Raw genomic sequence first — 56841 nt, forward strand, 5'->3', positions numbered from 1 at the left:
CGAAATCAGCGAACATGCCGCCCGCCTGGGTGTTGCCGGCTATGCCAAAGGCAAGCCGCAAAGTGCCAGTGCCGAGTTTGTCTGTAGCGAGGAGGGCGGTGCCGAGCGCTTGATGGGGGAACTGCGCTTCAACCAGCTGATTTTCCCGCGGCAGTGGGCCCGTGGCGGTTATGTCGAACTGCCGGAGAGCGACCGCATCAGTGTGCTGCTGGCGCACCTCGCCGGGCTACCGGTGTTCGGCAGCCTGTGGCTGGAGGTGCTGGACAGCAACGAAGGCAAGGAATTGTCCACCTTCTGCCGCAAGTTCGAGGTGCCACTGCGCAAGGCCCTGGAAAAGGCCGGCCGCCTGGTCGACGACCCCAGCCGCCCGCGCCTGCTGCTCACCTTCATCAGCGGTCGCCGGGTTTTTGCCGGTGTTGCTCCGGCCAACAACAGTGCGCTGTGGCCCATGGGCATCCCGCGCCTGAAATTCCCCCGCGAGGCGCCCAGCCGCTCGACGCTCAAGCTGGAAGAGGCCTGGCACCAGTTCATCCCGCGCGAGCAGTGGGAGCAGCGCCTGGGCGATGACATGACCGGCGTTGACCTGGGGGCCTCGCCGGGTGGCTGGACCTACCAGTTGGTGCGCCGGGGCATGCTGGTGACCGCCATCGACAACGGGCCGATGGCCGAAAGCCTTATGGATACCGGCTTGGTCCAGCACCTGATGGCCGACGGTTTCACCTGGCAACCGAAGCAGCCGGTGGACTGGATGGTGTGCGATATCGTCGAGAAGCCAGCGCGTACCACCTCGCTGATCGAGACCTGGCTGGGCGAGGGGTTGTGCCGTGAAGCTGTGGTCAACCTGAAGCTGCCGATGAAACAGCGCTATGCCGAAGTACGCCGGCTGCTCGACCGCATGGAGGCGACCTTCAAGTCGCGCAAGATCAAGGTGTCGATTGCCTGCAAGCAACTGTATCACGACCGCGAGGAAGTGACCTGCCATCTGCGCCGGATGGACTTGAAACCGCGCTAGTACAGCGAACCGCTTTGTTCTTTTACTTGCTCTCGCTCTTGCTTCGGCTTTTGCTTTTAAGCGCGCGATAGTTCAGGCGCCGCCGATTGCGACTTCAGGAGGCCGAGCGAAGGGACTGCGGAGGGAGGTGACGGGCATGGATGCCCGTCAAGCGCTGAGGCCCCATGGATGGGGCCTGCAGCGCGTACTCCCGGGAGCAGGCCCGTAGCGAGGGGACCCCGGAGCGCAGCGTAGGGGCCGGATGATAGGAGCCAGCGTTTTTTGGTTACTTTTTGTCGCGTTTGACAAAAAGTGACCCGCCGTAAGGGCGGAAAGGTGAATAAGCGCCACCTTCGAAAATGAATGTTGACCTTGTTGTTGATGCCCACTCTTAAGAGCGAAGAGCGAAGAGCGGAAAAGTACTGGTCTTGAGTTCGCACATAGTCCATTTACGATGGCGACGCATACTCACCTTTTCGCCCTTACGGCGAGTCACTTTTTGCCAAACGCGGCAAAAAGTAACCAAAAAACGCTGCGCTCCCATCATCCGGCCCCTACGCTGCGCTCCGGGGTTCCCTCGCGCCGGTCTTGCTCCCGGGAGTACGCGCTGCAGGCCCCATCCATGGGGCCTCAGCGCTTGACGGGCATCCATGCCCGTCACCTCCCTCCGCAAAACCTCTGCTCGGCCTCCTGAAGTCGCGAAGATCAAGATCAAGATCAAGAACAAGAACAAGAGCAAGAGCAAGAGCAAGAGCAAGAGCAAGAGCAGGGCGCGTCTTCACAGGCGGTGCTTGGTCCACGTCGCGCGATGCGCGACAATAGCGATCATTTGCGGAGTCCCCCATGACTGATTTCACCCCCGACGCCATCCTCGACGCCACCGGCCTGAACTGCCCGGAACCGGTGATGATGCTGCACCAGCACGTGCGTAACCTGGCCGCTGGCGGCCTGCTCAAGGTCATCGCCACCGACCCCTCGACCCGCCGCGACATCCCCAAGTTCTGCAACTTCCTCGGCCACGAACTGCTGCAGCAGCAGGAAGACGCCGGTACCTTCCTGTACTGGATCCGCAAGAAAGCCGACTGAGCCGCTCTGGAACACACCCGGCGTTGCGCCTACACTGCGTTCCCCAGACAGGAGAGCGCCATGCTGATAGTTGCCGACGAGAACATCCCGCTGCTCGATGCCTTCTTCCAGGGGTTCGGCGAAATCCGCCGTTACCCCGGCCGAAGCCTCGATGCCGCCAGCGTAAAGGACGCCGACATCCTGCTGGTGCGCTCGGTGACCAAGGTCGACCGCCAGTTGCTCGAAGGCAGCCGCGTGCGCTTTGTCGGTACCTGCACCATCGGCACCGACCACCTCGACCTGAACTACTTTGCCGAGGCTGGCATCCACTGGAGCAGCGCACCTGGCTGCAATGCCCGCGGCGTGGTCGATTACGTGCTGGGCAGCCTGCTGACCCTGGCCGAACTGGATGGCGTGGCACTGCCCGAGCGCGTGTATGGCGTGGTGGGTGCGGGTGAGGTAGGTGGCCGCCTGGTGCGGGTGCTGCACGGCCTGGGCTGGAAGGTACTGGTATGTGACCCGCTGCGCCAGGCCGCCGAGGGCGGTGACTACGTCAGCCTCGAGACCATCCTGCAACAGTGCGATGTGATCAGCCTGCACACCCCCTTGCAGCGTGGCGGCGAGCACCCGACCTGGCACCTGTTGGGCCAGGCGCAGCTGGCGCAGTTGCGCCCCGGTGCCTGGCTGCTCAATGCCAGCCGTGGCCCGGTGGTGGACAACGCCGCCCTGCGCGAACTGCTGCTGGACCGCGAAGACCTGCATGCGGTGCTGGATGTGTGGGAGGGGGAGCCGCAGGTCGACCTGCAACTGGCCGACCTGTGTACGCTGGCTTCGCCGCACATTGCCGGCTACAGCCTCGACGGCCGCCAGCGTGGTACGGCGCAGATCTACCAGGCGCTGTGCCGCTTCCTCGGTGTGGATGAACAAGTGCAACTGGCCGACCTGCTGCCCCGGCCGCCGCTGGCGCAGATCGAGCTGGATGCCAGCACCGACCCGGCCTGGGCCTTGGCCACCTTGTGCCGTGCGGTATACGACCCACGTCGCGACGATGCCGATTTCCGCCGCAGCCTCAGCGACGACCCGCAGCAGCAGCGTGCAGCGTTCGACCAGTTGCGCAAGCAGTACCCGCCACGGCGCGAGATAGAGGGGCTGATGGTGCGCTTGCGCGGGGAGTCGCCGCAGTTGGCGCAGCTGGTCAGTGCCTTGGGTGGGGTGTTGGTCTGACAGCCTTTTGAAAGCTGTACCGGCCTCTTCGCGGGTAAACCCGCTCCCACAGGCAGCCTGCTGACCTCAAGGCTTGTGTTGTCTCTGTGGGAGCGGGTTTACCCGCGAAAGGGCCGGTACAGGATTCAGGCAAATAAAAACCCGGCGCAAGCGCCGGGTTGCAAGAATTCGCCGATCAACCTTTGCGTACGCGCTCGACCCGGCTTTCTTCCAGGGCCTTGCATGCCTGCTGGATCATCTGCTCGGTGATCGGTACTTCGCGCCCCTGGGCATCGATGATCGAACCGCACACCTGCGGCTGAGGGGCATTCCGGGGCTTCTGGTTGTCGCTGCCATGCTGCAAGCTCATGTATTGTCTCCTCATCAGTTTCAAGCGCAGGTTAACCCTGTGCCGTGACTGGCCTGTGACAGTACCCGCAGGGTCACGGCAGGCACAGTCCACCAGAAACGGCAGTAAAGCTCCATAGACTGGTTAGACCGATAGGCTATAGCAACCCTGCAAGGGTTCCACAGGCGTGGATGAGTGGTAGGCTGCGGTTTCCCCGCCAATGTAGTCTGCGCCATGCCCGAATCGGTTTCCCCGCGCCAACGCCGCGCCCTGCGCCTGGGTTGGCAGTTTGTCCGTCCGTACCGTCGCCAGGTGCTGCTGGCCTTGCTGGCCCTGGTAGTCACCGCCGCCATCACCCTGTCCATGGGCCAGGGCATCCGCCTGCTGGTGGACCAGGGCTTCATGACCCGCTCCGCGCATCAGCTCAACCAGACCATTGGCCTGTTCCTGCTGTTGGTGGTGGCCCTGGCAGTGGGTACCTTCAGCCGCTTCTACCTGGTGTCGTGGATCGGCGAGCGCTGCGTGGCCGATATCCGTCGGGCCGTGTTCGACCACCTGATCGGCCTGCATCCCGGGTTTTTCGAAGACAACCGCAGCTCCGAGATCCAGTCGCGGCTGACCGCCGACACCACCTTGCTGCAATCGGTAATCGGCTCTTCGCTGTCGATGTTTCTGCGCAACGCGCTGATGGTCATCGGTGGCGTGGTATTGCTGTTCATCACCAACCCCAAGCTCACCAGCATCGTGGTGGTGGCCCTGCCACTGGTGCTGGCACCGATCCTGCTGTTCGGCCGCCGCGTACGCAGCCTGTCGCGGCAAAGCCAGGACCGGGTGGCGGATGTGGGTAGCTATGTGGCCGAGACCCTCGGACAGATCAAGACCGTGCAGGCCTACAACCACCAGGCGCATGACCGCCAGCTGTTCGCCGGTACGGTCGAAGCGGCGTTTGCCGTGGCCCGGCAGCGGATTGTCCAGCGTGCCTGGCTTATCACCTTGGTGATCGTGCTGGTTCTTGGAGCGGTGGGGGTGATGTTGTGGGTTGGCGGCATGGACGTGATCGCCGGGCGCATTTCTGCGGGCGAACTGGCCGCCTTTGTGTTCTACAGCCTGATCGTCGGCAGTGCGTTCGGCACCCTCAGCGAGGTAATTGGCGAGTTGCAGCGGGCGGCGGGCGCCGCCGAGCGCATTGCCGAACTGTTGGCGGCGCGCAGTGCGATCCTGCCGCCCGCCATGGCGCAGGTGCTGCCGCAGCAGCGGGCCAGTGGGCGTATCGAGCTGCAGCAGTTGGTGTTCGCCTACCCATCACGGCCCTCGGTGGCGGCTGTCGATGGCCTGAGCCTGGCCATCGAGCCGGGGCAGACCGTGGCGCTGGTGGGCCCGTCGGGGGCGGGCAAGTCGACCCTGTTCGATTTGTTGCTGCGCTTCTACGACCCCCAGCAGGGGCGCATCCTGCTTGATGGCCGGGCGATCACCGAGCTCGACCCCGATCACCTGCGCCATCAGTTCGCCCTGGTAGCACAGAACCCTTCGCTGTTTCGCGGCACGGTCGAGGCCAACATCCGCTATGGCCGGCCCGAGGCGACCCTGGCCGAGGTCGAGGCAGCTGCCCGAGGTGCTCATGCCGATGCATTCATCCGGCAATTGCCGCAGGGCTACCAGACACCGCTGGGCGAGGGCGGCATCGGCCTGTCTGGCGGTCAGCGGCAGCGCCTGGCCATTGCCCGTGCGTTGCTGGTCGATGCGCCGATCCTGTTGCTGGACGAAGCCACCAGCGCACTCGACGCGCAAAGCGAACACCTGATCCAGCAGGCGCTGCCCAGCCTGATGGCCGGGCGCACCACCCTGGTGATCGCCCATCGCCTGGCTACGGTCCAGCATGCCGACCGTATCGCGGTCATCGACAAGGGCCGGCTGGTGGCGGTGGGGACGCACCGCCAGTTGATCGAAGAGAGCCCACTGTATGCCCGGCTGGCGGCCCTGCAGTTCACCGCGGGTTAGCTTGTCGTGGCTCTGTAACATTTCTGTAGTAATTGCCTGAGAGTATCTAGCTCAACTGTTGCGTAAGTGCTCGACCTGGCTGCCATTGCTTGATGGCAGCCTTTTTTTGGCCTGCCAGCAACCGGGCTGCGTTGCACCTTGTTGCCAGCTTGCGCGGCCCTACGGTCTTCCTCCTGCTTTCCGAGATCCAAGATGTTGCGTAAATCCCTCAGAGTGCAAATTCTCTCCCTGCTCGGCGGCAGTCTGGTGGCGATGTTGCTGATCGCCCTGGTGTGCTTCCAGTTCCTTTCCTCCAGCGTGCGCGGCTACGCCGAGCTGGTTGACGGGCCGCTGCGGGCCTCGCAACTGATTGACGAAGCCAACCTGCAGTTCAAGATTCAGGTGCAGGAATGGAAGAACGTGCTGCTGCGCGGGCGCCAGCCGGCTGACATGGACAAGTACTGGCAGCAGTTCCAGGCTCGCGAGCAGCAGGTGCAGAAACTGCTCGGACAATTGATCGACAGCAGCGACGCCAGGCTGAAGGCGCCGTTGCAGCAGCTGCGTGACAGCCACCGGCAGCTGGGCCAAGCCTATGCGCAGGGTCGCCAGGCATTCCTGGCGGCGGGCGGCGACCCTGTGGCAGGCGACCAGGCGGTCAAGGGCGTGGACCGCGCCGCCAGCGAGCAGATGAGCGAACTGGTCGAGCAATTGCGTGCCGAGGCCCTTCAGCACGCCGCCAGCCTCAGTGCTGGCGCCGAGCGCACGGTATGGCTGGGCCTGCTGGTGATGCTGGTCTCGGCCGTGCTGGTGGGGCTGCTCAGTCTGTGGTTGGTCAACCGCAGCCTGGTCGAGCCGATCCGCCAGTTGATCGACTATGTCGCGCAGCTTAGCCAGGGCCGCTTTGCCGCCCGGGTAGACAGCCGCCGCGAGGACGAACTGGGCCGCCTGGCGCGGGCCGCCAATACCCTGCGCGACTTCCTTGCCGACACGGTCGGCCGGCTGCAGGACAACGCCCAGGAACTGGAAGGCGCCAGTGGCCAGTTGCGCAGCATCGCCGGCGACATGGCCCGTGGTACCCACGACCAGTTCCAGCGCACCGACCAGGTGGCCACGGCCATGCACGAGATGTCCGCCACCGCCCAGGAAGTCGCCCGCCACGCCGCCGAGGCCGCCCGCGCGGCGGACGATGCCGACCACAGTGCCCAGGCGGGCGAGCAGGTGATGCAGCAGACCATCGACATCATCGGCGCGGTCAACCGCGAAATTGCCGGTACGGCGGCGGTGATACGCGACCTGGAGCATGACAGCACGCGCATTGGCAAAGTCCTCGAGGTGATCCGCGGTATTGCCGAGCAGACCAACCTGCTGGCGCTCAACGCGGCCATCGAAGCGGCCCGTGCCGGCGAGGCCGGGCGAGGTTTTGCGGTAGTCGCCGATGAAGTGCGCAGCCTGGCCCAGCGGACGGCGGCGTCAATCGCCGAGATCCACCAGATCATCGAGGCGGTGCAATCGGGGGCGGTGGAGGCGGTCAAGGCCATCGAAAGCGGCCAGCAGCGCAGCGAGGAGGGTGCCGAGCAGGTGCAGCAAGCCGGGCAGATGCTGCAGCGTATCACCTTGGCAGTGGAAGCGATCCGCGACATGAACCGGCAGATCGCTACCGCGGCCGAAGAGCAGACCAGCGTGGCCGAGGACATCTCCTGCAACCTGATCGAAATCACCTGCATCGCCACGGCTAACCAGCAGGCCGTACAACATACCGAGCAGGCGGGGCAGCGCTTGCATGGGTTGTCCGGGCAACTGGGCGAAGTCACCTCCCGCCTGAGCGCCTGATTTCAAGGGGCCGCTGCGCAGCCCATCGCCGGCAAGCCAGCTCCCACCGTGGCTGTGCAGGCCTGCTCTTTGTGGGAGCTGGCTTGCCGGCGATGGGGCGCGTAGCGGCCGCAGGGGGAAACCCGCCATCTGACAGGGGCAAACTCTTCCCCACTGGCGGATTGTCGCCATGCGACCCGTCGCCCACCCCCTGTATTCACTGCTCCAGACTCAGTTGGCACGTTCCCTGCTCAAGGCGGCGCGCGTGTACACAACAACTGGATAACATCAATGAAGAAATTCCTGCTGACGTTCCTCTGCCTGGGCGTCATCGGCTGCTCCAAACCCGCGGAACCGGAAAAGACCGTCGACGTGCTGCTGATCGGCGGTGGCATCATGAGTGCCAGCCTGGGCACCTACCTCACCGAGCTGGAGCCTTCCTGGAAGGTCGACATCTACGAGCGCCTGGACCAGGTGGCCGAAGAAAGCTCCAACGCCTGGAACAACGCCGGTACCGGTCACTCCGCGTTCTGCGAGCTGAACTACACCAGCGTCGGCAAAGACGGCAGCATCGATATCAGCAAGGCTGTCGGGGTCAACGAGCAGTTCGAGGTGTCCAAGCAATTCTGGGCCTACCAGGTCGAGCAGGGTGTGCTGAGCAACCCGAATTCGTTCATCAACAACGTGCCACACATGAGCTTTGTCTGGGGCGACGACAACGTTGCCTTCCTGCACAAGCGCGTTGACGCCCTGCAGCACAGCTCGCTGTTCCGCGGCATGGAAATCTCCGAAGACCACGAGCAGATCCGCAAGTGGGCACCGCTGGTGATGGAAGGCCGTGACCCGGGGCAGAAGGTCGCCGCCACGCGCATGGCCATTGGCACCGACGTGAACTTTGGCGAAATCACCCGCCAGCTGTTCGCCGCGATGACCCGCAACCCCAATGTGTCGCTGAACCTGCGCCATGAAGTGCGCGACATCGTGCGCAACGACGATGGTACCTGGCATGTGCGGGTGGCCGACCTGGCCAACGGCGGCGAGGAAAAGGCCGTCAACGCCCGTTTCGTGTTCATTGGTGCTGGTGGTGGCGCGCTGAAGCTGCTGCAGAAGTCGGGCATCCCCGAAGCCGAAGGCTATGCCGGCTTCCCGGTCGGCGGCCAGTTCCTGATGACCGACAACCCAGACCTGGTCGCCCGCCACCAGGCCAAGCTGTACGGCAAGGCCTCGGTCGGCGCGCCGCCGATGTCGGTACCGCACCTGGACACGCGGATGATCGATGGCAAGCAGGTGCTGCTGTTCGGTCCGTTCGCCACCTTCTCCACCAAGTACCTCAAGCACGGCTCGCTGCTGGACATGTTCGCCTCGCTGAACAGCCACAACGTACTGCCGATGGTCAATGCCGGTATCGACAACATCGACCTCAGCACTTATCTGATGGGGCAGTTGATGCTCAGTTTCGATGACCGCATGAACGCGCTGCGCGAGTACTTCCCCAACGCCAAGAACGAAGACTGGAAGCTGCTGCAGGCCGGCCAGCGGGTTCAGGTGATCAAGAAGGACCCGGTACTGGGCGGTGTGCTGCAATTCGGTACAGAAGTGGTGGCGGCCCAGGACGGCAGCATCGCTGCGTTGCTGGGGGCATCGCCGGGCGCCTCGACCGCGGCGCCGATCATGCTGACCGTGCTGGAAAAGACCTTCAAGGACCGTATCCAGTCGCCAGCCTGGCAGGCCAGGCTCAAGGAAATCGTGCCGAGCTATGGCCAGAAGCTGAACAACAACCTGGCGCTGACCAACCAGACCCGGGCATGGAGCAGCGAGCGCCTGCAGTTGCTGTATGTGCCGGTGGAGGCCGAGCAAGCGTTATGACCGCTTGATGCAGCCCTTTGTAGGAGCGGCCTTGTGTCGCGAGAGGGCTGCGAAGCAGCCCCGGCGATATGTGCAGCGATGCCGGGATCTGGGGCCGCTTTGCGGCCCATCGCGACACAAGGCCGCTCCTACAGGGACTTTTCGATGCACAACAAAAAGCCCGCACGAGGCGGGCTTTTTGACGAGGATTTGGTCGGAGAGACAGGATTCGAACCTGCGGCCTTCTCGTCCCGAACGAGACGCGCTACCTGGCTGCGCTACACTCCGATGAAGGAAATCCTACTGCATACTTTTTTTGCACGCAAGCCCTTGTTGTTAAAAGGGCCTTTGCAAAAAACAGGCTGCGATCAGAGCTCTTTGACGGTGCGGATCTGGTCCTTGTTCAGGCGCGTGCGCTTGCCGTCCAGCTGCTCGAATTCGTAGAAACCGGAGTCTTCATCGAACTTCGGTGTGTCGGTGGCCTGGATTTCGCGACCGTCGTTCAGGGTAATGACGGTTGGCGATGCGCAGCCAGCGAGGGCGCCCAGGCCCAAGGCGAGCAGAAAGGCGGGTAGGGTCCGTTGAATCATCGTGTTTCTCCAGTGCGATGGTGCTAGATGACATTAAGACGCAGGGCGTCCACGCAAGTTCCGTCTACAGTGCAGCATAGCGGCAAACTTGTGGCATTGATCGAGAGCAAGGGCCACGGGCGTCACGCTGTGATGGGCGCGTGCTGTGTTATAACTGCGGCCATCCCATGTTCTTGTGACGGACCCCCATGAAAGCCAAGGCAGATACCCCATTCGTGCCGCTGAACATCGCCGTGCTCACGGTCAGCGACACCCGCACCTTCGACACCGATACTTCCGGCCAGCTGTTCGTCGACCGGCTGAGCGCGGCCGGTCATCGCCTGGCCGAGCGCGTGCTGCTGAAAGACGACTTGTACAAGATTCGCGCCCAGGTCGCCACCTGGATCGCCGATGACAGCGTGCAGGTGGTGCTGATCACCGGTGGCACCGGCTTTACCGGCCGCGACAGCACCCCCGAGGCCGTGGCCTGCCTGCTGGACAAGCAGGTAGAAGGCTTTGGTGAGCTGTTCCGGCAGATTTCCGTGGCCGACATCGGCACCTCCACGGTGCAGTCGCGGGCCCTGGCCGGGCTGGCCAACGGTACCCTGGTGTGCTGCCTGCCGGGTTCGACCAACGCGGTGCGCACCGGTTGGGACGGCATCCTCGCCGAGCAGCTGGATGCCCGCCATCGCCCGTGCAACTTCGTGCCGCACCTGAAGCAGGCAGCGGCCTGCGACAGCCGTGGTTGAGGTGCCCCAGGCCCGGCCGCTGATGCCGGTGGAACAGGCCCTGGAGCAGCTGCTGGCATTGGCCGAAGCGGCACCGATCCGCGACACCGAGAACCTGCCGCTGGCCGAAGCCGAGGGCCGTGTGCTGGCCACCGACCTGGTGGCCTCGCTCGACCTGCCACCGTGGCCGAACAGCGCCATGGACGGTTATGCCTTGCGTCTGGCCGACTGGCAGGGCAAACCCCTGCCGGTCAGCCAGCGGATTTTCGCCGGCCATGCGCCGCAGCCGCTGCAACCGGGCACCTGTGCGCGTATCTTCACCGGGGCGCCGCTGCCCGAAGGCGCCGACTGCGTCGAGATGCAGGAAAACACCCAAGTGGCGGAGGATGGCCGGGTACGCTTTCTTGAAGCGCTGAAGATCGGGCAGAACATTCGTCCCCAGGGCCAGGAAACCCGCAAGGGCGAACAGGTGATGAGCGCCGGCACCCGGCTTGGGCCGATCGAGCTGGGCCTGGCCGCGACCCTGGGCCACGGCCGGCTGGACGTGGTGTGCAAGATGCGGGTGGCGGTGCTGTCCACCGGTGACGAACTGGTCGAACCCGGCCTGCCGCTGGGGCCGGGGCAGATCTACAACAGTAATCGCCGGCTGCTGGTCAGCTGGTTGCAGCGGCTGGGCTGCGACGTGGTCGATGCGGGCATCCTGCCGGATGACCTGGCACGCACCCGCAGCTGCCTGGCCGAGCTGGGCGATGTCGACCTGATCCTGTCCACCGGCGGTGTCTCGGTGGGGGAGGCCGACTACCTCGGCGCCGCCCTGCGCGAAGCCGGCGAGCTGGCCTTGTGGAAGCTGGCGATCAAGCCAGGCAAGCCGCTGACCTTCGGCCACTTCCAGGGTGTGCCGGTTATCGGGCTGCCGGGTAACCCGGCCTCGACCCTGGTCACCTTCGGCCTGCTGACCCGGCCCTACCTGTTGCGGCGTCAGGGTGTGACCGATGTCACGCCGCTGCGCTTCGACATGCCGGCCGGCTTTGACTGGCCCAAGGCCGGCACGCGCCGCGAATACCTGCGCGCCCGTATCGAACAGGGCCAGGTGCGCATCTACAAGAACCAGAGCTCTGGCGTGCTGCGCAGTGCGGCCTGGGCCGAGGGGTTGGTGGAGGTGCGCGAAGGCAGTACGCCGACGCGGGGGGACAGCGTGCCGTTCATTCCCTTCAGCGAACTACTTGGCTGAGCGGCCCAGCAAGGCACTGCCCAGTGGCGCCGCCTCGACCGGTGCCGCCTGGGCCAGGCGCATGTGCACGTTCTCCAGTTGCTGGGCGGCCACGCTCCAGTCATGTCGCTGGCGGGCGAACTGGCGCCCGGCAGCGCTCAACTGGTTCATGCGCCAAGGCTGGTTGAGCAACTGGGTGATCAGCAGGGCAAGCTGGTCGCCATCCTCACTGCCCAGGTAGTGCTCACCGTTGTTCGCGGTCAGGCCTGAAACGCCTTTGCCGGTGGTGATCACCGGTAAGCCCGCGGCCATCGCTTCGAGGATCTTCACCTTGGAGCCACCGGCATAGCGCAGCGGTGCGAAGAACAGCGCCGAACGCCGCTGCAGCTCACGCAAGTCGGGGCGGTAGCCGAACCATTCGATGCGCGGGTCGTTCCAGTGCAGTTTCCAGCTGGCGGGCATGGCATGCCCGGCAATCGCCAGGCGCACCGCCGGGTTGCTCATCCAGACCTGCGGCATGATGTCTTCCAGCGCCCATTCGATGGCCTCCAGGTTCGCGCCATACTCGAAGTTGCCAACGAACAGCAAGCGCTGGCTGTGCAGCGCAGGTTGCACGTGCTGGTAGAAATCACAATCCACGCCATTGACCACCACGTTCACCGGGCGTCCACTGATCTGCGCGATCAGCTCGGCATCGTGGGTGCTGACAACCACCAGTTCGGTTGGTTGGCGCAATACTCGCTGTTCCCAGCGTCGATAGCGCCAGCGGTCGAAGGCGTTGAGCGGGCGCAGCCATAGCGGCAGGCGATCGTGGCTGGCGCCACCCATAACCGATTCCAGGGTGTGTTCGCTGAGCATGTACGGCAGTCCGCGTGCCTGCAAGGCCTTTTCGAAGGGTTGAAAACTGTAGCTGTGCTCGATCTGGATCACATCCCAGGGTTCGTCAAGCAATTGCTCGAAGCGGTGCCGCAGGCAAGGAGCCAGGCCATTGATGATTGCCCGCATGGGGTAGGCGATGATTGGCGAGGCCAGCAGGTTGAGCGGGCTGTGCAGGGGGCGACGGGGCAGCACGATCAGGCGCTCGAGCAGCGGTTCCAGGGCCTCGCGGGCGGCATCGCCCAGCGGGATCTTCGATTGCACCAGCAGGGTAATCCGGTGACCCCGCTGTGCCAGGGCGCGTATTAGGTGGTATTGCCGTGTCTTGCTGCCGCTGGTGGTCGGCCAGGGTAGGTACGGCAGTGTCCAGAGAATGCGCATGACCCGAAATCCTCGCTAAAGGCTGCGGATAGCAAGACGCGCCCTTGGGCAGCAGTGGTAGAACCACTGCCGGGGGCGCGTCCGTGGCAATAAAGTGTATCTGCTGAGCATAGCCGGGCATTGCCAGGCGTGGGGAAAAGACTGGCCGCTCCCACAAAATCGACCGCGTTGGCCTGCTATTTTTTGGGATGCATGCAACGATCCGCGGTTGCGAAGGGTCGAGATCTGGGTTGATCACTTCACGGAGGCGCACACATGCAAGGGCGCAAGGCAATGCTGATCCTGCATGGCAAGCAGGCCATGAACGAAGACGTGCGCAGCGCCGTGCATGGCTTGCGCGATAGTGGCTGGGTACTGGATGTGCGGGTCACCTGGGAGGCCGGTGACGCCCAGCGCCTGGTCACCGAGGCCCTGGCTGCCGGCTACGGCCATATCGTCGCCGGAGGTGGGGATGGCACGCTGCGTGATGTCGCCGAGGCCATGGGGCTTACAGGTACTCAGGCCAGCCTGGCGTTGTTGCCGCTGGGTACGGCCAACGATTTTGCCAAGGCCGCCGGCATACCCCTGGAGCCTGCCACTGCACTGGCCTTGCTGAACATACCCGCGCGGCCAATAGACCTGGGCCAGGCCGGTGACCAGTTGTTCCTCAACATGGCCACGGGCGGTTTTGGCAGCCAGGTCACGGCCAATACCTCCGAAGACCTGAAGAAAGTGCTGGGTGCTGCCGCCTACCTGTTCACTGGCTTGTCGCGTTTCAGCGAACTGCAGGCAGCCTCGGTCGAGCTGCGAGGGCCGGGTTTCGACTGGCAGGGTGACCTGCTGGCGCTGGGGATCGGCAACGGTCGCCAGGCCGGGGGTGGGCAAGTGCTGTGCCCCGAGGCCCTGGTGGATGATGGCTTGCTCGATATCGCCATCCTGCCGGCACCTCAGGAGATGGTCGGGGCGCTGCGTGAACTGTTGGCTGGCAACGGGTTGTTGGTCAGGGCCAGGTTGCCCTGGGTCGAGATCAAGTGCTCGCAGGGGCTGGACATCAACCTCGATGGCGAGCCGGTGCAGGCCGACAAGTTGCGCTTCAAGGCCAGGCCCGCTGCGCTGCGCCTGCACTTGCCAGAGGGGTCGCCGTTGCTCAGTCGTCCAGGCTGATGATTTTCTCGCGCACGGCGAACAGCACCAGGCCGGCCACATCATGGATCTGCAGGCGTTTCATGATTTGCGAGCGGTGGGTTTCCACGGTCTTGATCGACAGGCCCAGCCCGGTGGCGATTTCTCGCGTGGACTTGCCACGCACGATCAGGCGCAGGATCTCCAGCTGTCGCGCCGTGAGGTTATGCCGCTCGCCTGCGGGTTGCTTGCCCTGCCTGGTGTGCAGAAGCGCCTGGTTGATGACCGTATGGGCGATGGCCGGGCTGAGGTAGCGCTCGCCATTGCGCACCGCGGTAAGGGCCTGTTCCAGTTCGGTGGCGCTGGTGTCCTTGAGCAGGTAGCCGTGTGCGCCGCTTTCCAGGGCCCGCATGATCAGGTCCGGGTCGGTGTGCATCGACAGGATCAGCACCTTGCAGGTGCTGCCGCTGGCGCGCAGTTGGGTGAGGGCGTCCAGCCCGCTGGTGGAGCGCATGGAGATGTCCAGCAGGACAATGTCCGGTGCCAGCGTACGCACCTGTTCGAGCAACTGGCTGCCATCGTCGGCTTCACCGATCACATCATAGCCAGGGATGTCGCAGACCAGTGCGCGCACCCCGGCGCGGATCAGCGAGTGGTCGTCTACCAGCAGCAGCCTACAGGTCATGGGTTGCAGTACTCCTGGCGCGTTCCTGGGTGCGCGGTGGCCATGGGAACATCGCCTCGATGTGCGTGCCCAGGCCAAGCTGGCTGGTGATGTCCAGGCTGCCCTGCAGCGCGGTTACCCGCTCCTGCATGCCGGCCAAGCCCCGCTGGCCTGCTTCGGCCGGTTGCCTGGCTGGCACGAAACCGCGTCCATCGTCGTGGATCGACAACGCCAACCCCTCAGGCGTGCGCTGCAGGCGGACGACCAGGTTGCGAGCCTGGGCGTGGCGCAGCATGTTGGTCACGGCTTCCTGGGTGATGCGGAAAACCGCCATGGCCACGGCCTCGTCGATGCCGCCCAGGCGCTGGTTGCACGCCAGGCTCCAGTGCACGCCGCTGTTGCCCAGGGTGCGCACCAGGTGTGCGCGCAGGCTGGCTTCCAGGCCCAGGCTGGCCAACTGCCGAGGGTTGAGCAGGGCGGAGACATCGCGCACGTTGCCCAGGGTGTCGTCCAGCGTGCTGCGCAGAGCGTCGCAGTGGCCTTGCAGGTCATCGGGCATGCGCTTCTGCAGCCACTGCAGCTGCAGCTTGGCGGCGGTGAGCAACTGGCCGATGTCATCGTGCAATTCCCGGCTCAGGTGCTGGCGCTCGTCTTCCTGGACCTTGAGCATGCGCTCGGCCAACTCCGCCGGGCGCAGGTTGATCGACCTGGCGCCCATGGCCAGGTGCACCGCAGCGCCCAGCGTGGCGGCCAACTGCAGCAGCAGCAGGCTGGTCGGGATCGCCTGGTCGGCCAGGTACAGCGACAGGTTGGCGACCAGCGAGGCCATGCACAGCCCGACCGTCGTCCAGCGCAGCAGGGTTGTGCGGGAACAGCACTGCAAAGAAGTCTTCAAGCGTGGGAACATAGGTAGGGAAGCCACTGAAGTATTGCTGATGGAGGCCTGGCACAATCCATGTCAGAGGCTTTGGAGCAGTACTTTCTATTTTCTTTCGAACACGTGATCCTGCGACCTTGCTGCAGGTTGCAAGCGTTTGTGGGGGCGCATGTTACCACTTCGCAGTGCATTGGTCGCGGTCGGGTAAAGGTATGAAACGCCGGCGGGGCGGGCGCGGGAGAGTAGCAAAGTGCCACTTGGCTTTATTGCGCACCAGGCACTTGCCATGGAACTTGCGCGCTGTTGATTCAACTTGGCCACCGGCAACCTGGAAACTTTCGAGAACTTTCCAAGTTCGACCTGGGTGGGCCTGAATAAACGTGCCCAGCTGCATTTCAAACCAGTTCAATAGGTGGCAGATGAGCGGCCGGAGTGCGTGCTGCCTGCCGTCTCGGTATGCGGGTGAATGCACACGCTGCCTTGCTCGTTACAAGGCGTGCAGGGTTGTGCAAACGGTTGCTGCACGGCTTTGGCCAGTTCACCCAGCAGCACCAGCTGTTCACCGATGTCCAGGTTGAGCCGCCCGGTGCAAGGGTCGACCAGTTCCAGCTGCCAGGCCAGCAGGGTCAGGCAGGCCCCTACTGCGGGCAAAGCTTCGCGCTGCAGGCAACCGCCCTGGCAGGCCGGGGCCAGCAACTGCTGCAGAGCGGTGGTGTAATGGGCGACTTCGCGCAAACCAAGGTGTGCGGCCTGTCGAGCGAGGTTGTCGAGAGCGCTGTCCAGGCAGCGGCAGGCATCCGGGTCGTTGTCGATCAATTCCAGATGCTGCAGGCATTCCTGGGCCTGGGTCAGCAGTACCTGGGCATCCAGCAGGAACCCCTGCAGGGCGTTATCGAACGGCAAGGCGCTGTCCATCATGAAGCCCCCGCGCGTGGGGTAGGCGCAAGGGACGGGCACGCCAATACGATAGCTAGCAAAAGCCTGACTCCATTCATGCAATGAGAATGGCGTCACATTAATGGCTAAAGGATATCGCGAACATCAGGTTGCGCCCGATTGTGGCTAAGGGTTTCCCTGATAAGGGCCTCAGGTGGGGAACTTTTGCCGTCCCGCTGAATCATTCGCGCTTCCCGCAGTAAAACATGATGGTAATGTGATATCAATTGCCTTCACGGCATTTTCCCGCAAGGGTCAAGGTGTGCGTGAAGCCGCCGATACAGGGTGGATGATTTCACTTTTTCCGACTCAAGCCTGGGGGCTTTCCAATGGCTGGCATTCTCGACACGGTAGACCAACGCACGCAACTGGTGGGTGAGAACCGCCTGGAAATCCTGATGTTTCGTCTGGCCGGCCGCCAGCTGTTCGCAATCAACGTGTTCAAGGTGCAGGAAGTGCTGCAACTGCCCAAGCTGACCCTGATGCCCCAGCGCCATGCTTTCGTCTGCGGTGTGGTCAACCTGCGCGGCCAGACCCTGCCGGTGATCGACCTGTCCCAGGCGATCGGCATGCGCCCGCTGCAGCCGGGGCCGGACAGCACCATCATCGTCACCGAATACAACCGCTCGGTGCAGGCCTTCCTGGTGGGCGGTGTCGACCGCATCGTCAACATGAACTGGGAAGCGATCATGCCGCCGCCATCCAGCGCCGGACGCCAGCATTATCTGACCGCCATCACCAAGGTCGATGACAAGCTGGTGGAAGTGATCGACGTGGAGAAGGTGCTGGCTGAGATTGTGCCGTACAACGCCCGGGTTTCCGGCGACAAGCTCGCCGACCCGGTGCTGGCCCGGGCTCGCGGCCGCGAAGTGCTGCTGGTGGACGACTCCAGCGTGGCCCTGGCGCAATTGCGCGACACCCTGTCCCAGTTGGGCGTGAAGTTGCACGTGGCCAGTGATGGCCTGAAGGCGCTGCGCATGCTCAAGGGCTGGGCTGACGCAGGTGAGAACGTGTGCGAGAAGTTGCTGATGGTGTTCACCGACGCCGAGATGCCGGAAATGGACGGCTACCGTTTGACCACCGAGATCCGTGGCGATGCCCGTTTGCGCCAGCTGTACGTGGTGTTGCACACCTCGCTGTCGGGTAGTTTCAACGAGTCCATGGTGAAGAAGGTGGGCTGCGACAACTTCCTGTCCAAGTTCCAGCCCGATCGCCTTGTCGACGTGGTCAAGCAACGTCTGTTGCTGGACGCCGCTACCGCGTGATTCCAGCCCCTGCCGGGTATAAGCTTGGCGTTTTGGCATGACGCGAGGCGGCAGGGATGTTTCTCAGTGAGCTGTATCGGTACCCGGTGAAGTCGGGGCAGGCCCAACGCTTGCAGGCTTCGCCGGTGGGGTTGCTGGGGGTGCACGGCGACCGGCGCTGGATGGTGGTGGAGGAAGAAAACGGACGCTTCCTTACCCAGCGCGCCTGGCCTCAGCTTGGCCGGATCAAGGCAAGCGATGATGACAGTGGCCAGTTGCTGCTCGAAGCACCTGGGCAGGCACCGTTGTGGGTGCCTGTGCCACCTGCCGATGATGCCCTGCGCGGCGTGACCATCTGGCGCGATACCCTGCGTGTGCCGGATGCGGGCGATGCGGCGGCGGCCTGGCTGAGCCAGTTGCTGGGCAAGGCCGTGCGCCTGGTGCATTGCCCGGAGCAGCGCGCGCGTTACCTGCCCAATGGCTACGGCTTCAACAGTGACCGGGCGGCGTTCCCGGACGGTTTCCCGTTGTTGCTGATCGGCCAGGGTTCGCTGGACGAACTCGACCGGCGTATCGGCCGGCCCATGGAGATGCTGCGCTTTCGGCCCAACCTGGTGGTGCAGGGGGCTGAGCCGTTTGCTGAAGATGGCTGGAAGCGGATTCGTATCGGCAGCCTGGAGTTTCGCGTGCTCAAGCCCAGTGTGCGCTGCATCTTTACCACCATCGACCCGGCAACCGGCGAGCGCAGCGAGGACCGCGAGCCGATGGCCACGCTCAGGACCTTCCGCGAGAAAGAAGGGGATGTGCTGTTCGGGCAAAACCTGGCGGTGGATGGCAGCGGGTGGTTGGAGGTAGGGATGCAGGTCGAAATCCTGGAGTAGCTGTGTTGCCTGTGCCGGCCTCTTCGCGGGTATTGCACCGGGTTTGAATGCGGTGCAGTACCTGTGAGAGCGGGTTTACCCGCGAAGGGGTCGGAACAGGCTCACCAGCGATCACATGTCATCGAAATACCGCTCATGCCAATCCACCAGCGGCTGCGGCGAGTTCAGCTTCTGCCCGTAGATCACCGAATACGACAGCACGTTCTGCACATACTGGCGCGTTTCGTCGAACGGGATCGATTCCACCCACACATCGAAGCTCAGGTGCTTGGCGCCTTTGAGCCACTGCCGCACACGCCCGGGGCCGGCGTTGTAGGCTGCCGAAGCGAGCACCCGGTTGCCGTTGAACTGACTGTGTACCTGGCTCAGGTAGGCTGCACCCAGCTGGATGTTCTTGTCCGGGTTGAACACCTGCGCCGGTGATGCCAGCGGGATGCTGAACTTTCGCGCGGTTTCCTTGGCCGTGGCCGGCATCAACTGCATCAGGCCGCTGGCACCCACCGGGGAGCGGGCATCCTCCATGAACGCGCTTTCCTGGCGGGTAATGGCGAATACCCAGCTCGAATGCAGGCCGCGGACCTTGGCCTCGCGCACCAGTGTGTCGCGGTGGGCCATCGGGAAGCGGATGTCCAGGTCGTCCCAGTACTGTGCCTGGCTGATGGTGCGAATGGCCGGGAAGTACCAGCGCAGGTCGTACCCCAGGCGTGCCTGGGCGACCATTTCGTCGCGGCTGAAGTGGCGGCTGACGTGGTACCACTCGCGGCGGCCTTCGACGATCTGGCCGCGAGCGTGGAACTCCAGGGCACGGCGGATGCCCGGGGTATTGCGTACCTTGTTGACCAACTGTGGGCTGAGCACCAGCGGCTTGTTGTTCAGCTGGTAAGGGGTCTGTGCCCGGTCGGCGGCGAGGAAACCGTAGAAGTCACGCTCGCGCGCCACGGTCTTGTACAGCAGCGGGATCTGTGGGTTGTTCGGTTGCGCCAGCTCCAGGCTGCGCGCCTGCCAGTACTTCCAGCGGCTGCTGCTGGCCAGGTCCTGGGGCAGGCGGCGGGTCAGCTCGTAGGCGTCCTCCCAGCGGCCCAGGCGCAGCAGCAGGCGCAGGCGCCATTCGCTGACGGTGTTATCACGCAGTTCGGGGTCGTAGCGGGTCATCAGGTCAAGCGCGCGCGGGTCGTAGCGGCGCGCAAGGGTCAGGCCGATTTCGCGGGCGATGGCCACCTTCTCGTCTCGGGAAAAGTGCATGCGCTGGGCGTAGTCGTCGAGCAGTGCCATGGCCCGCTCCGGGTCCTGTCGGGCCAGGCGGCGCAGGCCGAGGCTGACCACGTCGGACATGGCTTCGTTGACCGGGGTGAAGCGCGACGGCTGGTTGAGCAGCTCGGGTTTTTGCGCCACATCGACCAGCAGGCGCCCCTGTGGGGCGAGAGTGGTCAGGGTCTTGACCAGGTTGTTGGCCAGGCCGTAGTTGCGCGCCTGGGCCGCCAGCTTGGTGCGTTGCCAGCGCTTGGCCTCGGTCAGCTGGCCCTCGGCCGCCCACATGCCGAACAGCGTGTCGCAGGTGGCCGGCTGCGACTTGCCGACGTTCCACAGTTTGTCGGCCGTGGCAAAGCCCTCGGCGCGCAGGCCGTGGCTGAGCTGGTACTGGCCGTTGAGGCAATCCAGTTCGGTGAAATTGAGCTTGGGGTCGTAGTACTTGACGAAGGTGTTCCATTCGCCGCGTTCGGCCAGCCAGCGCAACCAGCGCAGTTTCATCCAGTTGGCCTGGGGCAGGTCGCCATGCTTGGCGAGGAAGCCTTCGATTTCCTGATTGCTGGCGGTTTTCAGGCGGGCGGTGAGTTCGTCGTAGGCCAGGTAGGGCGTCAGCGGGTAGTCGCTGAGGGCTTGGGCATAGCGCAGGTACGGGCCTTTGTCGCCTTTGGCCAGCGCGCGCTTGGCCTCGTCATAGTACTGGCGTTGCAGGGTAAGGTCGGCGGCCTGCGCCGCGCAGGTGGCGGCGGTGAGCAGCAGGCAGGATGCAATATGTAACAGGCGGCTGCGCATGATACGTCCGGGCAGTTGAACCATGGGGAAGTGACGGCGGAGCCAGCACTGTTGGAAGCTATTGCCTTAGCTTAGCTGTTTGCCGGCGGCGGGTGAAAGCACTGTGCTTGTATCGGGATATTAAGTTCGACCAGATGTCGCAAAGCCCTCGCCGGTTGGCCAGGCGGATGCCGTCGGAGGCCAAGTCAGGTAGAATGCGCGCCCGATTTATGGAGACCAACATGACCCTGCTCAAATTCAGCGATGTGTCCCTCGCATTCGGCGCCATGCCGCTGCTGGACAAAGTGTCCTGGCAGATCGCTCGTGGCGAGCGGGTGTGCATCATCGGCCGCAACGGCACCGGCAAGTCGAGCATGCTGCGCCTGGTCAAGGGCGAGCAGAAGGGCGACGACGGCGAAATCTGGCGTGCCCCGGGGCTGAAGATCGGCGAGCTGCCGCAGGAGCTTCCGGTGGCCGACGAACGCACGGTGTTCGACGTGGTGGCCGCAGGGCTGGATGGCGTTGGCGATCTGCTGGCGCAGTTCCACCACCTGAGCCTGAACATCCAGGGCGATGAAGACCTGGAAAAACTCATGCACGTCCAGCACGAGCTGGAAGCCCGTGACGGCTGGCGCTTGCAGCAGGTGGTGGAAAGCACCCTGAGCCGCCTGCAGCTGCCGGCCGACAAGACCCTGGCCGAACTGTCCGGTGGCTGGCGCCGCCGCGTGTTGCTGGCCCAGGCGCTGGTGTCGGAACCCGACCTGCTGCTGCTCGACGAGCCGACCAACCACCTGGACATCGGTGCCATCGCCTGGCTCGAAGAGGCACTTCGCGGCTTCAACGGCGCGGTGCTGTTCATCACCCACGACCGTTCCTTCCTGCAGAACCTGGCCACCCGCATCCTCGAACTGGATCGCGGCGGCCTGATTGACTGGAACGGCGACTATGCCAGCTTCCTGGTGCACAAGGAGGCCGCGCTGGCCGCCGAAGAAACCGCCAACGCATTGTTCGACAAGCGCCTGGCCCAGGAAGAAGTGTGGATCCGCCAAGGCATCAAGGCCCGCCGTACCCGCAACGAGGGCCGCGTGCGCGCGCTGAAGGCCCTGCGTGTGGAGCGTAGCGAACGCCGCGAACGCCAGGGCAAGGCCAACATCCAGATCGAGGCGGCGGAAAAGTCCGGCAAGCAGGTGATGGTGCTGGAAAACGTCAGCTTCCATCACCCCGACGGGCCTGTGCTGGTCAAGGACTTCTCCATGGTCCTGCAGCGTGAGGACCGCATCGGCCTGCTGGGCGCCAACGGTACCGGCAAGACCACCCTGCTCAAGCTGATGCTCGGCGACCTGGAGCCGACCGCCGGCAAGGTCGAGCGCGGCACCAAGCTGGAAGTGGCCTATTTCGACCAGATGCGTCACCAGCTCGACCTGGAAAAGACCGTTATCGACAACCTGGCCGAAGGCCGCGACTTCATCGAGATCGACGGCCAGAACCGCCATGTGCTGAGCTACCTGGGCGATTTCCTGTTCAGCCCTCAGCGTGCCCGTACGCCGGTCAAGGCGCTGTCGGGTGGCGAGCGTGCACGGCTGTTGCTGGCCAAGCTGTTCAGCAAGCCGGCCAACCTGCTGGTGCTTGACGAACCGACCAACGACCTGGACGTGGAAACCCTCGAGCTGCTCGAGGAGGTGCTGTCCAACTACAAGGGCACCGTGCTGATGGTCAGCCACGACCGGGCCTTCCTCGACAACGTCGTCACCAGCACCCTGGTGTTCGAAGGCGAGGGCAAGGTGCGCGAATACGTTGGTGGTTACGAGGACTGGATTCGCCAGGGTGGCTCGCCGAAGCTGCTGGGCGTGACCGAGAGCAAGGGCGGCAAGTCCGAGCTCAACAGCGCGGTGGTGGAGAAGGTCGAGGCCAAGCCGGCGCCTGCCCCTGTTGCAGTGGTGGCCGATGGTTCGAAAAAGAAGCTCAGCTACAAGCTGCAGCGTGAGCTGGAAATGCTGCCGGGGCAGATCGACGAACTGGAGCAGCGCATGGCCGAGGCCCAGGAAGAAGTGAATGCGGCGGGCTTCTATCAGCGGCCTATTGCGGAAACCTCGGCGGTGCTGGCCAAGATCGAGAAGCTGCAGGGTGAGCTGGATGTATTGGTAGAGCGCTGGGCCGAGCTGGAAGGCTGACCAGCGTCAGCCTGATTCGGCCTCCTCGCGGGTGAACCCGCTCCCACAAGGACTGCACCGCAGTTGAACGCGGTACAGTACCTGTGGGAGCGGGTTCACCCGCGAAATGGCCGGCACAGGTTGAATCATTCCTTCTTCTGCAACCGCACCGCCAGTACATCGCACGGCGCGCCATGCAGCACGTCATTGGCCGTAGAGCCCAGTAGCAATGCCAGGCCGTGACGGCCATGGCTGCCGACCACGATCAGGTCGCACTTCTGGTCCTTGGCCAGCTGGTGGATTTCCTGGCGCGGCTGGCCATAGGTCAGGTGCGAGTCGCCGCGGTGGATGTCCGGGTATTTGTTGAACAGGCGGTCCATGCGTTCCTTGGCCTGGTCGAACTGCTGCTGTTGCAGCTGAGACAGGTCCATCGGTACGTCACCGCCGAACGCCATGGCCATCGGCTCGACGATGTGTACCAGCGAAACCTTGGCATTCGACGGTGCGGCCAGCGCCATGGCACGTTTGATCACCGGATCGCATTCTTCGGTCAGGTCGACGGCGACCAGAAGATGTTCGTAGGACATGAGCGGAACTCCTGACAATCGCGATAGAAGAAGTATGGTCGCTTTCGGGCGGGTCTTCCGTGAAAAATGGCTAACCAGCTCATTTGCAACGTTTTATGGGAACTACAGATATGACGGTATTGCTGGTGGTGTCAATCCTGGCGCTGATTCTCAGCCCGCTTTCGTGGCTGCGTACCTCGCGCAAGCAGAGCGAGCAGATGAAGCTGCGCCTGGAGGCTCGGCGCATGGGTTTGGCCATGCAGCTGGCGCCGCAGCAGTGGCCGCACTGGCTGGAAAAGGAGCCGCCGAGCCCGTGCCCGCAATACCACCGGGCACGCCGCCGTGGGCATCAGGACAGCTTCAGCTTCTGGCAGATCTCCCCGGGGGTGTGGTGGAACCAGTGGCGTGAACCCTGCGAGGACCCACGCTTCATGGAGGCCTTGGCGCGCTTGCCGGCGAGTGTCTACAAGGTCGAGGCCGATGCGCGCATGATCGCGCTGTACTGGACCGAGCGGGGCGATACGGCTGTGTTGCAGGATGTTGCCTATGTCCTCGAAACCTTGGCCTGAGACCTGCCTTGCACGGGCCCTGTAGGAGCGGCCTTGTGTCGCGATCGGGCTGCGCAGCAGCCCCGGCAATCTTTGCTTTTCTCTGAAATCCCCGGGGCTGCTGCGCAACCCGATCGCGACACAAGGCCGCTCCTACAGGGGTATGCGGCGCTTTTCAAGCCTCTATAACGACAAAGCGGCGGCTTGGCAGAACCCTGAAGGGGTGGGGTGCCAAGTCGCCGCTTTGCGTTCTGCTGCGCAGAAAAGGCCAGGCAGGCCGGGTATGCATTCAAGCAAGTGCCAGTGTAGCCGTTCGAGGTCGCCGTGCAAGGCAGAGCTGCAACATTCGCCTGCGGTTCATGGTCAATCGCCGACATGAATGGTCAACAATCACTGTCATCATGTTTTGTACCAGGACGCTACAAAATGACCGGAAAGTCGTGTTTTCACCATGCTCGCGAGCATTTGACAACGCTGATCTTTTCGGAGAATGTGTGCACACCCAAATCAAACGGGCGTATGAATTGAGCGTTTGTATGTCAGGACGCCAAGCCATACTTCCGACTAGCGCGCTGACGGGTGTGCCTGGGGCAGGGCAGCTAGGCCTGCTTTTGCTGCAGCGATCGGCGTGTACTGTTCAGCTTCCATATCGTGGAGATCAGTTGATGATTTACGAAGGTAAAGCCATCACGGTTAAGGCTCTTGAAAGTGGCATCGTCGAGCTCAAGTTCGACCTCAAGGGTGAGTCCGTCAACAAGTTCAACCGCCTGACCCTGAACGAACTGCGCCAGGCCGTCGATGCCATCCAGGCCGACGCCTCGGTCAAGGGCGTGATCGTCAGCAGTGGCAAGGACGTGTTCATCGTCGGCGCCGACATCACCGAGTTCGTCGACAACTTCAAGCTGCCCGAGGCCGAACTGGTCGCCGGCAACCTGGAAGCCAACCGCATCTTCAACGCCTTCGAAGACCTCGAAGTGCCGACCGTCGCCGCCATCAACGGCATCGCCCTGGGCGGCGGCCTGGAAATGTGCCTGGCCGCCGACTACCGGGTCATGTCCACCAGCGCCAAGATCGGCCTGCCGGAAGTCAAGCTGGGTATCTACCCGGGCTTCGGCGGTACCGTGCGCCTGCCGCGCCTGATCGGTTCGGACAACGCCATCGAGTGGATTGCCGCCGGCAAGGAAAACCGTGCCGAAGACGCCCTGAAAGTGGGTGCCGTCGACGCCGTGGTCGCGCCTGAGCTGTTGATGGCCGGTGCTCTTGACCTGGTCAAGCGCGCCATTAGTGGCGAGCTGGACTACAAGGCCAAGCGTCAGCCAAAACTGGAAAAGCTCAAGCTCAACGCCATCGAGCAGATGATGGCCTTCGAGACTGCCAAGGGCTTCGTCGCTGGCCAGGCCGGCCCGAACTACCCGGCCCCGGTCGAAGCCATCAAGACCATCCAGAAGGCCGCCAACTTCGGCCGTGACAAGGCCCTGGAAGTCGAAGCCGCAGGCTTCGCGAAGCTGGCCAAGACCTCGGTTGCCGAGAGCCTGATCGGCCTGTTCCTCAACGACCAGGAACTCAAGCGCAAGGCCAAGGCGCATGACGAAATCGCCCGTGACGTGAAGCAGGCCGCCGTGCTCGGCGCCGGCATCATGGGGGGCGGCATCGCCTACCAGTCGGCGGTCAAGGGCACCCCGATCCTGATGAAGGACATCCGCGAGGAAGCCATCCAGCTGGGCCTGAACGAGGCCTCCAAGCTGCTCGGTAACCGTGTCGAGAAGGGCCGCCTGACCCCGGCCAAGATGGCCGAGGCACTCAACGCCATTCGCCCGACCCTGTCCTACGGCGACTTCGCCAATGTCGACATCGTCGTCGAGGCCGTGGTCGAGAACCCGAAAGTCAAGCAGGCCGTGCTGGCTGAAGTGGAAGCCCAGGTGAAGGAAGATGCGATCCTCGCTTCCAACACCTCGACCATTTCCATCAACCTGCTGGCCAAGGCGCTCAAGCGCCCGGAAAACTTCGTCGGCATGCACTTCTTCAACCCGGTGCACATGATGCCGCTGGTGGAAGTCATCCGTGGCGAGAAGTCCAGTGAAGTGGCGGTCGCCACCACTGTGGCCTACGCCAAGAAGATGGGCAAGAACCCGATCGTGGTCAACGACTGCCCGGGCTTTCTGGTCAACCGCGTGCTGTTCCCGTACTTCGGCGGCTTCGCCAAGCTGGTAAGCGCCGGTGTCGACTTCGTGCGTATCGACAAGGTCATGGAAAAGTTCGGCTGGCCGATGGGCCCGGCGTACCTGATGGACGTGGTCGGCATCGACACCGGCCACCACGGCCGTGACGTGATGGCCGAAGGCTTCCCGGACCGCATGAAGGACGAGCGTCGCTCGGCCGTTGACGCACTGTACGAGGCCAACCGCCTGGGCCAGAAGAACGGCAAGGGCTTCTACGCCTACGAAACCGACAAGCGCGGCAAGCCGAAGAAGGTCGCCGATGCCACCGTGCTCGACGTGCTCAAGCCGATCGTCTTCGAGCAGCGTGAAGTCACCGACGAAGACATCATCAACTGGATGATGATCCCGCTGTGCCTGGAGACCGTGCGCTGCCTGGAAGACGGCATCGTCGAAACCGCCGCCGAAGCTGACATGGGTCTGGTCTACGGCATTGGCTTCCCTCCCTTCCGCGGTGGTGCGCTGCGCTACATCGACTCGATCGGTGTGGCCGAATTCGTTGCCCTGGCCGATCAGTACGCCGACCTGGGGCCGCTGTACCACCCGACCGCCAAGCTGCGTGAAATGGCCAAGAACGGCCAGCGCTTCTTCAACTGAGCGGTCAACGAGCTAGAGCGAGAAATTTGATATGAGCCTGAATCCAAGAGACGTGGTGATTGTCGACTTCGGTCGCACGCCGATGGGCCGCTCCAAGGGTGGCATGCACCGCAATACCCGCGCCGAAGACATGTCGGCGCACTTGATCAGCAAGCTGCTGGAACGCAACGACAAGGTCGACCCGAAAGAAGTCGAGGACGTGATCTGGGGCTGCGTCAACCAGACCCTCGAGCAGGGCTGGAACATCGCCCGCATGGCTTCGCTGATGACCCAGATCCCGCACACTTCCGCGGCGCAGACCGTCAGCCGTCTGTGCGGCTCGTCGATGAGTGCGCTGCACACCGCCGCCCAGGCAATCATGACCGGCAATGGTGATGTATTCGTGGTCGGTGGCGTGGAGCACATGGGCCACGTCAGCATGATGCATGGTGTCGACCCCAACCCGCACCTGTCCTTGCATGCCGCCAAGGCTTCCGGGATGATGGGCCTGACCGCGGAAATGCTCGGCAAGATGCACGGCATTACCCGTGAGCAGCAGGACCTGTTCGGCCTGCGTTCGCACCAGCTGGCCCACAAGGCCACGGTCGAAGGCAAGTTCAAGGACGAAATCATCCCGATGCAGGGCTATGACGAGAACGGCTTCCTGAAGGTGTTCGATTTCGACGAAACCATTCGCCCGGAAACCACCCTCGAAGGCCTGGCATCGTTGAAGCCGGCGTTCAACCCGAAAGGCGGTACCGTCACTGCCGGTACCTCGTCGCAGATCACCGACGGTGCGTCGTGCATGATCGTCATGTCCGGCCAGCGCGCCATGGACCTGGGTATCCAGCCAATGGCGGTCATTCGTTCCATGGCGGTGGCTGGTGTCGACCCGGCGATCATGGGCTACGGCCCGGTGCCGTCGACGCAGAAAGCCCTCAAGCGTGCTGGCCTGACCATGGCCGACATCGACTTTATCGAGCTCAATGAAGCCTTCGCTGCACAGGCCCTGCCAGTGCTGAAAGACTTGAAAGTACTCGACAAGATGGATGAGAAGGTTAACCTGCACGGCGGCGCCATTGCCTTGGGCCACCCGTTCGGTTGCTCCGGGGCGCGGATTTCCGGCACCCTGCTCAATGTCATGAAACAGAATGGCGGTACCCTGGGGGTGGCGACCATGTGCGTCGGCCTCGGCCAAGGTATCACCACGGTCTTCGAACGCGTCTGATCGCGCAGCGGGACAGCGACCGGGGCCTTGTGCCCCGGTTTTGTTTTTACAGGTTTTATTCAAGAGGGTGGGCAACATGCAGATACAACCAGGCGTATACCGGCATTACAAAGGGCCTGAGTACCGTGTCTTCAGTGTTGCGCGGCACTCCGAGAGCGAAGAGTGGATGGTGTTCTACCAATGCCTGTATGGTGATTACAGCTTCTGGGTACGGCCACTTTCGATGTTTCAGGAGTCCGTCGAGGTTGACGGCGAGCAGGTGCCACGCTTTGCTTTGGTCAAGGCCGAAGAGGGGCTGCCCGGGTTGCTGGGCAAGTCGCACGAGTGATAGTCCGAACTTGACCTCACACTTTTGCCACTATATATAGCGGTGCCGCGTCTGGCACCTGACGCGTTTTTCATCTTCAGATTCAGGAATACTCCGATCCATGGGCAAATCGCTGGTCATTGTGGAATCCCCGGCCAAGGCCAAGACCATCAACAAGTACCTGGGCAACCAGTACGTGGTGAAGTCGAGTATCGGCCATATCCGAGACCTCCCCACCAGCGGTTCGGCCAGCGCCAGCAAAGAGCCGGCCGCCAAGCGTGGCAAGGCCGCGGGTGAGGCTCCGGCCCTGTCGCCGAAGGAAAAGGCTCGTCGCCAGCTGGTGGCGCGCATGGGCGTCGACCCCGACCACGGCTGGAAGGCCAAGTACGAGATCCTGCCCGGCAAGGAAAAGGTGATCGAAGAGCTGCGCCGCCTGGCGAAGGACGCCGACACTATCTATCTCGCAACCGACTTGGACCGCGAAGGGGAAGCCATTGCCTGGCACCTGCGCGAGGCCATCGGCGGCGACGACACCCGCTATAAGCGCGTGGTGTTCAACGAAATTACCAAGAAGGCTATTCAGGAAGCCTTCTCGCAGCCTGGCGAGCTGGATATCGACCGGGTCAACGCGCAGCAGGCGCGGCGTTTCCTTGACCGCGTGGTCGGCTATATGGTTTCGCCGCTGCTGTGGGCCAAGATCGCCCGTGGCCTGTCCGCCGGTCGTGTACAGTCGGTGGCGGTCAAGCTGGTGGTGGAGCGCGAACGCGAGATCCGCGCGTTCATCCCGGAAGAGTACTGGGAAATTCACGCCGACCTCGGCACCGCCAAGAACGCCAAGGTGCGTTTCGAAGTGGCCCGCGAGAAGGGTGAGGCTTTCAAACCGCTGAATGAAGCCCAGGCCATGGCCGCGCTGGAAAAGCTCAAGGCTTCCAGCTACAGCGTGGTCAAGCGTGAAGACCGCCCGACCAGCAGCAAGCCGTCGGCACCGTTCATTACGTCCACCTTGCAGCAGGCTGCCAGCAACCGCCTGGGCTTCGGTGTGAAGAAAACCATGATGATGGCCCAGCGCTTGTACGAAGCCGGCTACATCACTTACATGCGTACCGACTCGACCAACTTGTCGGCCGATGCCCTGGACATGGCCCGCAGCTACATCGAGCGTGAGTTCGGCAAGCAGTACCTGCCCGAGGCACCGCTGGTGTACGGCAGCAAGGAAGGCGCCCAGGAGGCGCACGAAGCGATTCGTCCTTCCGACGTGAACACCCACCCGAGCAAGCTCAGTGGCATGGAGCGTGACGCCGAGCGCCTGTACGAGCTGATCTGGCGCCAGTTCCTGGCCTGCCAGATGCCGCCGGCGCAGTACCTGTCCACCAGCGTTACCGTGGCCGCAGGCGACTTCGAGCTGCGTGCCAAGGGCCGTATCCTCAAGTTCGATGGTTACACGCGTGTGCTGCCGCAGCAGAGCAAGCCTGGCGAAGACGACGTGTTGCCGGAAATGGTCCAGGGCGAAGCGCTGAAGCTGATCCAGATCGACCCGAGCCAGCACTTCACCAAGCCACCGGCGCGCTTCACCGAAGCCAGCCTGGTCAAGGAAATGGAAAAGCGCGGCATCGGCCGCCCGTCGACCTATGCGGCGATCATTTCGACCATTCAGGACCGTGGCTATGTAACCCTGCACAACCGCCGCTTCTATTCCGAGAAGATGGGCGACATCGTTACCGAGCGCCTGTCCGAGAGCTTCTCCAACTTGATGGACTACGGCTTTACCGCCGACATGGAAGAGAACCTCGACGACGTCGCCCAGGGCGAGCGTGACTGGAAGAACGTACTCGACGAGTTCTACGGCGACTTCAGCAAAAAGCTGCAGACCGCCGAGTCCAGCGAAGACGGCATGCGTGCCAACCAGCCGACCATGACCAACATTCCGTGCAAGGAATGTGGCCGGCCGATGATGATCCGCACTGCCTCCACTGGCGTGTTCCTCGGTTGCTCGGGCTACAGCCTGCCACCGAAAGAACGCTGCAAGGCCACCGTCAACCTGGTGCCGGGCGACGAGATTGCCGCCGACGACGAGGGCGAATCGGAGTCCCGCGTGTTGTTGGGCAAGCACCGCTGCCCGATCTGCGCCACGGCGATGGATGCCTACCTGCTGGACGAGAAGCATAAGCTGCACATCTGTGGTAACAACCCGGATTGCGCCGGCTACGAGATCGAGGAAGGCAACTACCGCATCAAGGGTTACGAAGGGCCGAGCCTGGAGTGCGACAAGTGCGGCAGCGAGATGCAGTTGAAGACGGGCCGCTTCGGCAAATTCTTCGGTTGCACCAACCCGGCGTGCAAGAACACCCGCAAGCTGCTCAAGAGCGGTGAGGCAGCGCCACCGAAGATGGACAAGGTGGACATGCCAGAGCTCAAGTGCGAGAAGGTCGACGATACCTACGTGCTGCGTGATGGCGCTTCGGGGCTGTTCCTGGCCGCCAGCCAGTTCCCCAAGAACCGCGAAACCCGTGCGCCGCTGGTGCTGGAGATCGTGCCGCACAAGCATGAGATCGATCCGAAGTACCACTTCCTCTGCGATGCGCCACAGAAAGACCCTGAAGGCCGCCCGGCGGTTATCCGCTACAGCCGCAAGACCAAGGAGCAGTATGTGCAGTCCGAGGTTGATGGCAAGCCGACCGGCTGGAAGGCGTTCTACGACGGCAATACGTGGAAGGTTGAAGACAAGCGCTGATTCTTCAGTGCTGTAATTGGGGCTGCTTTGCAGCCCATTGCCGGCAGCCAGCTTCCACAGGTACAGCATAGGTCTCGGGCCTGATGCAATCACTGTGGGAGCTGGCTTGCCGGCGATGGGCCGCAAAGCGGCCCCAATCATTTATGATTCAGTTATCCGCCTTGCAGCCTTAGGGAGGGCACAAAAATGGCCCAGGAACTCTACACCCGCACCAACCAGAAACTGTTCTTCGCCGGCCTTGCCCTCGAGTCCATGGCCAAGGCTGAGCAAAGCCAGGCCATGAATGCCCAGGGCCTGGTCCAGGCCGAACGTGAGGCGGCGCTGTTCCATCTCTACGGCGCGCTGCTGGGCCTGTGCCATGAGATCGGTGGCTTCTACCGCCTGCCTGTGGTTGCAACGGTCGAGCAAGCGCTGGCCGACGACGCCCTGAACGGCATCGCTATCCCGGAAGTGGCCGAATTGCTGGAACTGGCCCGCCAGCGCGAAACCTGGCTGGCGCAAATGCTCAGTGCTTATGCCGATTTGTTCCGACCACCGGTCGCGAAAAAAGTGCCGAAAACCGACGTCACACAACCATTGATCCAGGCGGTCAATCTCGATGAGCCCGAGCCTTCGGCGTTGTCGCGCACTGAGCTGGAAAGCTGGCGCAGCAACCTCAAGGGCCTGGTGAGGCGTTTCCGTGACGCGTTGAGTGAGTGCTGATAGCTGCTACGGCTGGTACAATACTGGCCTTTCGCGGAGAACTGCCATTTATGTCTACGTCGTTTCTGGAAATTGTCGAGTTGCCTGATGGCCGCATCGAACTGCGTCGCGCCGAGGATGAGGGCTCTCTGGTAACCCTGGATTTCTCGGAAGACGCCAAGGCGTTCCTGCAGGGTCAGCATGTGGAAGTGGCCAAGGCCATGCTCAGCGTGGGCGTGCAAATGGCCGGCCGCCTCATGGATGGCGAGCTAGAGCGTGATGAAGGGCCGCGTGTGCTGCACTGAGGTGCAGCAGGGCATCAGGTTTCATGCAGTAACAGGCAAAGCCTGAACATCAGCCGAGGCGGATGTTCAGGCTTTGTGCGTTTCCGGCACTGGCAGCGCGCAGCAATTGCTGGCGTGCAGTGGCGTTGACGTTGCCCAGCCAGCTGACCACGGTGTGGCTGCGGCCCAGGCGCAAGGCTTCGCAGGCCAGTTGCAGCGGGCTTTGATTGCCGCGAGGTTGCAGCAGCAGGATGCGTTCACGGTTGAGCCCGGCATCGCGCAGCCAGGCCTGGGTCAGGCTCGACGGCGGGGCGATCAGGGTCAGCCAGCGGGTCTCGTCCTCTTCGCTCAGTTCGCGCAGCACGGGTGCCAGCAGGCTTTGGCAATGCCCGGGGGCTCCGCGCAACGACAGTTCGCTGAACAGCTCGGGCTGGCTGCTCTTGCGCGCCACTTCGCTGGCTTTGAGGCCAGGCAGTACGGGCTGGGCGAGGAATGCTTCGAACAATGGCAACTGGGCTTGCTCGGGTGCGTGAATGAACTGCTGCATGACGCCTCCTGGATCAGCGGCGAATGACGCCGACGCTCAAGCCCTCGATCACCAGCTCCTGCTCTTTCAGGTCGACTTCGATGGGGGCGAATTCGGGGTTTTCGGCAAGCAGCCAGACTTTGCTGCCTTCGCGCTTGAAGCGCTTGACAGTGACTTCGTCGCCGATGCGGGCCACAACGATCTGGCCGTTGCGGGCTTCGCGGCAGGTGTGTACCGCCAGCAGGTCGCCATCGAAGATGCCGACATCCTTCATGCTCATGCCGTGTACGCGCAGCAGATAGTCGGCCTGGGGGTGGAAGAAGTCGGGGTTGATGTTGCAGGATTGCTCGATGTGCTGTTCGGCAAGGATCGGCGCACCGGCAGCAACCCGGCCGATGATCGGCAGGCCGCTTTCTTCGGCCTTGGCTTCCAGGCCGGGGATGCGAATACCGCGGGAGGCGCCCGGGGTCATCTCGATCGCGCCCTTGCGGGCGAGAGCCTTGAGGTGCTCCTCGGCGGCGTTGGGCGACTTGAAGCCCAGCTCCTGAGCGATCTCGGCGCGCGTCGGCGGGAAGCCGTTATCTTCCAGGCAACGCTTGATGAACGCGAGAATTTCGGCTTGGCGTGGCGTCAGTTTCAACATTGTGAGCGCTCTGTCTTTTTGTACAGTGACTGGGATTATATACAGTACTGGATGCGCTGCAAGCCAAAACCTGCAATAAACAGCAGCAATGGCGCTTGCAGCCGACCTCCTGGCGCTTTTAAATGGCGACCGGCCGGTCACCGAGCCTTGACAGAAGCAGGGCTGAAACGTATGTTTCAAACACCTGTTTGTCTGGCGGAGTAGTCGGAGTAGTCATGGCCCAATCGGAAACCGTTGAACGCATTCTCGATGCTGCCGAGCAGCTGTTCGCGGAAAGGGGGTTCGCAGAAACCTCGTTGCGGCTGATTACCAGCAAGGCCGGGGTCAACCTGGCGGCGGTCAACTATCACTTCGGCTCCAAGAAGGCCCTGATCCAGGCAGTATTCTCGCGTTTCCTCGGGCCGTTCTGCGCCAGCCTCGAACGTGAGCTGGAGCGGCGCCAGGCCAAGCCGGAGCACAAGCCGAGCCTCGAAGAGCTGCTGGAAATGCTGGTCGAGCAGGCTTTGGCCGTGCAGCCGCGCAGCAACAACGATCTGTCCATCTTCATGCGCCTGCTGGGCCTGGCGTTCAGCCAGAGCCAGGGCCACCTGCGGCGGTATCTGGAAGACATGTACGGCAAGGTGTTCCGCCGCTACATGCTGCTGGTCAACGAGGCCGCACCGCGCATTCCGCCGCTGGAGCTGTTCTGGCGCGTGCACTTCATGCTTGGCGCTGCGGCCTTCAGCATGTCCGGCATCAAGGCCCTGCGGGCGATTGCCGAGACCGATTTTGGCATCAACACCTCGATCGAGCAGGTAATGCGCCTGATGGTGCCGTTCCTGGCAGCGGGCATGCGTGCCGATAGCGGTGTTACCGACGACGCCATGGCCACCGCGCAGTTGCGCCCGCGCACCAAGACCAGCGCAAGCGCCACCACCGCCAAGGTCTGAAGGCTGGGCGGGGCAGGGCGCTTCGGCTAAGCTAGCGCCCATGCCCGAGCTCGACTTCTTGCACATTTCCCTTGCTGACCAGTGCCTTTATGGCTTTGCCGATGGCCAGCTGCGCCTGCGCGTGCCGGTTTCCACGGCGCGCAATGGCGCCGGCGAGCGCAACGGCTCGGGTTGCACGCCGTGTGGCCTGCACCAGGTACGGGCGAAGATCGGTGCGGGCTTGCCGTTGAATGCGGTATTTGTCGGGCGGCGCTGGACCGGCGAGGTGTGGTCGCCGGCCTTGCATGCGCAATACCCCGGCCGGGACTGGATCCTTAGCCGCATTCTCTGGCTCAGTGGCTGCGAACCGGGGGTCAACCGCCTGGGTGCGGTCGACACCTTCCGCCGTTATATCTACTTGCACGGCACCCCGGATACGGAACCCTTGGGCGTAGCGCTGTCCCATGGTTGCATACGCCTGCGCAACACCGATTTGCTAAGCCTGTTCGAGCAGGTGCCGGCCCATTGCCCGGTGCGCATCGAGCAGGCCGCCTGCCCCCAGTGGGCTTCTCTCGGTCTTCAATGAAGGATTACCCATGACTGTAAGCCTGCAAGGCTCCCTGATGGTGGATATCGCCGGTAAATGGCTGACCGCCGAGGACCGTCACTTGCTGCGCCAGCCTGAAGTGGCCGGCCTGATCATTTTCGCCCGCAATATCGACAGCCCGCGCCAGGTGCGTGAACTGTGCGCGTCGATCCGCGCCATCCGTCCCGACCTGATTCTGGCGGTGGACCAGGAGGGCGGCAGGGTGCAGCGCCTGCGCCAGGGCTTTGTACGCCTGCCGGCCATGCGGGCGATAGCCGACAATGACAACGCCGAGTACCTGGCCGAACAGTGCGGTTGGTTGATGGCGACCGAGGTGCTGGCGGTTGGCCTGGACCTCAGCTTTGCCCCGGTACTCGACCTGGACCACCAGCGCAGCGCCGTGGTGGGCAGCCGCGCCTTCGAGGGTGACCCGCTGCGCGCCACGCAACTGGCCGGGGCGTTCATCCGTGGCATGAATGCGGCAGGCATGGCGGCCTGTGGCAAGCACTTCCCGGGGCATGGCTGGGCCGAAGCGGACTCGCATGTGGCCATTCCCACCGATGAGCGCAGCCTCGAGCAGCTGCGCCAGGCCGACCTGTTGCCGTTCACCCGCCTGAGCCGGCAATTGGCGGCAGTGATGCCGGCGCATGTCATCTACCCGCAGGTCGACAACCAGCCGGCTGGCTTCTCGCGGCGCTGGTTGCAGGACATCCTGCGTGGCGAGCTGGGCTTTGACGGGGTGATCTTCAGTGATGACCTGTCGATGGCGGGTGCGCATGTGGTCGGGGACGCGGCCAGTCGGATCGAGGCGGCGTTGAGCGCTGGCTGCGACATGGGCCTGGTGTGCAATGACCGGGCGGCGGCGGAGCTGGCGTTGAGTGCGGCGCAGCGGATGAAGGTCAAGCCCTCGCCACGGATTGCGCGGATGCGTGGGCAAGGGTTTGCGCGAACGGATTATCGCCAGCAGCCGCAGTGGCTGGAGGCGTTGGGGGCGTTGCGGGAGGCGCAGCTGGTCGATTGACCGCGTCGGCCCCTTCGCGGGCATGCCCGCTCCCACAGGTGCTGTGCTGGTTTCGAAATTAGTGTTGTACCTGTGCCGGCCTCTTCGCGGGTAAACCCGCTCCCACAGAGGTATGGCGCTGGTTTCGAAATTGGTGTTGTACCTGTGCTGTCCTCTTCGCGGGTGAACCCGCTCCCACTGGTACGGCACCGCCCTTGAGGGCACTGATATCCCTGTGGGAGCGGGTTTACCCGCGAAGAGGCCGGTACAGGCAGTGGGGGCACTGGGCTACCGCCCGCGCTTCCCGGGCAGCGGCGCGAACAGCGCTTCGATCTCTTCATCCCCCAGCCGCCATTGCCCGGCCTGCCCACCATCCAGCAGGCTCGCCGCCAGCGCCGCCTTCTCCTGCTGCAACTGCTGGATCTTTTCTTCCACTGTCCCCCGAGTGATCAGCTTGAACACGAACACTGGCTTGTCCTGGCCAATGCGGTAGGCGCGGTCGGTAGCCTGGTTTTCGCTGGCCGGGTTCCACCAGGGGTCGAAGTGGATCACCGTGTCCGCAGCCGTCAGGTTCAAGCCCACGCCACCCGCCTTGAGGCTGATCAGGAACACTTCGCTATCACCCTGCTGGAACTGCTGCACCGGCGTGCGCCGGTCGCGGGTGTCGCCAGTCAGCAGGCTGTAGCGGATCCTGCGCTTCTCCAGTTCCTGCTCGATCAACGCCAGCATCGAGGTGAACTGCGAGAACAACAGCACCCGGCGCCCTTCACTCAGCAGCTCTTCGAGCATTTCCAGCAACGCGCCCAGTTTGCCCTTGTCGGCCTGGTTGCCTTTGCTTTCCACCCCTTTGACCAGGCGCAGGTCACAGCACACCTGGCGCAGCTTGAGCAGGGCGTCGAGGATGACGATCTGGCTGCGCGCGGCGCCATTGCGGGCGATTTCATCGCGGACTTTCTTGTCCATGGCCACCCGCACGGCCTCGTAGGTGTCGCGCTGGGCATCGCTAAGCTCGACCCAGTGCACCATCTCGGTCTTGGCCGGCAGCTCGGTGGCCACCTGCTCCTTGGTGCGGCGCAGCAGGAACGGGCGGACGCGGCTGGCCAGGTGGGCCATGCGCTCGCTGTCGCCGTGGCGCTCGATCGGTGTGCGGTAGTCCTGGTTGAAGCGCTTCAGGTCACCCAGCCAGCCAGGCATGAGGAAGTGGAAAATCGACCACAGCTCGCCCAGGTTGTTTTCCATTGGCGTGCCGGTAAGGCAGACGCGCTGATTGGCCCGCAGCTCGCAAACCGCGAGGGCGGCCTTGCTGGTGCTGCTCTTGATGTTCTGTGCCTCGTCCAGCACCAGTACATGCCAGGCCTGGGCGCGCAGGTGCTCGAGGTCGCGCGGCACCAGGGCATAGGTGGTCAGGACCAGGTCGTATTCGTGCAGTTTGGCGAAATGCTTGCTGCGCCCCGGGCCCTGCAGGGCCAGCACGCGCAGCCCGGGGGCGAAGCGCTGGGCTTCGTCCAGCCAGTTGGGCACCAGGCTGGTCGGCATCACCGCCAGGGCCGGCGCGCTCAGGCGCCCGGTCTGCTTCTCCAGCAGCAGGTGTGCCAGGGCCTGCAGGGTCTTGCCCAGGCCCATGTCGTCGCCGAGAATGCCGCCGGTGCCCATCTCGCGCAGCGCCTGCAGCCAGTTCAGGCCCTGTTGCTGGTAAGGGCGCAGGCTTGCCTGCAACCCGGCCGGCGGTTCTACCTTCAAGTCACGGGCATCGCGCAGGCGTCGGCCCAGGTCGCGTACATGCTCGCCACCTTCCCAGTGCAAAGGAAGGCTGTCGATTTCATTCAGGCGTGCGGCATCGGCACGGTCCAGGCGCAGGGACGGGCCTGCGACGTCTTCGTGCAGGTACAGTTCGCCCAAGGTGCCCATCACTGCCTTGATGCGGCCATAGGGCAAGGCAACGCGCAGGGCCGGGGCATCGAGACGGCCACGGTTGAGGTCGATCAGCAGGTGCTCGTCGTCACTGCGCCGGGCCAGTTCGCTGGGGCGCAGCAGTTCCGGGTTGTTGCGCAGCAGTTGCAGCACGATCGGCAGCAGGCTGTGGCGTTGGCCATCGACCACGATGCCCAGCTCCAGGTCGAACCATTCATGGCCGGGCGCTTCGTCGATGGTGGCGTACCAGTCGTCCACCTCCTGCAGGTTGAAGGCGAAGTCGCGGTGGATGTCGATGTTCCAACCGGCTTCGCGCAGGCGCGGCAGGCCTTCGCGGGCAAAGCGCAGCCAGGCTTCGTCATCGGGCAGCTGGAGCATCTCGCCGGCACTGTCAGGCAGGGCCTTGCTCTGCCGGGTGGCGGCCTTGAAACCGAGGTCGCGCAGCACCTTGCGCAGCGCCTGTTCGGCCTGGGGCTGGCGGCGGATGCGCTGGCAGGTGTCGCCGACCAGGCGGGTCAGCGGCTTGTCGTCGCTGCCGCTGGCGCGCAGGCCGTCGTAGTCGAATGCCAGCGCGGCACGGTGTTGCATCTGCCGTTGCATGCGGCCGGTCTTGGGCATGTAGGCGCTGAATTCGAGACTGCCCAAGGTCAGGTGCGGCCTGGGCTGCAGGTCGTCAATGAGTTGTTCGTCCAGCGTGGTTGGCGTAGGGAGTTGGTGGTTCAAGGCGTTGAGCTTGTGGCTGAGGGGCACGACAAGGTGTTCCGGAACGTCAGGGGCGATGGTCAGTTGCAGGGCAATATGCGGATCGAGGCTGTGCTCGAGCTTGCCCACCACGCTGCCGGTGAAATCGAAATAGTAAAGTGGCAGCAGCGCAATCACGCAGTTCAGCGGCGTTTCACCGTGGTACCAGATGCCCCTATAGTGACCATTGTCCAGCCGCACCCAGCGGAACTCGGCCGCCAGCGTAGGGCCTTCGCGCAGCAGGGGCTTGTTTTCGTTACAGAGCATGCGGCCGGTATCCAGTGCGCGCTGGAACAGCTCACCGCCTTCCCGACCTTTGAGCTGGTAGCCGCGGTCCTGGCTGCCGGCCTGATTGAGCGCCGAAAGCAGGCGCAAGATGCGGATATCGTCTTCCTTGACGAAGCGCGGAGGTTCGTAAAGGAAATCGTAGAGTGACTGCACACGGCTATAGCGCAGCCCCTGGTCTTCGCGTGTGCCTTTGCGTACCCGCAGCGCGCAGCCGGGCTCGTCGGTCAGCACGAGTTGGTAGCAAACCATGCGCCCGCGTTTGTCTTGGGTTTCGGCAGGCTCCTGCGCAGGCTGTTCGAGACCTTTCAGCCAGCGCTGCAGGTTGGCCGGCAGTGCGTCACCGTCACTTTTCGCCGTTGCCTGCTGTTCGCTCAGGACGAACAGCGCGGCGGCGCAATGCTTGCAGTTGTGCCCCACGGGGCAACTGCACTGGCCGCGTACATGGCAGCGGCCAGCCAGGGCAGTGAGGGTTATCTTCTGCCGATAAGGGCTGCCCTCACTGCCACGACAGCTGGCTTCGACGAGCGTGCCGGTGCAGCTTTCGATCTCTACCCGGTCTTCCCGGGCGTAACGCTCACCGCGCTGCAGAACCGGGTCGGTGAACGACTGCGTCCAGTTCGGGTACTCGCGCAGCAGCTGGAGAGCGTCACGACTCATTGCATCACTGCTCCATCATCTCCGGGTCCATCACCGGAATTTTTGGCGTACCCGGTGGTGTCACTTTCAGCAGCACCGCCAGGTGTCCGCCATCGAGGAAGGTCAGCTGGCCGCCCTTGACGTTGCTGTTGCTCTGTTTGAACTGTTCGCTTTGCAGCACGCTGCCGTTGCCGTCCAGCTGGTTGACCCAGAAGTTGGCCTCCACCGCGATGAAGCGGCCCTCGGCGATGCTCAGGTTGCCTTCGATGGGGAAGTGGCCGAACTGCTCGGTGCCTTCGCCCAAGGCGATGCGGCTGGGCTCGCTGCCCACTTGCTGCTGCCAGGCCTTGTGCAGCAGCACGGTGTAGTCGGCGGTGGCTTCCAGGCGGGTGGCTTCGTCTTCCAGCGCCGGGCGACGCTCTGCGTCCTTCTCCAGGCGTGGTGCGCCGGCGCTCCAGTCTTCGGGGGCGAACGGGCTGGTGAAGGCGGGCACGCTGTTCTGCCGCACCAGGATCATTTCTACCTGATACAGGCCTTCGGCGAAGGCGGCCGGGGCGAACAGCGCCAGCAGCAGGGTCAGGCAACGGATGGCACGCATGGATCTTCCTTAGGCAGGCTGTGGGGTCAGGCGCTCGAACAGCGCCTCCAGGGTATTGAAGCGTTCGTCGGGGCGTTCCATGGGTACCAGGAAGCGGAACTGGGTGGCGCCTTCGAACTTGTAGCGTTTGGGCTGGCCCTGAATCAGCTTGATCAGGGTCAGCGGGTCGACCGGGGTCTCGGCCTCGAACTCGATCTTGCCACCGTTGGGGCCGGCGTCGACTTTCTTGATGCCGAGCTTTTCCGCGTGCAGCTTGAGCGAGGTCAGGCGCATCAGGTTCTTGGTCGGCTCGGGCAACAGGCCGAAGCGGTCGATCATTTCCACCTGCAGGTCCTTGAGGCCTTCTTCGTCGGCAGCCGAGGCAATGCGCTTGTACAGGATCAGCCGCGCATGCACGTCGGGCAGGTAGTCCTCGGGGATCAGTGCCGGCAGGCGCAGGTTGATTTCCGGGCCGCCGCCCAGCGGCTGTTCAAGGTTGGGCTGGGTGCCCTTGCGAATCGCCTTGACCGCTCGCTCGAGCATTTCCATGTACAGGGTAAAGCCCACCGCCTGGATCTGCCCGCTCTGGCCTTCGCCCAGCAGCTCGCCGGCGCCACGAATCTCCAGGTCGTTGGTGGCCAACACGAAGCCGGCACCGAGGTCCTGGGTGTTAGCGATCGCCTCCAGGCGTTTTTCGGCGTCGGCGCTGACCTTCTGCCGGGTTGGCGTCAGCAGGTAGGCGTAGGCCTGGTGGTGGCTACGGCCAACCCGGCCGCGCAGCTGGTGCAGCTGGGCCAGGCCGAACTTGTCGGCGCGTTCGATGACGATGGTGTTGGCGCTGGGCACGTCGATGCCGGTTTCGATGATGGTCGAGGCCACCAGCACGTTGAAGCGCTTGTGGTAGAAGTCGCTCATCACCTGTTCCAGCTCGCGCTCGCGCATCTGCCCGTGGCCGATGCCGATGCGCGCCTCGGGCACCAGTTCGGCAAGGTCGGCGGCGCATTTTTCGATGGTTTTCACATCGTTGTGCAGGTAGTACACCTGGCCACCACGCAGCAGCTCACGCAGCAGTGCCTCCTTGACCGTGCTCTTGTTCTGCTCCATGACGAAGGTGCGTACCGACAGGCGGCGCGCTGGCGGCGTGGCGATGATCGACAGGTCGCGCATGCCCGCCACCGCCATGTTCAGCGTACGCGGGATCGGCGTGGCGGTGAGGGTGAGGATGTCCACCTCGCTGCGCAGGGCCTTGAGCTGTTCCTTCTGACGCACGCCAAAGCGGTGTTCTTCGTCGATGATGGCCAGGCCCAGGTCCTTGAAGCGCACATCGTCCTGCAGCAGCTTGTGGGTGCCGATGAGGATGTCGATCTTGCCTTCGGCCAGCTCGGCGGCGGCGTTGGCCACTTCCTTGGCCGACTTGAAGCGGCTCATCACCTCCACGGTCACCGGCCAGTCGGCAAAGCGGTCGCGGAAGCTGTTGTAGTGCTGCTGGGCGAGCAGGGTTGTGGGCACCAGTACGGCCACCTGGCGGCCGCTGTGCACGGCGATGAACGCCGCGCGCATGGCCACTTCGGTCTTGCCGAAGCCGACATCGCCGCACACCAGGCGGTCCATCGGCTTGGGCGCCAGCATGTCGGCGCGCACGGCTTCGATGGCAGCCTGCTGGTCCGGGGTTTCCTCGAACGGGAAGCCGGCGCTGAAGGTGGCGTAGTCGGCGGACGGGTCGGCAAATGCATAGCCCTTGCGCGCGGCGCGGCGGGCATAGATGTCGAGCAGTTCGGCGGCCACGTCGCGCACCTGTTCGGCGGCCTTGCGCTTGGCCTTCTGCCAGGCCTCCGAGCCAAGCCGGTGCAGCGGTGCCAGTGCATCGTCGCTGCCGGTGTAGCGGGCGATCAGGTGCAGGTTGGCCACCGGCACGTACAGTTTGGCGCCCTCGGCGTATTCCAGGGTGAGGAATTCGGCGGCCTGGCCGTCGATTTCCAGGGTGGCCAGGCCCAGGTAGCGGCCCACGCCATGGTCGATGTGCACCACCGGCGCGCCTTCGCGCAGCTCGGTCAGGTTCTTGATCACCGCGTCGTTGGCGGTTTCGCCGCGCTTGTCGCGGCGCCGGCGCTGCATGACCCGCTGGCCGAACAGAGGGCTTTCGGCCACCAGTGCAATGGCTGGGTCGTCCAGCAGCAGCCCTTCGTCCAGCGGGGCGATGGTGATTGCCAGCCGTTCGCTGCCGGTGATGAAGTCGGCCCAGCCGTCGACGGTGTGCGGGCGCAGTTTCAGCCGTTCGAGCAGCTCCAGCAGCACTTCGCGGCGGCCTGCCGATTCGGCGGTGAACAAAACCCGGCCGGGGAACTGGTCGAGGAAATTGGCCAGTTCGGCCAAGGGCTGGTTGGCCTTGGCCTCGATTGCCAGGTTGGGAAGAGGGCGCGCCGGGAAGCGCTCGCGGCCCACGCCGGGGGCGAGGTCTTCGGTGCTGACCACTACCCGTGGCCATTGCTTGAGCCGGGCAAAGCAGTCTTCAACCGGCAGGAACAGCTCGGCCGGCGGCAGCAGCGGCCGGCTCAGGTCGCCACGGCGGTCTTCATAACGCCCGCGCACGTCGTTCCAGAAGTGTTCGGCGGCCTGTTCCACGCCGGGCAGCGAGAACACCTGGGTGTCGGCCGGCAGGTAGTCGAACAGGGTCGAGGTTTCTTCGAAGAACAGTGGCAGGTAGTACTCGATGCCGGCGGGGATGATGCCGCTGGCCAGGTCCTGGAAGATCGCGCTGCGGCGGAAATCGACATCGAAGCGTTCGCGGAAGCGCGCCTTGAAGCGGGTCACTTCCTCTTTCTGCATCGGGAACTCGCGCGCCGGCAGCAGGCGCACCGAATCCACCTTGTCGATCGAACGCTGGGTCTCGGGGTCGAAGGTGCGCAGCGTCTCGATCTCGTCATCGAACAGGTCGATGCGGTAGGGCAGCTTGCTGCCCATCGGGAACAGGTCGATCAACGCGCCGCGCACGGCGAATTCGCCATGCTCGTAGACGGTGTCGACGCAGCGATAGCCACTGGCCTCCAGGCGCAGGCGCATCTGCTCCACGTCGATGGTCTGGCCCACGTCCAGCACCAGGCTGCTGCCCAGCAGGAAGCGGGTCGGCGCCAGGCGGTGCAGGGCGGTGGTGATCGGCACCACGAGGATGCCGTGGCTCAGCTCCGGCAGGCGGTAGAGGCTGGCGATGCGCTGGGAAATGATGTCCTGGTGCGGCGAGAACAGGTCGTAGGGCAGGGTTTCCCAATCGGGGAACGGCAGCACCGGCAAGTCCGGGGCAAAGAAGCGAAGCTCCTGTTCCAGACGATCGGCAGCCTGGCTGTCGGCAGTCAGCAGCAAAGTGAAGCGGCCCGCGCTGCTGGCGGCTTCGGCGATGGCCAGGCTGAGGGTGGCACCGGGTAGATTGCCCCAGGTTTGTTTGCCGGCTGTGGCCGACATTTGCGGTAGGCGCAGAACTGACACGGGAGATTGCACTCCAAGCGTTGCGGCAAAGAGGTCGATTGTACCGGTGACGGTGCCGGCTGTCAGGCTCGGAAGGGCGTGAACGCTGGCTTGCGTCGCCGCGACAGGCGCTCATTGCCCGTAACGCGTTGGGGCGTCATAATGTAGCCCCTTTTTTCTGTCCCTACATGTGGAAGGTTCCCGTGACTCAGAAGCCCGACCAGTGTCTTGGTGAGTGGATCGATCGTGAAGCCCTGGCTGAAGCGATGATCCCGCTTATCGGTCAGCTCTACCGCAACAACAACGTGGTGAGCTCGATTTATGGCCGTAGCCTGATCAACCGTTCGGTTATCTCGATCCTCAAGGCGCACCGCTTTGCGCGTCATCGTCAAACCGACGAAACCGAACTGTCCGTCCACGAGACATTCCCCCTGCTCAAGGCCATGAGCGAGCTGAAACTGGGCGCCGCTTCGGTCGACCTGGGCAAGCTGGCCAACAAGTTCAAGCAGGAAGGCAACGGCCGCACTGCCGAGCAGTTCGTCCGTGAAGAACTGGCCGAGGTGGTTGGCCAGCAGAACGCTTCGGCGCGCAAGGGCACTGACGTTGTCCTGTACGGCTTCGGCCGCATCGGCCGCCTGCTGGCGCGTATCCTGATCGAGAAGACCGGTGGCGGCGACGGCCTGCGCCTGCGCGCCATCGTCGTGCGCAAGGGCGCCGAGAACGACCTGGTCAAGCGTGCCAGCCTGCTGCGCCGCGACTCGGTGCACGGCCCGTTCGATGGCACCATCACCATCGACGAAGCCAACAACACCATCACTGCCAACGGCAACCTGATCCAGGTCATCTACGCCAAGAGCCCGAGCGAAGTCGACTACACCCAGTACGGCATCGAAAACGCGCTGATCGTCGACAACACCGGCGTATGGCGTGATGCCGACGGCCTGGGCCAGCACCTGGCCTGCCCGGGCGCTGCCCGCGTGATCCTCACCGCACCTGGCAAGGGCGCGCTGAAGAACATCGTGCACGGCATCAACCACGGTGACATCGCTGCCGATGACAAGATCATCTCGGCCGCTTCCTGCACCACCAACGCCATCGTGCCGGTGCTCAAGGCCATCAACGACCAGTACGGCATCGTCAACGGCCACGTCGAAACCGTTCACTCGTTCACCAACGACCAGAACCTGATCGACAACTTCCACAAGGGCAGCCGCCGTGGCCGTGCCGCGCCGCTGAACATGGTCATCACCGAAACCGGCGCCGCCACTGCTGCCGCCAAGGCACTGCCAGTGCTGAAAGGCAAGCTGACCGGCAACGCCATTCGCGTACCGACGCCGAACGTTTCGATGGCCATCCTCAACCTGAACCTCGAGAAGGCCACCAGCCGCGACGAGATCAACGAGTACCTGCGCCAGACCGCCATGCACTCGGAACTGCACAAGCAGATCGATTACGTCAGCTCGCAGGAAGTGGTTTCGACCGACTTCGTAGGTTCGCGCCACGCTGGTGTGGTTGACGCCGAAGCGACCATCTGCAACGACAACCGCGTTGTTCTGTACGTCTGGTACGACAACGAATTCGGTTACAGCTGCCAGGTGGTTCGTGTGATGGAAGAGATGGCCGGTGTGAACCCGCCAGCGTTTCCGCACTGATACGCTTGTAAGGCAATGAAAAAACGGGAACCTTCGGGTTCCCGTTTTTTTATCCAGAATTTTTGTTGTCTGTGCCGGCCTCTTCGCGGGTAAACCCGCTCCCACAGGGCCGCGTCGTCCGTGAGGGCAGTGGTATACCTGTGGGAGCGGGTTTACCCGCGAAGAGGCCAGTACAGGCAACCGAGAGCCCGAACCTTGCGCACAGCCTTGCTGTTCATCCTCATGCTGCTCACCGCCTGCGACCAGGGCCCCACCCTGGAGCGCCTGGGCGGCCCGACCATGGGCAGCAGCTACAGCATCCAGTACGTGCGCGAACCCGGCGGCCCGGCGCCGGTCCAGGTGCGGGCGGCAGTCGAAACCATTCTGCACGACATCGACCAGCACTACTCGACCTACCGCGGCGACTCCACCGTCAGCCGTTTCAACCAGTTGCCCGCCAACCAGTGCCAGGTCCTGCCGCCCGACATGCTCGAACTGGTCAGCCTTGGTCAGCACCTGGCCGAGCAGAGCGACGGCGCCTTCGACCTTACCGTCGAACCCTTGCTCGACCTGTGGGGGTTCGGCCCCCAGGCCCGCCACGAGCAGGTGCCCGACCCGCTGGCCCTGGCCCAGGTGCGTCAGCGCGTGGGCTACCGGCACTTGCACATCGACGGCCAGGCCTTGTGCAAGGACGCCTCGGTGCAACTCGACTTCAACAGCATCGCCGCCGGCCATGCGGTCGACCTGATCGCCGCGCGCCTGCAGGCCATGGGTGTAGCCAGCTTTGTCGCCGAAGCCACCGGCGAGCTCAAGGCCGCCGGCCACAAGCCCGATGGCAGCCCATGGCGCATCGCCCTGGAGCTGCCCCGCGAAGATCGCCAGATAGCCCGCCAGATCATCGCGGTCAATGGCCTTTCAGTATCAACCTCGGGTGACTATCGGCACTATTTCGAGGAGAATGGCCGGCGCTATTCGCACACCTTCGATGCTCGCCTCGGGCGCCCGGTGCAGCACGACCTGGCCGCGGTCACCGTGCTCGATGCCTCGGCGCTGCAGGCCGACGGCTATTCGACGCTGCTGTTGATCCTGGGCCCGGAACGTGGCTGGGATTTTGCCGTGGCGCATGACCTGGCCGCGGTATTGGTGACTCGGGCCGAGGGTGGCTTCGTCTCCCGAGCTACGCCTGCATTCGAACGGGCAGTGAAAGGCGAGTGAAAGCACAAGCAGGGATGATCGCCGCCAGGGAATGGTTCACACATGTAGTGCGGGCAAAATTGGCCTACGACGCGACCAAGGGTTAATGTGCGCGGCGTTCACGCTTGATTAGACTGCACCCGAATTTTCTCATGACGCCCCGGCGGCATGATCGCGCCCCGCGAGCGACCGTGGCTTGCGGGCCAGTTCTGAAGGAGTACGCATGGCTGTCTACAACTACGACGTAGTGGTGCTGGGTTCCGGCCCGGCCGGAGAAGGTGCGGCAATGAACGCCGCCAAAGCAGGGCGCAAGGTGGCGATGGTCGATAGCCGTCGCCAGGTCGGGGGCAACTGCACCCACCTGGGCACCATCCCGTCCAAGGCACTGCGTCACTCGGTGCGGCAGATCATGCAGTTCAACACCAACCCGATGTTCCGTGCCATCGGCGAGCCGCGCTGGTTCTCGTTCCCGGACGTGCTGAAAAGCGCCGAGAAGGTCATCGCCAAGCAGGTAGCGTCGCGCACCGGCTACTACGCGCGTAACCGCGTGGACGTGTTCGTCGGCACCGGCAGCTTCGCCGACGAGCAGACCGTCGAAGTGGTCTGCCCGAACGGTGTGGTGGAAAAGCTCAACGCCAAGCACATCATCATCGCCACTGGCTCGCGCCCGTACCGCCCGGCCGACATCGACTTCCACCACCCGCGCGTCTATGACAGCGACACCATCCTCAGCCTCAGCCACACTCCGCGCAAGCTGATCGTGTACGGTGCCGGCGTGATCGGTTGCGAATACGCCTCGATCTTCAGCGGCCTGGGTGTATTGGTAGAGCTGGTGGACAACCGTGGCCAGTTGCTGAGCTTCCTCGACTCGGAGATTTCCCAGGCGCTGAGCTACCACTTCAGCAACAACAACATCACCGTACGCCACAACGAAGAGTATGAGCGCGTCGAAGGCCTGGACAACGGGGTGATCCTGCACCTGAAGTCGGGCAAGAAGATCAAGGCCGACGCCTTGCTGTGGTGCAACGGCCGTACCGGCAACACCGACAAGCTGGGCCTGGAAAACATCGGCATCAAGGTCAACAGCCGCGGCCAGATCGAGGTCGACGAGGCCTACCGCACCAGCGTGCCGAACATCTACGGTGCCGGCGACGTGATTGGCTGGCCGAGCCTGGCCAGTGCCGCCCATGACCAGGGCCGCTCTGCCGCTGGCAGCATCGTCGATAACGGCAGCTGGCGCTTCGTCAACGACGTGCCGACCGGCATCTACACCATTCCGGAGATCAGCTCGATCGGCAAGAACGAGCAGGAGCTGACCCAGGCCAAGGTACCGTATGAAGTGGGCAAGGCCTTCTTCAAGAGCATGGCCCGTGCACAGATCGCAGGCGAGCCGCAAGGCATGCTGAAGATCCTGTTCCACCGCGAAACACTGGAAGTGCTGGGGGTACACTGCTTCGGCTACCAGGCTTCGGAAATCGTCCATATCGGCCAGGCAGTGATGAACCAGCCGGGTGAGCAGAACAACCTGAAATACTTCGTCAACACCACGTTCAACTACCCGACCATGGCCGAAGCCTATCGGGTAGCTGCCTACGACGGCCTGAACCGGCTTTTTTGAGCGGCTCCGACCGGTGGCCTGAGCCGGTCGGAGAGACCGATTTCAACCCTGCCCGAGGGTGGTCTTGGCCAAACCGGGAAAGTCTGTAATCAGGCTGTCCACGCCAAAATCAGCGAGCCGGCGCATCAGTGCCGGTTCGTTGACCGTCCACACCGACACGTGCAAACCCTGGCCCTGGGCTTTCAGCAGGCGCTCGGGGGTGCACAGTGTCCAGTTCAATGCCAGCAGATCGCAGCCGTAGTTCTGCGCCACCTTCAGCGGGTCGAGCCAGGCGTATTCGGCGACCAGCCCGCGCTTGACGTCCGGCACCAGCTCCAGGGCGGCACCCAGTACTTCGCGTGAGCTGGAGGTGATGGTCACCTTGTCCAGCAGGCCGTACTGCTGGGCCAGCTCGCGGATCGCCAGCACGGTGGTGGCGGCACGGGTGCGCGAGGCGCTTTTCACCTCCAGTTGCCAGTGCTCGAACGGGCATTTCTGGAACAGTTCCTCCAGTCTCGGGATCGGGCAGGGCTGGACATGGCCCGGGCCGCCCTTGCGGGCATCGATCTTGACCAGGTCTGCGGCCGGGTGCTCGACCACCTTGCCGCGTTTGCCGGTGGTGCGCTTGAGGGTAGGGTCATGGATCACCATCAGCTCGTTGTCGGCCGACAGGTGCAGGTCCAGCTCGCAGCGAGTCACGCCATGGGCGAGGCATTGCTGGAAGCTCTTCAGGGTATTCTCGGGCGCTTCGCCCTTGGCGCCGCGGTGGCCGTAGATCAGGGTCACGTTCGTTCCTTCAAATCAGAGAAAAATAGGCTCAGGAGGCGGGGTCGTTCTGTTCCAGCTGCTGGCGCCGTTGCTGCTGCTGGCGCTGCAGGATGTAGCGGGCCAGCAGTTGCCGTTGGGCGTCGGTCATGTCGATGAATTCGGTGCCGACCTCGAAGCCGCCCTCCGGGCGCGGGTCGCAATGGGTAACCTTGCCGCGCAGCAGCAGGCCATGGGCGCGCGGCATCAGCACCATCTTCACCTTCACTCGGGAGCCGGGGGCCACCGCTGTGGCTTGCGCGAATTCGATGCCGCCCTCGGAAATGACCACCGGCTGGGGCTGGCCAACTTCGCCGATCAGGGTCTGGGCAACCACCGCGCTGAGCAGGTCGAGGCGCTTGTTCTGCGCACGCAGGAAGGCGGCAAGGGTGCGGTCCTTGTCGCTAAGCTGGCGCAGCAGGTGCTGCGACTCGAAGTCGGACAGGTGCAGTTCGCTGAGCAGGTTGAACAATGGCGAATCATCTTGCAACACATCTGGGTCAAGGGCTTCGGCCGCGCTGAGGGGGCTGATTTGAAGTGCGATCCGATCTTCGATGCGGTAGTATTCGCGGCGATCTTCTTCGTCTAATGTCGTCATGGCGAACCCAAGGTAGCGGCGGTGGTCCGAGTGTAAAGCCGCCGTAGGCGCCTCGCCACAAGGACGTTCCCTTTCATCCGAACAAGCCCCGACATGTTCAGACCTCTTTTCGCATTCATCGGCACGCGTTATACCCGTGCCAAACGTCGCAATCACTTCGTCTCGTTCATTTCCCTGACCTCGATGATCGGCCTCGCCCTGGGCGTGGTGGTGATGATCGTGGTGCTCTCGGTGATGAACGGTTTCGACCACGAGATGCGTACCCGCGTGTTGGGCATGATCCCCCATGCCACGCTGGAGAGCGGCCAGCCTATTGCCGACTGGCCGGCCCTTGCCCAACAAGTAAAGCAGAATCCGCAGGTGGTGGCGGTCGCGCCCTTCACCCAGATGCAGGGCCTGCTGACCCATGAAGGCAAGGTGCAGAAGGTGCTGCTCAACGGCATCGACCCGGCCCGCGAGCGCGAAGTGTCGATCATCGACAAGTTCGTCCTGCAGGGGCGCCTCGACCAGCTGGCGCCGGGCGAGTGGGGCATAATGATCGGCGACAAGGCCGCGGCCAAGCTGGGCGTGGGCATCGGCGACAAGCTCACCTTCGTCGCCCCCGAGGTCAGTGTGACCCCGGCCGGCATGTTCCCGCGCATGAAACGCTTCACCGTGGTCGGTACCTTCCATGTGGGCGCGGGCGAGATCGACGGCTACCTGGGCCTGACCAACATCAGCGACCTGTCCCGGCTGCACCGTTGGAAGCCCGACCAGGTCCAGGGCCTGCGCCTGAAGTTCGACGACCTGTTCCAGGCGCCACGGGTGGCCTGGGACATCGCCCAGCGCCTGGGTGAGCAAGAGTTCTACAGCCGTGACTGGACCCGTACCCACGGCAACCTGTACCAGGCGATCCGCATGGAAAAGGCCATGATCGGCCTGCTGTTGCTGCTGATCGTGGCGGTGGCGGCGTTCAACATCATTTCCACCCTGGTGATGGTGGTCAACGACAAGCGTGGCGACATCGCCATCCTGCGTACCCTGGGCGCCACGCCCGGGCAGATCATGCTCATCTTCATGGTCCAGGGCACGGTGATCGGGGTGATCGGTACCCTGATCGGCGCCGTGGTCGGGATCGTCGCCGCGCTGAACGTGAGCGCGGTGATCGCCGGCATCGAGAAACTGATCGGGCACAAGTTCCTCAACGCCGATGTGTATTTCATCGATTACCTGCCGTCGCAGATCCAGGCCCAGGACGTGTACATGGTCTGTGGTGCGGCACTGGTCCTGAGTTTCTTCGCCACCCTGTACCCGGCCTGGCGTGCGGCCCGCACCCAGCCTGCAGAGGCGCTACGTTATGAGTGAGTCGCGCATGAGTGATAAAGCCGTTCTGAGTTGCCGCAACCTGGGCAAGTCCTACGACGAGGGCCCGGAATCGGTGCAGGTGCTGTCCGGGCTCAACCTCGAGCTGCACGCCGGTGAGCGGGTAGCCATCGTGGGCAGCTCCGGCTCGGGCAAGAGTACCTTGCTGAACCTGCTGGGCGGCCTCGACCGGCCGACCCAGGGCAGCGTCTGGCTGGCCGGGGAGGAGCTGTCGGCGCTGGGCGAGCGTGCCCGTGGCCTGTTGCGCAACCGCGAGCTGGGCTTTGTCTACCAGTTTCACCACCTGCTGCCGGAATTCACTGCCATCGAGAACGTGTGCATGCCGTTGCTGATCGGCCGCACGCCCATCCCCGAGGCCCGTGAGCGTGCCGAGGCGCTGCTCAAGCGCGTGGGCCTGTCCCACCGTTTCAACCACAAGCCGGCCGAGCTGTCCGGTGGTGAGCGCCAGCGGGTGGCAATTGCCCGGGCACTGGTCAACCGCCCCGGCCTGGTAATGCTCGACGAGCCGACCGGCAACCTCGACCACCACACCGCCCAGGGCATTCAGGAGTTGATGCAGGAACTGTCCAGCGCGTCGCGCACGGCATTCCTGGTGGTCACCCACGATCTCAACCTGGCGCGCCAGATGGACCGTGTATTGAAGCTCGACGACGGCCACCTGGTGGCGATCTGATCGACTGCACGGGGTGGCCGGTGCCGCCCCGTTTTCCTGTTTTCATTGGGTGATTTCGTACATGTTCAGACCCTTGCCCATCTTCATCGGTGCGCGCTACACCCGAGCCAAGCGCCGCAACCACTTCATCTCGTTCATCTCGATGACCTCGATGATCGGCCTGTCGCTGGGTGTGCTGGCGATGATCGTGGTGCTGTCGGTGATGAACGGCTTCCAGCGCGAAATGAGTTCGCGCATCCTCGGCCTGGTACCGCATGCCGCCATCCTCGGCGTGCAGCCACTGGACGACTGGCACAAGGTGGCCGACGCGGCCATGCGCGACCCGGCGGTGATGGCGGCGGCGCCGATTACCGAAATGGAAGGTATGCTGTCGTACAAGGGCGCGATGCAGCCGATCCAGGTGGGCGGTATCGACCCGGCCGAAGAGGGCAAGGTCTCGATCGTCGGCCAGCATATCGTCCAGGGGCGCCTGCAGGACCTGCAGCCGGGTGAGTTCGGCGTGGTCATCGGTGAGCTGACTGCGCGGCGCTTCCGCCTGAACACCGGCGACAAGCTGACGCTGATCGTGCCGGAAATCAGCAAGGAGCCGGGCGGTATCACACCGCGCATGCAGCGCCTGACCGTGGTCGGCATCTTCAAGGTCGGCGCCGAACTGGATGGCTCGCAGGCTTACATTCATGTGGCCGATGCTGGCGCCATGCAGCGCTGGGCGCCGGGCCAGGTGCAGGGCGTGCGCCTGAAGCTGCACGACCTGTATGCCGCGCCGCAGGTGTCCAAGGCCATCGCTGCCGGGCTTGGCGATGCCTACCGGGCCGATGACTGGTCGCACACCCAGGGCAGCCTGTTCAGCGCCATGAAGATGGAAAAGACCATGATCGGCCTGCTGCTGCTGATGATCATCGCGGTGGCGGCGTTCAACATCATCGCCACCCTGGTGATGGTGGTGAACGACAAGGGGCCGGACATCGCCATCCTGCGCACCCTGGGCGCCACGCCGGCGCAGATCATGGGCACGTTCATGGTCCAGGGCAGCCTGATCGGCATTGTCGGGACGCTGATCGGTGGCGTGCTGGGGGTAATTGCGGCGTTCAACGTCAGCCAGATCGTCGGTTGGCTGGAGCGGGTGAGCGGGCAGCACATCTTCACTTCGGATGTTTACTTCGTCAGCAGCTTGCCGTCGCAGCTGCAGTGGGGCGATGTGGCGATCATCTGCACTGCCGGGTTGGTGATGAGCTTCCTGGCGACCATTTACCCGGCTTATCGGGCATCGCAGGTGCAGCCGGCGATTGGTCTGGCGGTTTGAGTAACTGTTGAGGGCCTCATCGCCGGCAAGCCAGCTCCCACAGGATTGCATCAAGCCCAAGGCATGCGCTGTACCTGTGGGAGCTGGCTTGCCGGCGATGGGCTGCAAAGCAGCCCCGATGTCACCGGCCTTCAGTGAAATCGATCACGAATCGTGTCCAACCGTCCGCACACTCCGCCCTGATGTGCCCGCCATGGGCCTGCACGATCGACCGGGTAATCGCCAACCCCAACCCGGCATGCTCGCTACTGCCTTCCCGCCGCGCCGGGTCCACCCGGTAGAAGCGGTCGAACAGCCGCGGTAACGCCGCCGGCTCGATAGCCGCCCCGGTATTGGCCACACCAATCCTCGGCCCTGGCCCCAATGTCACACGTATCTGCCCTCCCGCCGGGGTGAAGCGCAAGGCATTGTCCAGCAAGTTGGACAGCGCCCGGCGCAGCATATGCCGGTCGCCCCGCAGCAGCGCCTCACCCTCGCGCAGCATCTGCACGCCGCTGTCCTCTGCCAGCGGTGCGTAGTATTCAAGCAGCGCATCCACCTCCTCATGCAGCACCAGCGGTGCTTGCCCCGGCACCAGCAGGCCGTGGTCGGCCTTGGCCAGGAACAGCATGTCGTTGATCATCTGCGCCATCCATTGCAGCTCCTCGAGGTTGCCGTGCAGGGCTTCGCGGTACTCTTCGAGGCTGCGCGGGCGGGTGAGGGTGACCTGGGTATGGGTCAGCAGGTTGGACAGCGGCGTGCGCAGCTCGTGGGCGATGTCGGCAGAGAATGCCGACAGGCGCTGGAAGGCATCGTCCAGGCGCTGCAGCATGGCGTTCATGGCCGTCGCCAGCTCGGCCAGCTCTTCGGGCATCTGTGCCACCGGCAGGCGGGTGGTGAGCGAGCGCGCCGATACGCTGGCAGCCACCTGGCCCATCTGCCGCAAAGGGCGCAACCCGCGGCGTGCTGCCCAGGCACCGAGCAGGGCCGTGGCCAGCGCCGACAGGCCCACTGTCAGCCAGATCAGCCGTTGCATGCCCTGCAGGAAGTGCTGGTGATGGGTGATGTCGAGGTACAGGGTCAGTTGTGGCGACTGCGGGGCGCCTTGCGCCAGGTGCACGGCCAGGCTGCGGTAGTCGGTGCCTTGCGCATGCAAGGTAGCCAGCCCGTCGGGCAGCGCCCGTGGCAGGCCTGTACGGCTTTCGAACCAGGTGGCACCGTCGCTGCCGTTGATGCGCAGGGCCAGGTCGGCCTGGTGGCCCAGTTCATCGCGCAAGGCGGGCAGGCGCGCCTGCAGCTCGGCCGGGGTGGTGATGCCGGCCAGCTGGGTGCGGAACAGCGACAGGCGCGAGTCCAGCAGTTGCTGGTCCAGTTCGACGAAGTGCTGCTCGCTGGCCCGGCTGAATATCAGGCCGGCGCCGAGCGAGACCGTGGCGGTGCAGGCGGCGAACAGCAAGGCCAGGCGGCTGCCGAGGGAGACCCGGCGCATCACTCCGCGCGCTCTTCGAGTACATAACCCATGCCGCGTACGGTATGGATCAGCTTGTTGGAATGCGGGTCGTCGATCTTCAGGCGCAGGCGGCGGATCGCCACTTCGATCACATTGGTGTCACTGTCGAAATTCATGTCCCACACCTGCGAGGCGATCAGCGATTTGGGCAGCACCTCGCCCTGGCGGCGCAGCAGTAGTTCAAGCAGGGCGAACTCCTTGGCGGTCAGGTCGATGCGCTGGCCGGCGCGCTCGGCGCGGCGGCGGATCAGGTCCAGGCGCAGGTCGGCCAGGCTCAGGGTCGTGTCCTGGTTGGGGCTGGTGCCCCGGCGCAGCAGGCTGCGCACCCGGGCCAGCAGTTCGGAGAAGGCGAACGGCTTGACCAGGTAATCATCGGCGCCCAGCTCCAGGCCGTGTACTCGGTCCTCCACGGCATCGCGAGCGGTGAGAAACAGCACCGGGGTGTCCAGGCCGGCCTGGCGCACGGCCTGGAGGATCTGCCAGCCGTCCCGGCCGGGCAGCATCACGTCGAGAATCAGCAGGTCGTGGTCGCCGGTCAGGGCGAGGAACTGGCCGGTCTCGCCATCGGTGGCCAGTTCGGTGGCGAAGCCAGCCTCGTTCAGGCCCTGGCTCAGGTACTGGCCGGTACGGGCCTGGTCTTCGACGATCAGCAGTTTCATTGGGTGAATTGACTCCAGCAAGCGGCGCAAAGCCCTGTGGGAGCGGGTTTGCCCGCGAAGAATTCAACACGGTGCATGGCACCGGCTTTGCCTGTGTTCGCGGGTGAACCCGCTCCTACTGGGGCTGGGTGATGCTGAGATGATACGTGACGATGCACCCGCTCGCCCCAAACTGACGAAGATGTAATCCCGCTGACTTGCGCTCCAAGGCGAGGTGCAAAACCGGTAGACTAGGGGCAATTTCGAACCTTCAGGTCAGTTTCCATGCATCCCGCTGCCGAACATTCCCCGCTGGGCAAGTCCAGCGAATACATTGCCACCTATTCCCCGGAGCTGCTGTTCCCGATCCCGCGTACCGCCAAGTGGGCCGAGCTGGGTGTTACTGCCCAGACCTTGCCGTGGCAGGGTGTGGATTACTGGAACTGCTTCGAGCTGAGCTGGCTGCTGCCTTCGGGCAAGCCGGTGGTGGCGATCGGCGAGTTCGCCATTCCCGCCGATTCGCCGAACATCATCGAGTCCAAGTCGTTCAAGCTGTACCTGAACTCGCTGAACCAGACGGTTTTCGCCTCGCCTGGCGAGCTGCAGGCGTGCCTGGAGAAAGACCTGTCCGCAGCCGCCGGCAAGCCGGTGAGCGTGAAAGTGCGCACCTTGGCCGAGGTCGAGGCCCAAGGCGTGGTGGCATTGCCGGGGCAGTGCATCGATGCGCTGGACGTTGCCATCAGCAACTACGAACAACCACAACCAGGGCTGCTGCGCTGCAACCCGGAGCAGCAGGTGGAAGAAACCCTGCACAGCCACCTGTTGAAGTCCAACTGCCCGGTCACCGGCCAGCCAGACTGGGGTAGCCTGGTGGTCGAGTACAAGGGCAGGGGGCTGGACCATGCCAGCCTGCTGACCTACCTGATCAGCTTCCGCCAGCATGCCGACTTCCACGAGCAGTGTGTGGAGCGGATCTACTTGGACTTGAAGAACCTGCTGCAGCCGGAGCATTTGACGGTGTACGCGCGCTATGTGCGCCGGGGTGGGCTGGATATCAACCCTTACCGCAGCACGGGGGCGATCAGCCCGGACAACAAGCGCCTGGTTCGGCAGTAAGGTTCGCAAGTACGCCGGGGGGGCGCTTCGCGCCCCTATCGCGACACAAGGCCGCTCCTACAGGTACAGCGCAAGCCTCAAATCTTGCGCTGTACCTGTAGGAGCGGCCTTGTGTCGCGATAGGGCCGCAAAGCGGCCGCAGTATTTCTAGATCCCCATGCTGTGCAGCGAGTTGGCAATGCTGCGCAGGGTAGCGGTGAGGTCGGGGTGTTCGGCCTCGAAGCGTTCGATCGCCAGGTTCACGCCGTCCACCAGGTTGTTGTCTGGCGTGGCTTCCTCAAGCTTCAGTTGCGCCTCGATCTGGCGCGCTTCTTCGTGCAGCGCGGCCAGTTCCTCGTCCGAAAGTGGCACGTTGCGGTCCAGTTGCTCGCGCAAGCTGTTCAGGCGCTCTTGCAATTCGCGGGCAGGCATTGGCAGTTCTCCATCAATGGCTTGGCAAGCCATGGACCTCAGCGAAGCGGCAAAGGTTCTGGCTTGTCTTCAGCGTAATCCACCTGCCGTTGCTTTGCATGATCCGCGTCAAGGGTGCTGTATCAGGGTTTTTCGCCCTTGCGCCGGCGTTGGGCAATGTCCTGCAGGCAGTTATCCAGCGCCTCCAGGTGGTCGATGACCGAGTGCACGCCCAGGCTGAACAGTTCCAGCGTCGCCTTGCCACGGGCCAGGTCCTGTTCCTGCGCCGTCATGGCTTGCCATTGCCGCGAGCTGCGGTCGCAGAACGGGCTGCAGGCGGCCAGCCCCACCGTCCACAGCCCCGCGTTCAGGCCAGACTGCAACAGGCGTGGGTCGCCGCTGACCAGCACGCAGCCGTCCAGGCGTTCGCTGTCCAGCGTCATCAGGGCTTGCCAGCAGGCATTTGGCGCCGGCCAGCGCACGCCGTTCACCGAATGCCCCGGCAGCCAGGCAGGCAGTACATGCGCAAGGCGCTTGCTCTGGGTGGCGTCGAGGTCGTCCAGCCAGATGCACGGCACCTGGCGCTGGCGCAGGCTGGCGAGGGTGGCCAGGGCGCCGGGTGCGGGCGAAGGGGCGCCATTGGCAGCTTGCACCAGGCAGCCGCGCAAGCCGAACAGCACAGCGGTGAAGGCGGGTGCAGCGTCCATGGCAACTTCCCTCAAATAGTCCGCAGGCTATTCGGCGATTGTTACCGCCCTGTGA

At 63.8% G+C, this 56841-nt stretch carries 48 protein-coding genes and 1 tRNA gene (1 of these 49 running past the window's edge); 29 read left to right on the forward strand and 20 right to left on the reverse strand.

Annotated features, from left to right (window positions below):
* From rlmM to pdxB, 3 genes are all read left to right on the forward strand, one after another.
* On the forward strand, positions 1-1012 hold the 3' portion of the coding sequence (gene rlmM, locus V3314_RS11785; RefSeq protein ID WP_046616262.1) for a 23S rRNA (cytidine(2498)-2'-O)-methyltransferase RlmM. Its footprint begins 53 nt before the window's first position; 1012 of the gene's 1065 nt are visible here — the last part of the coding sequence; the start codon falls outside the window, past its left edge; its stop codon occupies positions 1010-1012.
* Between the two features lie 822 nt (positions 1013-1834).
* Positions 1835-2077, forward strand: a complete 243-nt coding sequence (gene tusA / locus V3314_RS11790) for a sulfurtransferase TusA (RefSeq protein ID WP_003248727.1) — start codon at positions 1835-1837, stop codon at positions 2075-2077.
* A gap of 60 nt (positions 2078-2137) precedes the next feature.
* Positions 2138-3280, forward strand: coding sequence for a 4-phosphoerythronate dehydrogenase PdxB (pdxB, locus tag V3314_RS11795; protein ID WP_338460253.1), 1143 nt, complete (start codon positions 2138-2140; stop codon positions 3278-3280).
* A gap of 175 nt (positions 3281-3455) precedes the next feature.
* Here the strand turns inward: pdxB and V3314_RS11800 are convergent, their stop codons facing one another.
* Entirely contained in the window at positions 3456-3629 is a 174-nt protein-coding gene (locus tag V3314_RS11800) for a PA1571 family protein (protein ID WP_196188676.1), read from the reverse strand.
* Positions 3630-3842: 213 nt separating this feature from the next.
* Between V3314_RS11800 and V3314_RS11805 the strand changes: the two genes are divergently transcribed.
* The 3 genes from V3314_RS11805 to mqo all read left to right on the forward strand — a co-directional run bounded on the left by V3314_RS11805 (position 3843) and on the right by mqo (position 9260).
* Positions 3843-5606: an ABC transporter transmembrane domain-containing protein gene (locus V3314_RS11805; RefSeq protein WP_135003095.1), complete on the forward strand. Its 1764-nt coding sequence runs from the start codon at positions 3843-3845 to the stop codon at positions 5604-5606.
* A 192-nt stretch (positions 5607-5798) separates the two neighbouring features.
* Positions 5799-7415, forward strand: a complete 1617-nt coding sequence (locus V3314_RS11810; protein WP_338460254.1) for a methyl-accepting chemotaxis protein — start codon at positions 5799-5801, stop codon at positions 7413-7415.
* Between the two features lie 270 nt (positions 7416-7685).
* The gene (mqo, locus tag V3314_RS11815; protein ID WP_338460256.1) at positions 7686-9260 is read left to right on the forward strand and encodes a malate dehydrogenase (quinone); all 1575 of its coding nucleotides are present in this window, start codon (positions 7686-7688) and stop codon (positions 9258-9260) included.
* Between the two features lie 190 nt (positions 9261-9450).
* Here the strand turns inward: mqo and V3314_RS11820 are convergent.
* Positions 9451-9527 (reverse strand) — tRNA-Pro (locus V3314_RS11820).
* 80 nt (positions 9528-9607) lie between these two features.
* Complete coding sequence (locus V3314_RS11825; RefSeq protein WP_025338312.1) at positions 9608-9829, reverse strand: YgdI/YgdR family lipoprotein; 222 nt, start codon at positions 9827-9829, stop codon at positions 9608-9610.
* Positions 9830-10017: 188 nt separating this feature from the next.
* Here V3314_RS11825 and moaB point away from each other — a divergent pair, with 188 nt between their 5' ends.
* Both moaB and glp read left to right on the forward strand, forming a co-directional pair.
* A complete protein-coding gene (gene moaB, locus V3314_RS11830) occupies positions 10018-10557 on the forward strand; it encodes a molybdenum cofactor biosynthesis protein B (RefSeq protein WP_025338313.1) in 540 nt (179 codons plus the stop codon).
* A 22-nt stretch (positions 10558-10579) separates the two neighbouring features.
* A complete protein-coding gene (gene glp / locus V3314_RS11835; protein ID WP_338460313.1) occupies positions 10580-11767 on the forward strand; it encodes a gephyrin-like molybdotransferase Glp in 1188 nt (395 codons plus the stop codon).
* On the opposite strand, the gene V3314_RS11840 is transcribed toward glp, so the two are convergent.
* Positions 11756-13003, reverse strand: coding sequence for a glycosyltransferase family 4 protein (locus V3314_RS11840; protein ID WP_338460257.1), 1248 nt, complete (start codon positions 13001-13003; stop codon positions 11756-11758). The two genes, glp and V3314_RS11840, sit on opposite strands and share 12 nt — an antisense overlap.
* Positions 13004-13258: 255 nt before the next feature.
* On the opposite strand from V3314_RS11840, the gene yegS reads away from it, so the two are divergent.
* The gene (yegS, locus tag V3314_RS11845) at positions 13259-14146 is read left to right on the forward strand and encodes a lipid kinase YegS (protein WP_338460258.1); all 888 of its coding nucleotides are present in this window, start codon (positions 13259-13261) and stop codon (positions 14144-14146) included.
* Here yegS and V3314_RS11850 read toward each other — a convergent pair.
* The 3 genes from V3314_RS11850 to V3314_RS11860 all read right to left on the reverse strand — a co-directional run bounded on the left by V3314_RS11850 (position 14130) and on the right by V3314_RS11860 (position 16560).
* Positions 14130-14789, reverse strand: a complete 660-nt coding sequence (locus V3314_RS11850) for a response regulator transcription factor (RefSeq protein ID WP_046615837.1) — start codon at positions 14787-14789, stop codon at positions 14130-14132. The genes yegS and V3314_RS11850 overlap by 17 nt on opposite strands.
* The gene (locus tag V3314_RS11855; protein WP_322493479.1) at positions 14779-15675 is read right to left on the reverse strand and encodes a sensor histidine kinase; all 897 of its coding nucleotides are present in this window, start codon (positions 15673-15675) and stop codon (positions 14779-14781) included. The genes V3314_RS11850 and V3314_RS11855 overlap by 11 nt, the downstream gene beginning before the upstream one ends.
* 375 nt (positions 15676-16050) lie before the next feature.
* Positions 16051-16560, reverse strand: a complete 510-nt coding sequence (locus V3314_RS11860; RefSeq protein ID WP_046615915.1) for a hypothetical protein — start codon at positions 16558-16560, stop codon at positions 16051-16053.
* A gap of 350 nt (positions 16561-16910) precedes the next feature.
* Here V3314_RS11860 and V3314_RS11865 point away from each other — a divergent pair, with 350 nt between their 5' ends.
* The gene (locus V3314_RS11865) at positions 16911-17846 is read left to right on the forward strand and encodes a chemotaxis protein CheV (protein ID WP_046615839.1); all 936 of its coding nucleotides are present in this window, start codon (positions 16911-16913) and stop codon (positions 17844-17846) included.
* Between the two features lie 56 nt (positions 17847-17902).
* Positions 17903-18706: an MOSC domain-containing protein gene (locus V3314_RS11870; RefSeq protein WP_046615840.1), complete on the forward strand. Its 804-nt coding sequence runs from the start codon at positions 17903-17905 to the stop codon at positions 18704-18706.
* Positions 18707-18817: 111 nt separating this feature from the next.
* Here the strand turns inward: V3314_RS11870 and V3314_RS11875 are convergent, their stop codons facing one another.
* Positions 18818-20743: a transglycosylase SLT domain-containing protein gene (locus V3314_RS11875; protein WP_046615841.1), complete on the reverse strand. Its 1926-nt coding sequence runs from the start codon at positions 20741-20743 to the stop codon at positions 18818-18820.
* 221 nt (positions 20744-20964) lie between these two features.
* On the opposite strand from V3314_RS11875, the gene V3314_RS11880 reads away from it, so the two are divergent.
* A complete protein-coding gene (locus V3314_RS11880) occupies positions 20965-22893 on the forward strand; it encodes an ATP-binding cassette domain-containing protein (protein WP_046615842.1) in 1929 nt (642 codons plus the stop codon).
* A 125-nt stretch (positions 22894-23018) separates the two neighbouring features.
* Here V3314_RS11880 and V3314_RS11885 read toward each other — a convergent pair whose 3' ends face one another.
* Entirely contained in the window at positions 23019-23459 is a 441-nt protein-coding gene (locus V3314_RS11885; RefSeq protein WP_013971709.1) for a universal stress protein, read from the reverse strand.
* A 110-nt stretch (positions 23460-23569) separates the two neighbouring features.
* Between V3314_RS11885 and V3314_RS11890 the strand changes: the two genes are divergently transcribed.
* From V3314_RS11890 to V3314_RS11920, 7 genes are all read left to right on the forward strand, one after another.
* The gene (locus V3314_RS11890) at positions 23570-24007 is read left to right on the forward strand and encodes a hypothetical protein (protein WP_196183225.1); all 438 of its coding nucleotides are present in this window, start codon (positions 23570-23572) and stop codon (positions 24005-24007) included.
* A gap of 644 nt (positions 24008-24651) precedes the next feature.
* Entirely contained in the window at positions 24652-26799 is a 2148-nt protein-coding gene (gene fadB / locus V3314_RS11895) for a fatty acid oxidation complex subunit alpha FadB (protein ID WP_046615844.1), read from the forward strand.
* A gap of 31 nt (positions 26800-26830) precedes the next feature.
* A complete protein-coding gene (gene fadA, locus V3314_RS11900) occupies positions 26831-28006 on the forward strand; it encodes an acetyl-CoA C-acyltransferase FadA (RefSeq protein WP_046615845.1) in 1176 nt (391 codons plus the stop codon).
* Positions 28007-28082: 76 nt separating this feature from the next.
* Positions 28083-28334, forward strand: coding sequence for a DUF1653 domain-containing protein (locus V3314_RS11905; RefSeq protein ID WP_023661154.1), 252 nt, complete (start codon positions 28083-28085; stop codon positions 28332-28334).
* A gap of 100 nt (positions 28335-28434) precedes the next feature.
* On the forward strand, positions 28435-31044 hold the full coding sequence (gene topA, locus V3314_RS11910) for a type I DNA topoisomerase (RefSeq protein WP_046615846.1): 2610 nt from the start codon (positions 28435-28437) through the stop codon (positions 31042-31044).
* 186 nt (positions 31045-31230) lie between these two features.
* Complete coding sequence (locus tag V3314_RS11915; RefSeq protein ID WP_338460260.1) at positions 31231-31746, forward strand: DUF6586 family protein; 516 nt, start codon at positions 31231-31233, stop codon at positions 31744-31746.
* 50 nt (positions 31747-31796) lie between these two features.
* Complete coding sequence (locus V3314_RS11920) at positions 31797-32030, forward strand: hypothetical protein (RefSeq protein ID WP_004376430.1); 234 nt, start codon at positions 31797-31799, stop codon at positions 32028-32030.
* Between the two features lie 49 nt (positions 32031-32079).
* Here V3314_RS11920 and sulA read toward each other — a convergent pair whose 3' ends face one another.
* Both sulA and lexA read right to left on the reverse strand, forming a co-directional pair.
* On the reverse strand, positions 32080-32556 hold the full coding sequence (gene sulA / locus V3314_RS11925; RefSeq protein ID WP_046615848.1) for an SOS-induced cell division inhibitor SulA: 477 nt from the start codon (positions 32554-32556) through the stop codon (positions 32080-32082).
* 13 nt (positions 32557-32569) lie between these two features.
* Positions 32570-33178, reverse strand: coding sequence for a transcriptional repressor LexA (lexA, locus tag V3314_RS11930; RefSeq protein WP_004376420.1), 609 nt, complete (start codon positions 33176-33178; stop codon positions 32570-32572).
* A gap of 215 nt (positions 33179-33393) precedes the next feature.
* On the opposite strand from lexA, the gene V3314_RS11935 reads away from it, so the two are divergent.
* The 3 genes from V3314_RS11935 to nagZ are packed head-to-tail and all read left to right on the forward strand — an operon-like array spanning position 33394 to position 35693.
* The gene (locus V3314_RS11935) at positions 33394-34107 is read left to right on the forward strand and encodes a TetR/AcrR family transcriptional regulator (RefSeq protein WP_046615849.1); all 714 of its coding nucleotides are present in this window, start codon (positions 33394-33396) and stop codon (positions 34105-34107) included.
* Between the two features lie 40 nt (positions 34108-34147).
* Positions 34148-34672 (forward strand): L,D-transpeptidase, encoded by a 525-nt coding sequence (locus tag V3314_RS11940; RefSeq protein ID WP_046615850.1) that lies wholly within the window; start codon positions 34148-34150, stop codon positions 34670-34672.
* A 22-nt stretch (positions 34673-34694) separates the two neighbouring features.
* Entirely contained in the window at positions 34695-35693 is a 999-nt protein-coding gene (nagZ, locus tag V3314_RS11945) for a beta-N-acetylhexosaminidase (protein ID WP_338460314.1), read from the forward strand.
* Between the two features lie 267 nt (positions 35694-35960).
* On the opposite strand, the gene V3314_RS11950 is transcribed toward nagZ, so the two are convergent.
* Genes V3314_RS11950 through mfd form a run of 3 tightly spaced genes read right to left on the reverse strand, consistent with a single transcriptional unit; the run spans position 35961 to position 43305 of the window.
* Positions 35961-39269 (reverse strand): DEAD/DEAH box helicase, encoded by a 3309-nt coding sequence (locus tag V3314_RS11950; RefSeq protein WP_338460261.1) that lies wholly within the window; start codon positions 39267-39269, stop codon positions 35961-35963.
* Positions 39270-39273: 4 nt separating this feature from the next.
* Entirely contained in the window at positions 39274-39846 is a 573-nt protein-coding gene (locus tag V3314_RS11955; RefSeq protein ID WP_046615852.1) for a CsiV family protein, read from the reverse strand.
* Positions 39847-39855: 9 nt separating this feature from the next.
* Positions 39856-43305, reverse strand: coding sequence for a transcription-repair coupling factor (mfd, locus tag V3314_RS11960; RefSeq protein WP_046615853.1), 3450 nt, complete (start codon positions 43303-43305; stop codon positions 39856-39858).
* Positions 43306-43472: 167 nt separating this feature from the next.
* Between mfd and V3314_RS11965 the strand changes: the two genes are divergently transcribed.
* The 3 genes from V3314_RS11965 (at position 43473) to sthA (ending at position 47727) form a co-directional block, all read left to right on the forward strand.
* The gene (locus tag V3314_RS11965; protein WP_046615854.1) at positions 43473-44936 is read left to right on the forward strand and encodes a glyceraldehyde-3-phosphate dehydrogenase; all 1464 of its coding nucleotides are present in this window, start codon (positions 43473-43475) and stop codon (positions 44934-44936) included.
* A 195-nt stretch (positions 44937-45131) separates the two neighbouring features.
* Positions 45132-46130, forward strand: a complete 999-nt coding sequence (locus V3314_RS11970) for an FAD:protein FMN transferase (RefSeq protein ID WP_338460262.1) — start codon at positions 45132-45134, stop codon at positions 46128-46130.
* 202 nt (positions 46131-46332) lie between these two features.
* A complete protein-coding gene (gene sthA / locus V3314_RS11975) occupies positions 46333-47727 on the forward strand; it encodes a Si-specific NAD(P)(+) transhydrogenase (protein ID WP_046615856.1) in 1395 nt (464 codons plus the stop codon).
* Positions 47728-47769: 42 nt separating this feature from the next.
* Here the strand turns inward: sthA and V3314_RS11980 are convergent, their stop codons facing one another.
* Complete coding sequence (locus tag V3314_RS11980) at positions 47770-48492, reverse strand: glycerophosphodiester phosphodiesterase (RefSeq protein WP_046615857.1); 723 nt, start codon at positions 48490-48492, stop codon at positions 47770-47772.
* A 31-nt stretch (positions 48493-48523) separates the two neighbouring features.
* On the reverse strand, positions 48524-49108 hold the full coding sequence (locus V3314_RS11985; protein WP_135003102.1) for a PilZ domain-containing protein: 585 nt from the start codon (positions 49106-49108) through the stop codon (positions 48524-48526).
* A 93-nt stretch (positions 49109-49201) separates the two neighbouring features.
* On the opposite strand from V3314_RS11985, the gene V3314_RS11990 reads away from it, so the two are divergent.
* From V3314_RS11990 to V3314_RS12000, 3 genes are all read left to right on the forward strand, one after another.
* Positions 49202-50452 (forward strand): lipoprotein-releasing ABC transporter permease subunit, encoded by a 1251-nt coding sequence (locus V3314_RS11990; protein ID WP_046615859.1) that lies wholly within the window; start codon positions 49202-49204, stop codon positions 50450-50452.
* A 7-nt stretch (positions 50453-50459) separates the two neighbouring features.
* The gene (lolD, locus tag V3314_RS11995; protein ID WP_178081810.1) at positions 50460-51143 is read left to right on the forward strand and encodes a lipoprotein-releasing ABC transporter ATP-binding protein LolD; all 684 of its coding nucleotides are present in this window, start codon (positions 50460-50462) and stop codon (positions 51141-51143) included.
* Positions 51144-51204: 61 nt separating this feature from the next.
* Complete coding sequence (locus tag V3314_RS12000; protein WP_108480069.1) at positions 51205-52446, forward strand: lipoprotein-releasing ABC transporter permease subunit; 1242 nt, start codon at positions 51205-51207, stop codon at positions 52444-52446.
* A gap of 121 nt (positions 52447-52567) precedes the next feature.
* Here V3314_RS12000 and V3314_RS12005 read toward each other — a convergent pair whose 3' ends face one another.
* Together V3314_RS12005 and cinR are read right to left on the reverse strand one after the other, a co-directional pair.
* Positions 52568-53917 (reverse strand): heavy metal sensor histidine kinase, encoded by a 1350-nt coding sequence (locus V3314_RS12005; RefSeq protein ID WP_196174263.1) that lies wholly within the window; start codon positions 53915-53917, stop codon positions 52568-52570.
* Complete coding sequence (cinR, locus tag V3314_RS12010) at positions 53914-54594, reverse strand: two-component system response regulator CinR (RefSeq protein ID WP_135003167.1); 681 nt, start codon at positions 54592-54594, stop codon at positions 53914-53916. Before cinR ends, V3314_RS12005 begins: the two co-directional genes overlap by 4 nt.
* 264 nt (positions 54595-54858) lie before the next feature.
* On the opposite strand from cinR, the gene queF reads away from it, so the two are divergent.
* Positions 54859-55689 (forward strand): NADPH-dependent 7-cyano-7-deazaguanine reductase QueF, encoded by an 831-nt coding sequence (queF, locus tag V3314_RS12015; protein ID WP_338460263.1) that lies wholly within the window; start codon positions 54859-54861, stop codon positions 55687-55689.
* A gap of 147 nt (positions 55690-55836) precedes the next feature.
* Here queF and V3314_RS12020 read toward each other — a convergent pair whose 3' ends face one another.
* Together V3314_RS12020 and V3314_RS12025 are read right to left on the reverse strand one after the other, a co-directional pair.
* On the reverse strand, positions 55837-56100 hold the full coding sequence (locus V3314_RS12020; RefSeq protein ID WP_039614141.1) for a DUF4404 family protein: 264 nt from the start codon (positions 56098-56100) through the stop codon (positions 55837-55839).
* Positions 56101-56222: 122 nt separating this feature from the next.
* Positions 56223-56786, reverse strand: a complete 564-nt coding sequence (locus tag V3314_RS12025; RefSeq protein ID WP_046615864.1) for a phosphonoacetaldehyde phosphohydrolase-related protein — start codon at positions 56784-56786, stop codon at positions 56223-56225.
* Positions 56787-56841: the final 55 nt, after the last annotated feature.

Origin of the sequence: Pseudomonas sp. TE3-3-F2023 (assembly GCF_036784815.1) — a bacterium.
Classification (GTDB): Bacteria; Pseudomonadota; Gammaproteobacteria; order Pseudomonadales; family Pseudomonadaceae; genus Aquipseudomonas; species Aquipseudomonas pudica.

What these genes read in the sequence shown, in the direction of transcription:
- tusA (WP_003248727.1), top strand. Translation starts at nt 1,835, where the DNA reads ATGACTGATTTCACCCCCGACGCCATCCTCGACGCCACCGGCCTGAAC.
- pdxB (WP_338460253.1), top strand. Translation starts at nt 2,138, where the DNA reads ATGCTGATAGTTGCCGACGAGAACATCCCGCTGCTCGATGCCTTCTTC.
- V3314_RS11800 (WP_196188676.1), bottom strand. Translation starts at nt 3,629, where the DNA reads ATGAGCTTGCAGCATGGCAGCGACAACCAGAAGCCCCGGAATGCCCCT.
- V3314_RS11805 (WP_135003095.1), top strand. Translation starts at nt 3,843, where the DNA reads ATGCCCGAATCGGTTTCCCCGCGCCAACGCCGCGCCCTGCGCCTGGGT.
- V3314_RS11810 (WP_338460254.1), top strand. Translation starts at nt 5,799, where the DNA reads ATGTTGCGTAAATCCCTCAGAGTGCAAATTCTCTCCCTGCTCGGCGGC.
- mqo (WP_338460256.1), top strand. Translation starts at nt 7,686, where the DNA reads ATGAAGAAATTCCTGCTGACGTTCCTCTGCCTGGGCGTCATCGGCTGC.
- V3314_RS11825 (WP_025338312.1), bottom strand. Translation starts at nt 9,829, where the DNA reads ATGATTCAACGGACCCTACCCGCCTTTCTGCTCGCCTTGGGCCTGGGC.
- moaB (WP_025338313.1), top strand. Translation starts at nt 10,018, where the DNA reads ATGAAAGCCAAGGCAGATACCCCATTCGTGCCGCTGAACATCGCCGTG.
- glp (WP_338460313.1), top strand. Translation starts at nt 10,580, where the DNA reads ATGCCGGTGGAACAGGCCCTGGAGCAGCTGCTGGCATTGGCCGAAGCG.
- V3314_RS11840 (WP_338460257.1), bottom strand. Translation starts at nt 13,003, where the DNA reads ATGCGCATTCTCTGGACACTGCCGTACCTACCCTGGCCGACCACCAGC.
- yegS (WP_338460258.1), top strand. Translation starts at nt 13,259, where the DNA reads ATGCAAGGGCGCAAGGCAATGCTGATCCTGCATGGCAAGCAGGCCATG.
- V3314_RS11850 (WP_046615837.1), bottom strand. Translation starts at nt 14,789, where the DNA reads ATGACCTGTAGGCTGCTGCTGGTAGACGACCACTCGCTGATCCGCGCC.
- V3314_RS11855 (WP_322493479.1), bottom strand. Translation starts at nt 15,675, where the DNA reads ATGTTCCCACGCTTGAAGACTTCTTTGCAGTGCTGTTCCCGCACAACC.
- V3314_RS11860 (WP_046615915.1), bottom strand. Translation starts at nt 16,560, where the DNA reads ATGGACAGCGCCTTGCCGTTCGATAACGCCCTGCAGGGGTTCCTGCTG.
- V3314_RS11865 (WP_046615839.1), top strand. Translation starts at nt 16,911, where the DNA reads ATGGCTGGCATTCTCGACACGGTAGACCAACGCACGCAACTGGTGGGT.
- V3314_RS11870 (WP_046615840.1), top strand. Translation starts at nt 17,903, where the DNA reads ATGTTTCTCAGTGAGCTGTATCGGTACCCGGTGAAGTCGGGGCAGGCC.
- V3314_RS11875 (WP_046615841.1), bottom strand. Translation starts at nt 20,743, where the DNA reads ATGCGCAGCCGCCTGTTACATATTGCATCCTGCCTGCTGCTCACCGCC.
- V3314_RS11880 (WP_046615842.1), top strand. Translation starts at nt 20,965, where the DNA reads ATGACCCTGCTCAAATTCAGCGATGTGTCCCTCGCATTCGGCGCCATG.
- V3314_RS11885 (WP_013971709.1), bottom strand. Translation starts at nt 23,459, where the DNA reads ATGTCCTACGAACATCTTCTGGTCGCCGTCGACCTGACCGAAGAATGC.
- V3314_RS11890 (WP_196183225.1), top strand. Translation starts at nt 23,570, where the DNA reads ATGACGGTATTGCTGGTGGTGTCAATCCTGGCGCTGATTCTCAGCCCG.
- fadB (WP_046615844.1), top strand. Translation starts at nt 24,652, where the DNA reads ATGATTTACGAAGGTAAAGCCATCACGGTTAAGGCTCTTGAAAGTGGC.
- fadA (WP_046615845.1), top strand. Translation starts at nt 26,831, where the DNA reads ATGAGCCTGAATCCAAGAGACGTGGTGATTGTCGACTTCGGTCGCACG.
- V3314_RS11905 (WP_023661154.1), top strand. Translation starts at nt 28,083, where the DNA reads ATGCAGATACAACCAGGCGTATACCGGCATTACAAAGGGCCTGAGTAC.
- topA (WP_046615846.1), top strand. Translation starts at nt 28,435, where the DNA reads ATGGGCAAATCGCTGGTCATTGTGGAATCCCCGGCCAAGGCCAAGACC.
- V3314_RS11915 (WP_338460260.1), top strand. Translation starts at nt 31,231, where the DNA reads ATGGCCCAGGAACTCTACACCCGCACCAACCAGAAACTGTTCTTCGCC.
- V3314_RS11920 (WP_004376430.1), top strand. Translation starts at nt 31,797, where the DNA reads ATGTCTACGTCGTTTCTGGAAATTGTCGAGTTGCCTGATGGCCGCATC.
- sulA (WP_046615848.1), bottom strand. Translation starts at nt 32,556, where the DNA reads ATGCAGCAGTTCATTCACGCACCCGAGCAAGCCCAGTTGCCATTGTTC.
- lexA (WP_004376420.1), bottom strand. Translation starts at nt 33,178, where the DNA reads ATGTTGAAACTGACGCCACGCCAAGCCGAAATTCTCGCGTTCATCAAG.
- V3314_RS11935 (WP_046615849.1), top strand. Translation starts at nt 33,394, where the DNA reads ATGGCCCAATCGGAAACCGTTGAACGCATTCTCGATGCTGCCGAGCAG.
- V3314_RS11940 (WP_046615850.1), top strand. Translation starts at nt 34,148, where the DNA reads ATGCCCGAGCTCGACTTCTTGCACATTTCCCTTGCTGACCAGTGCCTT.
- V3314_RS11950 (WP_338460261.1), bottom strand. Translation starts at nt 39,269, where the DNA reads ATGAGTCGTGACGCTCTCCAGCTGCTGCGCGAGTACCCGAACTGGACG.
- V3314_RS11955 (WP_046615852.1), bottom strand. Translation starts at nt 39,846, where the DNA reads ATGCGTGCCATCCGTTGCCTGACCCTGCTGCTGGCGCTGTTCGCCCCG.
- V3314_RS11965 (WP_046615854.1), top strand. Translation starts at nt 43,473, where the DNA reads ATGTGGAAGGTTCCCGTGACTCAGAAGCCCGACCAGTGTCTTGGTGAG.
- sthA (WP_046615856.1), top strand. Translation starts at nt 46,333, where the DNA reads ATGGCTGTCTACAACTACGACGTAGTGGTGCTGGGTTCCGGCCCGGCC.
- V3314_RS11985 (WP_135003102.1), bottom strand. Translation starts at nt 49,108, where the DNA reads ATGACGACATTAGACGAAGAAGATCGCCGCGAATACTACCGCATCGAA.
- V3314_RS11990 (WP_046615859.1), top strand. Translation starts at nt 49,202, where the DNA reads ATGTTCAGACCTCTTTTCGCATTCATCGGCACGCGTTATACCCGTGCC.
- lolD (WP_178081810.1), top strand. Translation starts at nt 50,460, where the DNA reads ATGAGTGATAAAGCCGTTCTGAGTTGCCGCAACCTGGGCAAGTCCTAC.
- V3314_RS12000 (WP_108480069.1), top strand. Translation starts at nt 51,205, where the DNA reads ATGTTCAGACCCTTGCCCATCTTCATCGGTGCGCGCTACACCCGAGCC.
- cinR (WP_135003167.1), bottom strand. Translation starts at nt 54,594, where the DNA reads ATGAAACTGCTGATCGTCGAAGACCAGGCCCGTACCGGCCAGTACCTG.
- queF (WP_338460263.1), top strand. Translation starts at nt 54,859, where the DNA reads ATGCATCCCGCTGCCGAACATTCCCCGCTGGGCAAGTCCAGCGAATAC.
- V3314_RS12020 (WP_039614141.1), bottom strand. Translation starts at nt 56,100, where the DNA reads ATGCCTGCCCGCGAATTGCAAGAGCGCCTGAACAGCTTGCGCGAGCAA.
- V3314_RS12025 (WP_046615864.1), bottom strand. Translation starts at nt 56,786, where the DNA reads ATGGACGCTGCACCCGCCTTCACCGCTGTGCTGTTCGGCTTGCGCGGC.